The sequence below is a fragment of the Stenotrophomonas sp. Sm2128 genome (assembly GCF_030985535.1).
GTDB classification, from domain to species: domain Bacteria; phylum Pseudomonadota; class Gammaproteobacteria; order Xanthomonadales; family Xanthomonadaceae; genus Stenotrophomonas; species Stenotrophomonas maltophilia.
Genome location: NZ_JAPTFQ010000041.1, coordinates 1 through 41435 on the forward strand (window position 1 = coordinate 1; position 41435 = coordinate 41435).

General features: G+C 64.1%; 32 protein-coding genes, 1 tRNA gene and 2 pseudogenes. 20 read left to right on the forward strand and 15 right to left on the reverse strand.

Going from position 1 to position 41435, the window contains the following annotated elements:
- From O0K41_RS12895 to O0K41_RS12925, 7 genes are all read right to left on the reverse strand, one after another.
- Positions 1-662 (reverse strand): HK97 family phage prohead protease (locus tag O0K41_RS12895; RefSeq protein WP_164221797.1); only part of this gene is annotated, 662 nt, incomplete at its 3' end.
- On the reverse strand, positions 629-940 hold the full coding sequence (locus O0K41_RS12900; protein ID WP_164221795.1) for a hypothetical protein: 312 nt from the start codon (positions 938-940) through the stop codon (positions 629-631). The genes O0K41_RS12900 and O0K41_RS12895, both read right to left, overlap by 34 nt.
- Before the next feature lie 269 nt (positions 941-1209).
- A complete protein-coding gene (locus O0K41_RS12905) occupies positions 1210-1644 on the reverse strand; it encodes a hypothetical protein (protein ID WP_053448948.1) in 435 nt (144 codons plus the stop codon).
- A 5-nt stretch (positions 1645-1649) separates the two neighbouring features.
- Positions 1650-1904, reverse strand: a complete 255-nt coding sequence (locus O0K41_RS12910) for a hypothetical protein (RefSeq protein WP_053448949.1) — start codon at positions 1902-1904, stop codon at positions 1650-1652.
- On the reverse strand, positions 1901-2191 hold the full coding sequence (locus O0K41_RS12915; RefSeq protein ID WP_164221793.1) for a hypothetical protein: 291 nt from the start codon (positions 2189-2191) through the stop codon (positions 1901-1903). Before O0K41_RS12915 ends, O0K41_RS12910 begins: the two co-directional genes overlap by 4 nt.
- Positions 2188-2559: a hypothetical protein gene (locus O0K41_RS12920; RefSeq protein WP_164221792.1), complete on the reverse strand. Its 372-nt coding sequence runs from the start codon at positions 2557-2559 to the stop codon at positions 2188-2190. The genes O0K41_RS12915 and O0K41_RS12920 overlap by 4 nt, the downstream gene beginning before the upstream one ends.
- 73 nt (positions 2560-2632) lie before the next feature.
- The gene (locus O0K41_RS12925; RefSeq protein WP_164221790.1) at positions 2633-2860 is read right to left on the reverse strand and encodes a helix-turn-helix domain-containing protein; all 228 of its coding nucleotides are present in this window, start codon (positions 2858-2860) and stop codon (positions 2633-2635) included.
- A 97-nt stretch (positions 2861-2957) separates the two neighbouring features.
- Here O0K41_RS12925 and O0K41_RS12930 point away from each other — a divergent pair, with 97 nt between their 5' ends.
- The 7 genes from O0K41_RS12930 to O0K41_RS12960 all read left to right on the forward strand — a co-directional run bounded on the left by O0K41_RS12930 (position 2958) and on the right by O0K41_RS12960 (position 17560).
- On the forward strand, positions 2958-3413 hold the full coding sequence (locus tag O0K41_RS12930) for an Arc family DNA-binding protein (RefSeq protein WP_164221788.1): 456 nt from the start codon (positions 2958-2960) through the stop codon (positions 3411-3413).
- Positions 3413-4576 (forward strand): tyrosine-type recombinase/integrase, encoded by a 1164-nt coding sequence (locus O0K41_RS12935; RefSeq protein ID WP_164221786.1) that lies wholly within the window; start codon positions 3413-3415, stop codon positions 4574-4576. Before O0K41_RS12930 ends, O0K41_RS12935 begins: the two co-directional genes overlap by 1 nt.
- A 10-nt stretch (positions 4577-4586) precedes the next feature.
- Positions 4587-4662: transfer RNA gene (locus O0K41_RS12940), tRNA-Ile, on the forward strand.
- Positions 4663-5421: 759 nt separating this feature from the next.
- A complete protein-coding gene (locus O0K41_RS12945) occupies positions 5422-8676 on the forward strand; it encodes an STY4851/ECs_5259 family protein (protein ID WP_164221784.1) in 3255 nt (1084 codons plus the stop codon).
- On the forward strand, positions 8673-14801 hold the full coding sequence (locus O0K41_RS12950) for a DEAD/DEAH box helicase (RefSeq protein WP_164221782.1): 6129 nt from the start codon (positions 8673-8675) through the stop codon (positions 14799-14801). The genes O0K41_RS12945 and O0K41_RS12950 overlap by 4 nt, the downstream gene beginning before the upstream one ends.
- Positions 14802-15081: 280 nt before the next feature.
- Entirely contained in the window at positions 15082-15723 is a 642-nt protein-coding gene (locus O0K41_RS12955) for a hypothetical protein (protein WP_088435843.1), read from the forward strand.
- Positions 15724-15784: 61 nt separating this feature from the next.
- On the forward strand, positions 15785-17560 hold the full coding sequence (locus tag O0K41_RS12960) for a serine hydrolase domain-containing protein (protein ID WP_239503551.1): 1776 nt from the start codon (positions 15785-15787) through the stop codon (positions 17558-17560).
- A gap of 18 nt (positions 17561-17578) precedes the next feature.
- Here the strand turns inward: O0K41_RS12960 and O0K41_RS12965 are convergent, their stop codons facing one another.
- On the reverse strand, positions 17579-17971 hold the full coding sequence (locus tag O0K41_RS12965) for a DoxX family protein (RefSeq protein ID WP_123959072.1): 393 nt from the start codon (positions 17969-17971) through the stop codon (positions 17579-17581).
- A 118-nt stretch (positions 17972-18089) separates the two neighbouring features.
- On the opposite strand from O0K41_RS12965, the gene O0K41_RS12970 reads away from it, so the two are divergent.
- Positions 18090-18509, forward strand: coding sequence for an H-NS histone family protein (locus O0K41_RS12970; RefSeq protein ID WP_005414575.1), 420 nt, complete (start codon positions 18090-18092; stop codon positions 18507-18509).
- Positions 18510-18558: 49 nt separating this feature from the next.
- Complete coding sequence (locus O0K41_RS12975) at positions 18559-18966, forward strand: hypothetical protein (RefSeq protein WP_024957909.1); 408 nt, start codon at positions 18559-18561, stop codon at positions 18964-18966.
- A gap of 23 nt (positions 18967-18989) precedes the next feature.
- On the opposite strand, the gene O0K41_RS12980 is transcribed toward O0K41_RS12975, so the two are convergent.
- Both O0K41_RS12980 and O0K41_RS12985 read right to left on the reverse strand, forming a co-directional pair.
- The gene (locus O0K41_RS12980) at positions 18990-19631 is read right to left on the reverse strand and encodes a glutathione S-transferase family protein (RefSeq protein ID WP_024957910.1); all 642 of its coding nucleotides are present in this window, start codon (positions 19629-19631) and stop codon (positions 18990-18992) included.
- An 85-nt stretch (positions 19632-19716) separates the two neighbouring features.
- Positions 19717-20520, reverse strand: coding sequence for a helix-turn-helix transcriptional regulator (locus O0K41_RS12985; RefSeq protein WP_049404131.1), 804 nt, complete (start codon positions 20518-20520; stop codon positions 19717-19719).
- A gap of 7 nt (positions 20521-20527) precedes the next feature.
- Between O0K41_RS12985 and O0K41_RS12990 the strand changes: the two genes are divergently transcribed.
- Complete coding sequence (locus O0K41_RS12990) at positions 20528-21478, forward strand: DMT family transporter (RefSeq protein ID WP_174522844.1); 951 nt, start codon at positions 20528-20530, stop codon at positions 21476-21478.
- 27 nt (positions 21479-21505) lie between these two features.
- Here O0K41_RS12990 and O0K41_RS12995 read toward each other — a convergent pair whose 3' ends face one another.
- Both O0K41_RS12995 and O0K41_RS13000 read right to left on the reverse strand, forming a co-directional pair.
- Positions 21506-22534: a hypothetical protein gene (locus O0K41_RS12995; protein WP_164221780.1), complete on the reverse strand. Its 1029-nt coding sequence runs from the start codon at positions 22532-22534 to the stop codon at positions 21506-21508.
- A gap of 260 nt (positions 22535-22794) precedes the next feature.
- Entirely contained in the window at positions 22795-25629 is a 2835-nt protein-coding gene (locus O0K41_RS13000; protein ID WP_164221778.1) for a TonB-dependent receptor, read from the reverse strand.
- 554 nt (positions 25630-26183) lie between these two features.
- On the opposite strand from O0K41_RS13000, the gene O0K41_RS13005 reads away from it, so the two are divergent.
- The 4 genes from O0K41_RS13005 (at position 26184) to O0K41_RS13020 (ending at position 30309) form a co-directional block, all read left to right on the forward strand.
- Positions 26184-26636, forward strand: coding sequence for a PA2169 family four-helix-bundle protein (locus O0K41_RS13005; protein ID WP_005411167.1), 453 nt, complete (start codon positions 26184-26186; stop codon positions 26634-26636).
- Positions 26637-26833: 197 nt separating this feature from the next.
- Positions 26834-29482, forward strand: a complete 2649-nt coding sequence (locus O0K41_RS13010; RefSeq protein ID WP_239522818.1) for an RHS repeat protein — start codon at positions 26834-26836, stop codon at positions 29480-29482.
- A 66-nt stretch (positions 29483-29548) separates the two neighbouring features.
- Positions 29549-29929, forward strand: a complete 381-nt coding sequence (locus tag O0K41_RS13015) for a hypothetical protein (RefSeq protein ID WP_049450376.1) — start codon at positions 29549-29551, stop codon at positions 29927-29929.
- A 17-nt stretch (positions 29930-29946) separates the two neighbouring features.
- Positions 29947-30309: a hypothetical protein gene (locus O0K41_RS13020; protein WP_049450378.1), complete on the forward strand. Its 363-nt coding sequence runs from the start codon at positions 29947-29949 to the stop codon at positions 30307-30309.
- Between the two features lie 115 nt (positions 30310-30424).
- Here O0K41_RS13020 and O0K41_RS13025 read toward each other — a convergent pair whose 3' ends face one another.
- Positions 30425-33781 (reverse strand): autotransporter domain-containing protein, encoded by a 3357-nt coding sequence (locus tag O0K41_RS13025; RefSeq protein ID WP_164221774.1) that lies wholly within the window; start codon positions 33779-33781, stop codon positions 30425-30427.
- 188 nt (positions 33782-33969) lie between these two features.
- Between O0K41_RS13025 and O0K41_RS13030 the strand changes: the two genes are divergently transcribed.
- Both O0K41_RS13030 and O0K41_RS13035 read left to right on the forward strand, forming a co-directional pair.
- Positions 33970-34170: a hypothetical protein gene (locus tag O0K41_RS13030; protein ID WP_005411162.1), complete on the forward strand. Its 201-nt coding sequence runs from the start codon at positions 33970-33972 to the stop codon at positions 34168-34170.
- Between the two features lie 156 nt (positions 34171-34326).
- Complete coding sequence (locus tag O0K41_RS13035) at positions 34327-34677, forward strand: VOC family protein (RefSeq protein WP_005411161.1); 351 nt, start codon at positions 34327-34329, stop codon at positions 34675-34677.
- Between the two features lie 15 nt (positions 34678-34692).
- Here the strand turns inward: O0K41_RS13035 and O0K41_RS13040 are convergent, their stop codons facing one another.
- The gene (locus O0K41_RS13040; RefSeq protein ID WP_005414565.1) at positions 34693-35322 is read right to left on the reverse strand and encodes a TetR/AcrR family transcriptional regulator; all 630 of its coding nucleotides are present in this window, start codon (positions 35320-35322) and stop codon (positions 34693-34695) included.
- A gap of 126 nt (positions 35323-35448) precedes the next feature.
- Between O0K41_RS13040 and O0K41_RS13045 the strand changes: the two genes are divergently transcribed.
- A complete protein-coding gene (locus O0K41_RS13045; RefSeq protein WP_308304512.1) occupies positions 35449-36921 on the forward strand; it encodes an MFS transporter in 1473 nt (490 codons plus the stop codon).
- 10 nt (positions 36922-36931) lie between these two features.
- Here the strand turns inward: O0K41_RS13045 and O0K41_RS13050 are convergent, their stop codons facing one another.
- A complete protein-coding gene (locus O0K41_RS13050; protein WP_024957919.1) occupies positions 36932-37237 on the reverse strand; it encodes a KGG domain-containing protein in 306 nt (101 codons plus the stop codon).
- Between the two features lie 133 nt (positions 37238-37370).
- Here O0K41_RS13050 and O0K41_RS13055 point away from each other — a divergent pair.
- From O0K41_RS13055 to O0K41_RS13065, 3 genes and pseudogenes are all read left to right on the forward strand, one after another.
- Positions 37371-37639: pseudogene (locus tag O0K41_RS13055) on the forward strand (peptidase S41); the annotation flags it as partial.
- A gap of 98 nt (positions 37640-37737) precedes the next feature.
- Positions 37738-38631: an NAD(P)-dependent oxidoreductase gene (locus O0K41_RS13060; RefSeq protein ID WP_164221769.1), complete on the forward strand. Its 894-nt coding sequence runs from the start codon at positions 37738-37740 to the stop codon at positions 38629-38631.
- Positions 38632-38840: 209 nt separating this feature from the next.
- Positions 38841-41369, forward strand: a pseudogene (locus tag O0K41_RS13065) (methyl-accepting chemotaxis protein); the annotation flags it as partial.
- Positions 41370-41435: the final 66 nt, after the last annotated feature.

A 41435-nucleotide genomic window follows, 5' to 3' on the forward strand; every position in this document is an offset into this window, starting at 1 on the left:
GCGTTGTTCCTCAGTGAGCGGGTGATGGCGTCGAGCTGGCGTGCGAGCGTCTCAGCGCGCGCATCGTCGTCGTCGGTGGAAATGGCTGGCCACACGATGGCGGCCGACTTGCGGGCGAGACGATTGGGCATGCCCACGTCCCGCAGGAGGTGTTCCAGCGCGCGCTCTGAATCCACCTGCGCCCAGCTCTTGACCGCATGGATGCGGCTACCGGCGTTCATCGGCTCGCGGCACAGGGAGATTTCAGGGATGGCAGTGATCTCGGTGAACACGCGGTTGCGGCCCGAGGTCTCGGCGCTGCCGACGAAGCCCATGCTCAGCGCGCCCAGTGAGCGGTCACTGAGGCGGTCGTAGGCTTTGCGCCCGATGGTCTGCGCCGTGTTGATCTGGCCCTCTACCTCCAGGCCACGGTCAGTAACAGTCATCACGTCGATCACGCCCGCTACCTGGTCGGGATCGTGTTCGATGCGGATCTCTGGACGGCTCTTGGCTGCATCGACAGCGCGCGCCAGTGCAGAAGGCAAGATGAGGTCGCCCTCTCGGTCAGGCGTGTCCAGAAAGGACCATGCCAGGCCAGCGAAGCGGCCTTGCCCGAGGGACTTTTCGATTACGAAGGAGGGGCTAACGATCACGCGCGGGAATCTCCGGTACAGGCTTGCCAAGTGAACTCATTGGCCGCTGCCGGATCGCTGATCGCGGAGTGTGCGGTGTCGGGATCGCGGATCGCCGACAACTGCAACGATACGCCTTCCAGCGCGCGGCTCAATGGGTTTCGTAACAACAGGCGATTGCGATACGCCTTTTGACGGCAGGCAGAGCTGCAATAGGTGCGTGGTCTGCCTGTGGGTGAGCTGGTGATGGGCTTTCCGCACAACGCACATGCGGTGGCGGTGAACGTCGTGCACTGGTGAACGTGGTGCATCGGGTGCAGCGGGCGCATGGGGTGCGCCCCGTGCAGCTCGCGCCGTTCGGGCCTGAGGCCCTGAAAAGACGTACAGCAAGAGCCGGGAGCAACAGCACCAAGCGTCCGCTGCGCTCCCGCTTGGTAGATATGTAGATAGGGGTACACATAGCGACCCCGGAACAGGCCAAAACAGCCTTGACTGGTACACATAGCGAACCCGGAGGTCTGTAGGTGTACCGACACCTCTTCGAGTAGGTACACATAGCGACCTCGTAGGTACGCATAGCGAACCCGATTCTCAATTTCTACGCACTGCTGCTGCTCGCTGTCGGTACACATAGCGACCCCTCTTTTCGTTTTGCTCGCCAAAGGTGTGGCGGCGTCGTGGTTGGCGGCTCCAGGTGCTTGTCTGACTCATCGATGGCGTAGTAGGTGAGCGCGTACAGGCTGCATACGTTGTTGGTGCCCTTCCGGGTCTCGATGATCCAGCCGGCCTCCAGTAGCTCTCGCTTGGCCGCGACCACCGTTGATTTGCTGTTCCAGCCACGCTCCTTGAGCATCGACCAGGGGATGCTCAGATCACCGTTCCTGCCGGGCCTGTACTGGCGTGCAAGCTCGATGAGGAGCTTGCACGCCCAGGCGCTTAGGCTTCCGAACTCTGGCGAGTCGGATATGTCATGGAGGATCGAAAGGAAGGGTGGCCCCTTCCCTCGGCCAGTGAACTTTGCCCGCTTGGACATGCGTGTCACACGTTCTCTTCCAGCTCGTGGCCGTCGCGCTCTTTGGAAAGATCGCGAGCAAATCCGATCAGCATCTGCACCACTTCCAGCGCGCGCTCATCCGCGCAATCTGGCCCCGCGTGGTGGATGCAGTTGATGACCGCTGACGCATAGCCGAGCAGGGCATCGATTTGAAATCCGAACCCTTGCTCTCGCAGATGTGCTGGGAGCAGGAGATCTCGCTCCACCTGAGCCCTCGGGGTGATCCGGGTCACGTTCATCGCATGCGCTCCCGTGCGGCCACCACCCGAGCGGCACTCTGCAGCAGCTGACCGACACTGCGGCCCCAATCAGCGCCGGCGCGATCGGCGCGGCGCTGGATCCACTCGTGCACACGCGCGTCGGTCGGGTTGCCCCGGTGCTGCAGGGCGCAGTCGCCGCACAGCACGTAGGGCAGGGAGGCCCACCCGAACTCCCGCTCCACCCGATGGAACGTGCCGAACACCGGCAGCAGCGGTTTGCCGCAGCAGTCGCAGGCAATGGGGATCACTTCGAATCGGCGGCTCATCGACCACCCCCACTGCGCAGAGGCTCCAGGGTGTCGATGGCCATGTGCAGGAGCAGCGCTACCGCGTCGCACATTGATTCGGCCTCGGGCTCGTCCAGCAGGTCATGGGACAGCTGATCGGGGGCGGCGGCCTGCAGCGCGCGGCCGCGCTGTTCCCGGATCAAAATCCTCTGGAGCCCACTGGCGGCGTACAGCGCGCGGTCAACCATCTCCAGCCGGTACTGATCAGCGTGGTTGCTCTGCCGCCATTCCTCGCGCAACCAGTCGTAGCGGGTGTCTGCCGGAGCCAGTGCGTCAGAGTTTTCTGAATGCGCATCGGGGGTTTGCCCGATTGATTCGGGCGCTGGTTGCTGTACAGTCTTCTTCATGGTCTCGTTCCTGGTGAGGGTTCGATGGCTTTCACGGCTCGTCCCGGTTGCCGCCGGGCGAGCCGTTTCCTTTTCAGCGGGGCAGCGCACGGCTGTCCGCCGTCTCCACAACTGCGGCCTCCAGGTAGGCGTCCAGGTCTGCAGGCCGGTAGAAGCAACGCTTGCCCACCCGCAGGTATCGGGGGCCACGCCCCTCACATCGCATCTTGTCCAAAGTGCTCTTGCTCAGACCGAGCCGCTCCGCTGCGGCTGAGGTGCTGAGGCGATCCAGCGGCGGGTTGGTGGCTTGGGGGTTGCTCATGTGCCTTCCGGGCGAACGTAGCAAAAGTGCTACGTTGGAGACGCTACTCCCGGAATCTGGAATATGCAAGCACTTTTGCTACGTGCTATCGTTTGGCATGGCTAAGAAAGACGACCAGCAAACAAACGTGCGGCTCCCTGCTGCCTTGAAGGAGCGCATCACGCAGGCTGCCAATGAGGCAGGCCGCAGCTTCACCGCCGAGCTGGTTCGGCGGCTCGAGGCGAGCTTTGAGTCAGTTCTGGAAGCAACGCTTCTGCAGGCTAGGCTTGCGGAGCGCGGCGATCTTCTCGCTGCGCTCCAAGAGGGGGAGCAGCGCCTTGAGGATCTCAGCAAGGAACTTGCCAGCTATACGGGCGCTGTCCGAAAGGAGGATGACTCAGATATGGCCGCCCAGCTATCTGCGCGGATTGCGGAGATCATCAAAGAGCAGCGGATGCTGGAAGAGCAGAACCTGCGCATAGCCAAGTATCTGGACCGCCTCCGTGAAGATGTGAAGGTTCTTGGAGATGACCTTCAGGCCCGCATGCGATGGATGGACGAAATGGACTTTTGATGGCTGCGTTTACCAAGCTCACCAGGTCGGCGCAGCGCGCGCTGAAGCCCGGCCAGTCCATCAGCGAACACGGGATCACCTACACCCGCACCGCGAACGGCGATGGTCGCTGGTCGGTCAACGTGATGGTGGCAAGGCGCCGGCATCACCAGGTGGTGGGCTTGGAGTCGGAGGGGTACACCCGTACGCAAGCGGAGGACGTGGTGGCCGCGCTCAAGGCCGCCAAGCGCAGTGCGTCGCACGGGGTGCAGGGGAGCAAGGGCAACGCCTCGCAGACCGTCGCGCAGGCGGCTGACGACTACCTGGACTATCTGCGCAGGCATGACGGCAAGGACATTGACACCAAGGAGCGGCGGTTCCGCGATCACATCAAGCCGCACCTCGGGCGCCGACCGGTCGCCAGGCTGACCGATGATGACTGGCTCGCCTACGTGGCCACCCGGAAAGGCGAGGGCGCCAGCGCGGGCACGATCAACCGTGAGCGTTCTGCGCTGCTGCACATGCTCAACACCATGCGTCGGCGCAAGCTTCTCGCTGCAGCGCCGCTGCTGGTCCGACAGCGTGAACCCCAGGGGAAGCTGGTCTACCTGACCCCGGAGGAGTCGCAGCGGCTGCTGCTGGCCGCGCAGGAGGATCTGTCGCCATTGGCGCACCGGTTCGTGATGGTGACGCTCTACACCGGCCTGCGGCACAGCGCGGCGCTCAACCTGCGCGCCGGCGACGTCGACGTGCAGCGGCGCATCCTGTGGATCGGCAAGGACAAGGCCGGCCGGCGCGAGCAGCCGATGCCGCAGGTGCTGGCCGAATACCTTGCCAAGGTCATCGAGGGTCTTCAGTCCGACGACTTTCTCTTCCCCTCGGCACGCGCCGGCAGCGGCCGGGCGTACCAGATGAATTCCGTGTTCGCGCGATGCGTGCGAGCCGCGGGCATAACCAAGCACGTCACCCCGCACACCATGCGACACACCGCAGCTACCAACGCGGCGCACGCCGGGCTTGATGCGGCCACCATCCAGGCAATGGGCGGCTGGAAGACAAGAGCCATGGCCGAACGGTACACTCACGCGGCTTCGATGCAGGACGCAATGGCGGCCCTACAGCAGCACCTTTCAGGCGACGCGGTTACACCGGAATTACCACGGTCCCCGCGCAAACGCGCCTGAAACCCTTACAGGGCCTATAGCTCAACGGTTAGAGCAGGGGACTCATAATCCCTTGGTTCCAGGTTCGAATCCTGGTGGGCCCACCATATAATGATCCAGCGTTGTCTAGGTTAGTCCAGACGTTGGTCATAAGCCGGCAAATTGCGGGGTTTTTTTGTACGTGCCTGTCCTGGGTCGTCCGATTGAATCCGACAGAAATGCGAGTCAGGCTGTGAGTCACAGGGTCAGCCACGGGGCGTCTGACATACAAATGGTTGACTCGCATATGTTCACCGACACTAAGCTGCGCACACTCAAGCCGCGCGAAAGCGCATACTGAATCGTAGACACCAATGGCCTGTGCATCGAAGTACGCCCAATGGTGCACAGGTCTGGCGCTATCGATATCGCTATGCCGGCAAGGCGAGCATCATCACGATGGCTGAGTACCCGGCCAGGGTCCGATCAAGAAGCAAGTCAACATCGGGAAGTCTCTCGGAGCTGTCATACCTTCCCGTATCGCGAAAAGGCTTGGAGTAAATGATCGGCACCAACCGGCGCACTTTGATGGGCTTGGTCAGGAGTTCGAGCATTGAGCTAATGAGACTTGTCTAGAGAGGGTATGTTGAATCATTAAATCGCCCCTGGCTGGCAAAGCCCCCGCCAGCCGTGCCATACGCCCGGGGTCAGTATCAGATGATATTGAGATCGACGCTTGGTCAAGATTTCCGTTTGATTGGCAGGTGTGCTTAACTTGGGGCTAGGAGGGGGGCTTCCGTGTTGCACTATGGAATGGTGACGGGCGCCGTCAGCGCCTTGAAATGTCGGCTGCGCTTTGGCATAGGCCAGCCTAGGGAATGGGGCGCATGACGATCATGCATCCTGCCCGTGCGTGTGGGGCGAGTACTGCTCTGTCCGCGTTCCTGGCGCTACGTGGACTCGTCGCTCCGGACGGCCGTGCACTCTACCGATATGAATGTCGAGCCCCAGAGCTAGAAGCGCTCTCAGCTTCTCTACTCGACCGCCGTTATCCGCTTGAGCAGCGCGTTCGCCTTGTTCCGCTGGTGGCGGCCGAGAACTTCCGCCGAAGCTACCGAGAAGGTCCATGGTCGTGGGAGGACTGCGGCGTTGCGGTCGCAACACTCCGGCGTCTTGCAGGGCTGCAGTTCGGCCCCCTCCTACTGAAAGCACTCTCGTACTGGAGCCTGATGGTCATCCGCGGTGACGGGATGAGTCACCAGTATCTGGAAACGCTGGTGGTTAATGGCGGCTTTCCTGTGGCCTTTGTGGAAGGCTATTCCGCGCTGCGCTCGCTTTTGAAGCGCCTGATTCGAGAATACGTGCGGGGCGGAGAAGGCGCCGCAGTACAACGCGCCGGACTTGAGATTCCTATCTCCAGGCTCCCGAGAAGCTACCGGCAATCCCATGATTTCGAACAGCTCTGTGTCGAGGTGGCCGGAGCAGCGTCCATGCTCGCACGGGAATTTGACCCTCAGAAGCATTCACTTTCGGAGTACCTCGACAGCATTCCGGACTTGCAGTCGCGCTTGCCGTTCCGTCTTGACTCGGAAGCAGCAAAACAGCTATTGCGAGAGCTCCTGGAGACGGCGCGTCAGGCAACGTCCTCAGGCGCGCTGGATAGTGCAATATGTGTTCGCGAACTGCACCACCTAGGCGACGCGTGGCAATGGATGACGAAACTCGCCCCGCTTCCGGACTCGCTCGATTTGCCGGATGGAGATACCCCGGCTGTACTGAAGTTGGGAGTGACGGCGGACGGTATCTCCGTCCGCCCACTTGCTTCGCTGTCGCGGCAACCCAGCGGTCGATACCTCGTCCGGCCGCGCCCCACTGCCTCTCAGCTCGGAATTCCGTCTCCTTTCGATGCTCCTGATATATCCGTTGGTCTGATAGCCGCCGCGGCCGGCTGCGCATTCCTATTGCCCGTACGAGACGGCGACGCACTTGATGCATCGATGCCGTGGGTCTTCGTTCCTAGCGATGTCCCCGTGCCGGGGGCGTCGATTGATCGCTGGCGTTTCCTCACGCAAGGCGACGGGCGAGCGCGCGACATGCATGTTCTGGTTTGCGTTCCGCAGGACGCGATCATCGAGGGAGAGGTTACGGAGCGAGGTCAGATCCAGTTTCCGAGCGGGTTACGTAGGCTTGCGCAAACAGAAGGGCGAATTTCAGTTGAGTGCGGAGGTGAGGTCTATGACGTACGCGCCTCAAGTCTGGAAGACTCTTTGCTGATTGATCTGCGAGGACGTCGGTTGGCAGTCCATTCGCCCGATGCGGGGACGGTCTTCGCGGGGGCGCCAACGGCCGAATTACGCGACGCCCCGGTGGCTGTCCTTGAATGGAAGTCGGCCCTGGGAGACACATGGTCGAATCAACTAAAAGGTGCACTTGGACTGGTGACCTACCGAGCCCGCGTGGGTGACGCGATCGTCGCGAGGCGGAAGGCGTTAGTGCTGCCGGCCGACTTCAAGGTGACATTCCAATCAAGTGACTCGTCCAAGTTCCGGCTGACCCTAGCTCCGGGCTGGCTTGTTGGTGGAATGATTAAGCCGACTCCGGTCACCGATAGCCCGGGACAATGGACCGTGCCAGCAGACGCATCGCCGGGGAGTGTGGCGCGGGTGACCGTGCTTCTGCGCCCGCCGCCGTCCGTTTCCCGTTCACTCGCGTCGATCGAGCTGAATTCCCATGCGCAGACAAGCGGGTTTCGCGAGACCGTCTCTGGCGCTCCTGCACCGCCGAGGACAAGCCTCGACCGTGTTGGCCACTACGAGGCTTGCCTCGCTAAACGAGCGGGCAGGCTTATATTTGTCAGCTGGGGTGGGAATCAGACCATGCCAGTCGTCTGCGAACTGGACCATGGCATCTCCTATGGCTTGCCTCTGTCGTGGATCTCAGAAGAGTTGCGCGAGCTGGATGCCAGCCGCCACGGCGCGGATGGGCGTATGCGCATCGAGATGATCGATGAGGGGCGGGCTACCTCGCTCGACGTGGCGCCTGTGCGCTTGGTGCGCCAAGGGAATCGCATTCTGGTGGATGCCGATGGCGAAAGCGTGCCCGAACAACTTGAATTGACGGCGAGACATTTCTCGCACGATGAGTGCATACGACTTGAGCGCGACATTGAGGGTGAGGATGCCTGGTGTCTGGGTGACACACTACAACCGGGATGGTCGCTAATTGCCGCCAACCTGTCATCCATTCGCCCGCTCGCCGTCAAGATTGAAGGTGACTTTGTGTCTTCTGGGGCGAGCGTCACTGCGTCGCTGCTACAGAAAGATGCCTCTCAGAGAGAGCGTAAGAATGCGCTGATTAGGCATCTGTCGTCCGTAGTTTCGCAACCGCTAGAGGCGAATAACCAGGCCGAGATTGCGTTCATCGATCGATGGCTGCAGCGTTTCCGAGACGTCCCGGGACCATATCTCGATGTCGTCGGAGGGCTGTTAGGGTCGTCAGAGGTGGCCCTGCGACTGCTTGCTTATTCCGGCGCATCGAATGCGAACTCATTTGCTCAGCGTGCACGTGATGAGCCGCTTTGGTGGCACTTGATCCCCACATCCGCTTGGAGGTCGCTGGCTGATTGGTGGGCTGGGGCTATGGACGGCAAGTATGGCGGACACAGCGTCGAACCTGCCGTGTTTGATGGTGTCGTTAATGCGTGTGCGGATTGCCTCCATGTATCAGAGGAAGACCGGGCGGTATTTGCCGGTGTACTTCAGAACGTCGTGATTTGTTGTCGCCTCACGTCGCCGCAAAAGGCTCACTTCGCCGCAGGAGCCAGAGCGCGTCTGGGCGACCAGCTGAAACAGTGGAGCCAATGCTTGGCCGCCGCCGTAGAAGGTGGGGCACAGCTTCCTCCGCTACCGCGTGTTCTTGCGGCATCTCGTGATGTCGCCAGATTGCTACCCGGTGCGACACCGCGCCAATGCGATGACGAACGTCTTCCTTACCTAGTAGCACCAGCCGTGTGCGCAACCATGTCGGAAACGGGCGACGTTTCCGCCGACCTACGACGCGAGCTAGTGCTCGCTCGCCGTTTCGATCGAAGCCTCTTTGACACCCTATTTGCGACTGCTCGGATTCATCTCGCCTGCGCATGAAAATACAAGATGCATTGAAGATCGCCCCTCTTTTGCAAGCACTTCCGGCCCGCGTAGCGGATGCGGCAGTAAGCATGCTCCGTCCGGCAAGCGCTTCGCTGCGTGCGCTGCTACATGCCACCTTCGCGGCACCCGCAGGAGGCGACATTGGCATTACGGCTGATCCTGCGTTCGAGGCGATGTTTGGCTGGCAGCAGGCGGACAGAACGCTCGAGAATCTCGTGAATGATGGCTTGCTGGATGCGTCGTTCATCGAGGCGATCGGACAGCCTCCGGAGCGATACGCTAAGGAATATGCGTTCCCGAAGACCCGCCAGCCTTTCACCCACCAGCTTGCGGCCTGGCAGGCCGCCCTCCAAGAACGCAAGCATGTGCTTGTCTCCAGCGGTACAGGCTCGGGTAAGACCGAATCATTCCTATTCCCGATCCTGAGCGAGCTCTCCCGCCAGTCTTCGAGCGGGCAGGCGGACGAAGGCGTGCGCGCACTGTTTATCTATCCACTCAATGCATTGATTCGGAGCCAGCGGGAGCGGCTTGCCGCTTGGACCGAGCCATTTGGAGGTCGGATCCGTTTCTGCTTGTACAACGGCAGGCTTGAGGATGAACTTCCCGCCCACAAGCGGAAGAGCTTCTCTGTGGCGGAGGTGCCAGATCGAAAGCACCTTCGTCAAAGTCCTCCGCAGTTGCTCATAACTAATACGACGATGCTCGAATACATGCTAGTTCGGCATGTCGATGCGCCGATTCTGCAGAAGTCGCGCGGAAGACTGCGCTGGATCGTCATTGATGAGGCGCACTCGTACATGGGAACGCAGGCTGCCGAACTTGCGCTCCAGTTGCGGCGCACCATGGAAGCCTTTGGGGTTCTGCCGGAGGACGTTCAGGTTATTGCGACCTCCGCGACGATCGGTGACGATTCGCCGGCCTCCGATGAGGCATTGCGCAGGTTCCTAGCGGACCTGTCAGGCGTTTTGATTGAGCGTGTTGCAGTGGTTCGGGGGCGTCGCGCGGTGCCGGAGCTCGGCAATGTCGACTCTCCGGGCCTTGGCCTAGACTCGCTCGAGAAAATCGATGATGCGTTTGAGTTATTCAACCACCTGACAGGCAGCAAGACTGCGCTGCAGCTTAGGTCGTTCCTGGCGACCAGCCCACGGAGCCTATCCGAGGTCGCGAGTCACCTCCAATTGCCCGCCAACGAGGCCGCTCGTTGGATTGACGTGGCGAGCTCCGGTGTCGCGCGTAAAGGCATTTTGGAGGAGGGGCAGGATACGCGCTTCCTCCCAGTTAGATCGCACGTCATGCAGCAAACGGTTGAGGGAGCGTGGGCTTGCATCAACGGCGATTGTCCCGGTCGAGCGAGTCAGGGCCTTGATGAGAAATGGGCATTCGGTTCTGTCTTTCTCAAAGATCGGAGCACATGCGATCATTGCGATTCGAAGATCTTTCCGCTACGTCTTTGCATTCACTGCGGTCACGAATCGCTCGATGCGGAGGCGGCGACATCCAATGGCCAGATGTTTATCCGGGCCAGCGGTGCCAAAGAAAATGAATTCCTGTGCGACGTGGATGGCGCAGATTCGGAGGACAGCGATGCGGCTGCGGATGAAGAAATCGCACTAGGCACGGATGGTGGGGCGCGAACCAAGCTCATTCTGCTCCCGCGCCGCTACAAGCAGGCCGATGAGGTCACGCAGATCATTCAGGTCGATCGAAAGACCGGCGAGGCCTATGCGGAATCCTGGCAGACGGAGCTGGTGGCAGCGGAGCATGACCACCTGCGCGAGTGTCCAGTGTGCGACGGTTCCTGGAAGGTGGACCGGGCGCGCAGGGAGCTGCGCGTTTCCGGTCCATTTACATTAGGAACAGTTATTCCCGAATTGTTGCGCTCAGCGCCCGCGGATCCGGATGTCAGCGCTGGGCCTGATGTGCTCCTCGGAGGGCGTCGCCTTCTGGCATTCACCGATAGCCGGCAAGGCACCGCCCGTGGCGCGGTTAGGCTATTCGACCGATCGTTGCGCGACTTCATCCGTTCGGCAGTTCCTCACGCGCTCGCGGAATCGCGTGAGGACGCTATTTCACCGGATGAGCGCGATGTGCAAGAGATGGCGTTGGCGGGCTTCTCGCAGCAATTGAAACTGGCTGACACGACCGAGGCGCGACTCAGGCTGGAAGAGAAAATTGCAAAGATTCGCGAGAAGTTGAGTCCAGCGGGTGGTCGATTGGGTTGGCGTGATATGGCGGCGCGCCTTGCGGCTAGGAGCGAACTCTCTCACGTGGCGCAATACTTCGATGAGGTTGCGCACATGTTTGGTCAGCCCGGCGCGGCCGCGGATCAGTTGCTGCTGCGCGAATTGTATCGCCGCCCGAAGCGCATGAACTCGCTCGAAACAATGGGTCTTGCGGAATTGCGCTACCCAGCCCTGGAGTCGCTGACCTCCCCCAACAGCTGGCGCGCAATCGGTGGGACTGATGCGGAGTGGCGCGACTTTCTTTCCCTCGTGATCAGCACGCACGTACGTGAAAACGCTGCGGTCGACATCAGCGAGGACAGCGCCCGGTGGATGGGCGCGCCACTGCTTCCAAAGCGCCTCTATCGGCATCGAGATGTTGTCCCTAGTCGTACGGATGGCCTGTGGGGGCCGCAGATGCGGCCGCTATTGTGGCCAGCTCCATTGCGCGCGGGCCTGCCCCCTCGACATCGTCTTTATCGGCTGCTGTTTGCTGCCTTTGGTCTCAGCCCTGGAGATACGAGCGCGCTCGCTTCCGTCAACACGGTGCTGGATGATGCCTTCAGCTATTTGACGGGGGGCGTGCGTCCTGCCCTCCTGATAGATGGACACGGGTACTTTCTTCGGCTGCAAGACCAGGCGATCGCGGAGCCTGCCAAGCTTTGGCTGTGTCCGGTTACCAATCGCTTGCTCTCGACCACATTGCGTGGGGTTACGCCCCATCTCTCAGGTATCGATGCCGACAAATCACGTGCGCGCGAGGTGGAAGTTCCTCGGATTCCTATGGCGCATTGGCGCGACGGCAACGAGGCATGGACGATGACAAAGCGTCGGGCGTGGCTTGACGCCCAGCCCGCAGTTCGTGGTTTGCGGGGCGAAGGTGTTTGGAACGATGCGATGGACCTCGCATACCTCGGTGCCGAGTTCTTTGCAGTACGCGAGCACTCCGCACAGATAAGCAACACAACCCTGGAGCGCATTACCGAGGAGTTCAAGGCTGGGAAGCTCAATGTGCTAAGCTGCTCCACGACGATGGAGATGGGCGTCGATATCGGTGGCTTGTCCGTAGTCGCCATGACGAATCCGCCCCCCTTGGCGGCCAACTATCTTCAGCGTGCCGGCCGCGCCGGTCGGCGCGGCGAATCCCGCGCACTTGCCTACACCTTGTGCCGTCCAGAGCCGAGAGCGCAGGCGCTGTTTGACGCGCCCGGTGCTTTCCTTTCGCAAGTGACCCGCGTCCCTCGCGTGAGCCTTGAGAGCGCCTTGATCGTTCAACGTCACATCAATGCGTGGCTGCTGGGCTATTTCCTAAACCTTCCCCAGACGCCTCGTGGCGAACGATTGGGGGTCGGGCTGTTCTTCGGAGCGTCCGAAGCGTCCACCGTGATGAGTGCCGGAAGCGATCGTGGCGATGCACAGGCGACACGGCTTTCGGACATGTTGCGCACTCAGACCCTCGAGCCACGCGCGCGGTCCGCACTCTCGACCATCGCACGAGGAAGTGCCTTGGCGAGCTGGGCGTTGGAAGATTTGGCGTACGCGTGTGCCGATGCCTTGGATGCAGTCGCGGATGCATGGTGGGCTGAGTATCTCCCCCTGCTCGATGAACAGGAGGGTGTGGCCGGTATGGCGCGAAAGGCCATCGGCATGCGGCTCGAATACATGCGTGAGGAGACGCTGCTGTCCTCCCTGGCTACGCGCGGGTTTCTTCCGGCACGCGGCTTCCCGACGCATGTCCGTGAACTGGTGCTGCCGTCGTTCGGAACGCGTGGGGAGCGGGCGAAAGATGCAGCGTTAAGTCGCTCCATGGCGATGGCGCTGCGGGAATACCAACCCGGTGCCGACGTCGTCGTTAACGGTGCGAAGTATCGCGTGGGCGGCGTGACCCTTAATTGGAAGCGTCCCGCATCGGAGGATGACGGCCGTTCCTTGCAGAATTTCCGATGGTTTGCGCGTTGTCTGCGCTGTGGCGCGGCTTCAGAGGAGAGTCACAGGCCTGTCGCTTGCCGTATATGTGGGGAGAGTGGGGCCACATTGGAGCGGACGGAGTATCTGGAGCCTGCAGGCTTCGCGGTAGGCGCAGAATGTAAACCCACTGACGAGGTTTCGCTGCCCACTTACCGAGCGCTAGAGCCCCCAGCGTTTGCCGTCAGCGCGCCGTGGATGCAGCTTCCACGTGCCATAGGCCGTGTCCGGGCATCAGCTGATAGCGAGATCTTCCATGTTGCGCGCGGAGAGCATCTGGCTGGCTTTGAGATTTGCCTCCAATGCGGTCGTACAGAGTCGGCCCGTGCCGATATCACGTCGGCAGCGTTGGATCCGCGGCATCTGCGGCTTCGGCGCGGTGGGCGATGCGACGCAGAAGCTAATCCTTGGTCGATCAAGCGTGTCGGCGCCTTGGGGAGTCGGGAGCTCGGCGATGTGCTTGAATTGCAGCTTTCCGAAAGCTCGGGACGACTACTCGCGGATCGGGAAACGGCGCTATCAGTGGCAGTGCTGTTGCGAAATGCGACCGCGGAGCATTTGGGCGTCGAGCCGGAAGAGATTGGCTTCGCGTTCCAACGGAGCTTACAAGGCGAAAGCGTGGGACAGTCGATTATTCTCTTCGACCGTGCATCTGGAGGTGCAGGGTACGTTACGAAGGCGGTCGACGACATTGCCTCGCTAGTTCGTCGTGCCGCCGAGCTAGCGCACTGTTCGAAGGACTGCGAACGAGCTTGTACTCATTGCATGCTATCTCATGATACGAAGGATGTAGCCGATCAGCTTGATCGCCGTAAAGCGCTGGCCCTGCTAACGCCTGAGGTGACGAACAAGCTGTGTCTGCCGTCAGAACTATGTCTCTTCGGGTCAGAATCAATGGTGGAGACGTCGCCTGTGGCGCAGGCCGTTCGGCGCGCACTCGCTTCGACAGTGGGCGGAATGTTGCGGGTCTTCGTGCGTGCCGACGAAGGTTGGGATGCGCCCGGCTGGCCATTCCGACAGGTCATCCTGCAAGCTGCTGCGGAAGTCACGACGCCACCCTCCGTCCGCGTCGTGCTCGCTTCTCCTGTCTCTGAGATGGATCCCGGTGCGCGCGAGGACCTCGCTGCCTGGCTCGAATCTGGTCTTATCGAGGCGGTGGAGAGGATCGATGTTGCTTCGGAGAGATCGCATCCACTGGTCGAGTTTGGTTGTGATGGCTCGGCCTGTGCATGGGCGATTGCTGAGAGCGAGAGCGCAACCCTTGTGCCCGGGGCAGGATGGGGAAGCAATGGCGTAGTAGTTAGGGGTGGCAGACAGTTTGACTATTCGTACGAAGGTGTCCCAATCGAGCAGATTCGGACTCCCCCCGGGGGCGGCAATGCTGGCCACGTGACGATCGCATCGCACGGTGCGTACCCGGCCCGAAAGTTCGGTGAATGGCTTGCGGGCGAGCTAGATAAGGCGTTGCCAGGCATCCAGCAGAAGCTACTTGAGCGCCCAGAGAGCATCCATTATTCCGATAGGTACTTCCGAAGCCCCGATTCGCCTGCCGTACTCGCAGCATTTGTGCAGATGGTCGCGAGGTCTGGCGACGGCCAACTACCCGTGGAGATTCGTACCACCGAACTCGAACCATCGTTCGGGCGCGGAGGTAACGGTCGTGACTTCACCAGCGAAGTTGAACGGACCCGGGCGATCCAGAGTGCGTTCCAAGCGCGCCCAGACCTCAAGGTGGCAACGACAGTTCGTAGCAAGGCGCAGGTTGACCACGCTCGCTTGCTGACCGTTTGCTATTCGGATGGATCCAAGCTCTCACTTCACCTGGACCAGGGCGTGGACTTTTGGACTTGCGATCCCCCTATCGGATTTAAAGGGCGAATTCGACCGAAGTACGCCAAGCAGCGGACAAAGGTAACCGTCTGGATTGAATAGAAAACACCACCTTCGGACCGGCCCGAGGACAATCGAGGGTGAATTCTGTGTTCGGTGCGACGGCCTATGCAGTTCAGTGTCATCCGACACTAGTCAATCAAAAAGAGAGTCAAATTATGATTCGACCTACTGTTGCATTTGTCTTTTGGTGAAGCCAAATCAAGAACTTAGTGCCGTTATTTGGTTGCTGGTGGGCCAACCGACCTCGCATAACCGGTTGCAGGTCTCCCCGCGCGCCCTGCAGCGTCGGTACCATCTGATCCGCGCACAGGGATCGACCATGGCCAGCACCGCTACCCCGGTGGAAGACTTCACCACCGAAATCGAAGACAGCCGGCACCTGTTTGCCTGGTGCCTGGTCCACTATGGACAGGTGCCCGAGGCGCTGGCACTTGAACAGGCACGCCAACGCTATCCCGACCAGAGCCCCGGCCGCGAATACGAACACGCGCTGATCTTCCACGACGAGCCCTGGCACTGGGCGATGCTGCACGTGAAGGGCGAAGGGTATTGGCAGCAGCACCCGGAACTGGCGGAGCCGTCGCTGGGCTACGAAGCCGAATCGGACGCACTGTGCCTGGCCCGCGGTGAGCGGGTCCCACTGCTGGATGAGGACGAGTACCTTGGCGCGCTCGCGCATGCGCGCCACATGCGTGCATGGACGCTGGTCCATCAGACGGGTCGTTCGCCGGATGAAGCGCGCCAGGAGGCGCTCGGCCACTACGCGTGTCATCCGCGCCATCATCGCGGTCGATTTCAGGTTCATGATCCGCGTGATGGCTGGCGTCATGTGATGAGCGTATTGCATGGCGACGACTACTGGGCGCGACCAGAGTTGCGGGAACCGCCACAGGCCTATTGGAGCGAGTCCCGCGCCTTTGTTTCGGCGCAGGGAATCCGCTTGCCGGACCCTCCGGGCTGAGGCCTGCTCGGCCGGCGAAGGCGCAGCACCGTCGATCACCGCACTCTGTGCCGAATGACACATGCCCCGCCATTTCTGCTGGCGGGAAGATGGCGGCATCCCGAAGTGGAGTGATCTGATGCCTGGTACGCTCAGTCGTCGCGCCTTCCTGGCCAATGTCGCGGCTGTTCCGGCGGCCACGCTCATGCCCACCGGTGTTGCCACGGCGGCGCAGCCCATCGTCACCACCGGGAACCTGATCGAAGCGGAGCGCAGCGTGATCCGCTCCGCCATGCAAGGCAGCGGCATCGGTGCCGCTGCCGTCTGCCTGGTCGAAGGCGGGCAGGTGCGCTGGCTCGAGGGCTTCGGGTACGCGTCGGGTCACGGTAGTGCAGCAGTAGACGCCAGTACGATGTTCAGCATCCAGTCCACCTCGAAGAATTTCGCGGCGGTGGCGGTGCTGTTGGCCGTGCAGGACGACATCCTTGATCTGGATGCGCCCATTACACGCTATCTGCCGTCGTTCACCGTGCGCAGTCGCTTCGAGCATTCCCCGCAGGAGCGCATCACCCTGCGCCTGCTGCTTGCCAACCGCGCGGGATTCACGCACGAGGCGCCGCTGGGCAACAATTACGAACCGGCGTCACCGGGCTTTGATGCGCACGTCCGCAGCATCTCGCAGACATGGCTGCGCTTTCCGGTGGGTACGCGCTATCGCTATTCCAACCTGGGCTTCGACCTTGCCGGTCATGTCCTTGAGCAGGTTGCGGGCATCGGCTATCCGGCCTGGCTGCAGCGCCGGATCTTCGAGCCACTGGGAATGCACGACAGTACGGCCGATGCGTCGGTCTACCTGGCAAGCAAGGGTCGGGCACTGGGAACCCAGGAAGGCCATGCGCAGGTGCCGCCGGTGACGCCGCTGGTGGTGTCGGGAGGCGTCTGGACCAGTGCCGCCGACATGGCGAAGTATCTTGGCTTCCTGCTCGGTGGCGGCCAAACCGGCGCGCAGCAGCTGCTCGAGCCCCATCTCTGGGGCGAGATGCATGGCTTCGGCCTGGGCGGTGACTACGGGCTCGGCGTAATGCGCAGCGAACGGCTCTACGGCAGTACGCCGGTGCGGCTGCTTCACCATCGCGGCGGAGGCTTCGGATTCGGGTGCGTGTTCACCTACTGCAGGCAGGCCAACGCTGGATTTGCCGCGATGTTCAACCGCGCGACGTCCGCGGGGTACGGCATCGGCGAGCGTCTGCTCGACCAATTGCTGTCGGCGCGTTTCGGGCCCCGTCAGCCGCGTGTGCCGCTATCGTCCCTGGCGCCGATCAGGTTGAACCAGGACCAGATGCAGCGGATGGCGGGAGACTGGATAGGGCGCAGCGGCAAGGCGAAGATCGTGGTTGCCGGAAGCGGTGAACTGCAACTGCATCGTGGGGCGCAAGCTGTGGGCAGACGGTTTGCGGCCATCGACGACGACCAACTGTTCACCGCGGACACCGATGGAGAGGTTGCGACGTACCGTTACCATGCGGCGACGGAGAGGCTGCCGGCGCACCTGGAATGTACGAACGGCGAGGATGGCCTGGACCAGAACGATCCCATCGATGGGGCCACAGGGCCGCAGGCGTCCCATTGGCGACCCTGGCTGGGGCGCTATCGCATCGACCAATGGGGGAAACCGGCGATGTCCGTTGTGCTGGAGCAGCGACAGGGCTGGCTGTACATCGATGGCATCCGCCTGGTCATTGAAGTGGAGCCAGGCCTGCTGTTCACCAGCGATGGCGAAGCGGTGGATTTCCGCAGCTCCCAGCCGACATGGCGCAACCTGCGTCTGCAGCGCGTCCAGCCCGTGGGCCGGGGATGATGGCGGCATGCCGCGTGCTCATCCGCGCCGCCCACGCCCATCGATGCTGTAGCGCCCCGCCCCGGTGCAGGCCAGCAGCAGGAAGCCACCGGCCAGCCCCAGGTTCTTCAGGAACATGATCTGCTGGGTCGGGTCGGCAACGTTGTGGTGGAAGATGAAGGCGGTGACCAGGCTGAAGCCTGCCAGCACGATCGATACCAGCCGGGTCTGGAAGCCCAGCAGGATGCACAGGCCGCTGCCGATCTCAAAGGCGATGGTAGGCCACAGCAGGATGCCGGGTACCCCCATCGCTTCCATGTAACCCTGGGTACCGCTGAGGTCGCCGAGCTTGCCGATGCCGGACACCAGGAACAGTGCCATCAGCAGGATGCGCGCAAACAGGTAGGCGAGCGAATGCGATGAGTTGCTCACGTCGAAGTCCTCGGAGATGGCTGCCGAAGGCGATCGGAGCCCACCGGCAGTGAAGCCCGTGTCTACGTACCGGGCAAGGCGGCTTGACAGCTGGCCGGCCGCAGGACACCTTTCCATCATGACGATCGATATTGAATCGCTCAGCCTTCGGGAGCTGGGCGCCTTGGTGGTTGCCGCTGAACAGCGGAAACAGCTCATTTCCAGCCGCCGTCCGGCCAGCGCGGTGCGGCGGATGTTGAAGGCTGCCGCGGCCGAAGCCGGCTACACCCTCGAAGAACTCTTCGGTGGCGAAGCCTCGGAAACACCTGCGCCCGCCCGCAAACCCACCCGCCGTAAATCCGGCAAAGTCGCGCCCAAGTATCGCGACCCGGAATACAAGCGCCTGACCTGGACCGGTCGCGGGCGCATGCCGCGCTGGCTGGCGTCCAAGGTGTCGATGGGCCATAAGGCCACCGATTTCCTGATTCCTGGCTTGGCCAGGCCGACCGCTGGCAAGACCAGCACCATCGGCAAGCGGACTGTCATCAAGAAGGGATGAGGCTGCAGCACTGCTACCCTGCCCGGGTCTTTCAACCAAGGAGCACCGGATGGCACACGAGGGCGGCATGACGATCACGCCGAAAGTCCTGTACACAGCCGCAGGCGTGGCCGTGCTGGTCAGCCTGTTGGCCTGGGCGGTGGAGTGGAGCGGGATGGCCTATGTCTGCCCATACTGCCGCGTACAACGCACTGTCATCGGTGTGCTGGGCGTGCTGACATTGTTCGCGCGGCCGGGGAGCCTCATCGTGCCCTGGTTGTCGTACACAGCGGGCGGCTTCGCGTTCGTGGTTGCAGCGATGCAGCACTTCAACGGCTGGAAGCGCATTTCCGCCGGTGATTTCAGTTTCAACGCGCAGTGGTACATCGACCCGTGGCTGCTGTCAGGCTGCGCGATGCTGATCCTGGTAGCGCAGCTGATGCTGGTGCAGGCCGCCTGCCGGCGCAGCTTGCGCTGAGTGTTTCCACCCATGGCGTGGAACTACCCGTTCTGGAATACCGCCAACTGCGCAGCAAACGCGCGCTGATAGGCGGGACGCTGCGTCGCCCGTGCCACATAGGCCACCAGCAGCGGGTACTCGTCGAGCAGGCCGCTGCTCTTCAGGCGCAGCAGTACCGAGACCATCATCAGGTCGCCCACGCTGAACCCGCCGTCCAGCCACGCCGCCGCGCCCAACCACGCGGACAGTTGCGAGAGACGCATCCGCACGCGCTCGTCCAGCATCACCAATCGCCGTGCATACCAGGGCTGTTCGCGCTCCAGCACCCAGGCCATCGAGCGCTCGACGATGGGTGGCTCCACCGTATTCAACGCGGCGAACACCCACATGACTGCGCGCATGCGCGCATCCGGACCGACGGGGAGCAGGCCGGCATGCTGTTCGGCCAGGTGCAGGACGATCGCGCCGGATTCGAACAGGACCTGGTCGCCCTCCTGCCAGGTGGGAATCTGTCCGAAGGGATTCCGCGCCAGGTGGGCAGGTTGCTTCATTTCGGCGAAGGTCAGCAGCTGCACGTCATAGGGCACGCCCAGTTCCTCCAGCGCCCAGCGCACGCGCATGTCACGGGCCAGGCCCTGGCCGCGGTCGGGGGAGGTGGCAAAGGCGGTGAGGATGGGGGACATCGCGGCGCTCCTGCAGGCGGGAAGGCCTGTCTCTTCTGTTCCGACGAACGACGAGGGCGGAAATCGACATCCCTCGATGCGCTCTTCACCCCGCCCGATGCAGTTTCCGGTACTGGTCCGGCGTGCACTGTGCGTGCCGCTTGAACATCTCTGCGAAGGCGCTGACGCCGGAGTAGCCCAGCTCCTCGGCAATCCGGCTGATCGGCCGGCGTGTGCACAACGCTTCGGTGGCACGCACGAACTTCACCCGACCGCGCCAGTCACCGAGTGACATGCCCAGCTCGCTGCGTGCCATGCGCTCCAGCTTGCGTACGCTCATATGATGCCGCTGCGCGATATCGGCGACCGACTCGGCTGCGGACAGGTGCTTCTCGATGTACGCCATCACCTGTTTCAGGGCATCGCTGCTGGCGATCGGCAGGAAGCTGGGCAGCACTGCGGCATTGAGGATCTGGTCGATCACCACGGCGGCCATGCGCCGCTGGGCCGGCGTCCGCGGATCGGTCACGCCCTGTCGCGCCAGCTCGTGCAGCAGCTCGCGCAGCAATGGGCTGACTTCCAGCGCACTGCAACGCTCGGGCAGGCGGCGTGACAACGCCGGCGACAGGTAGGCCGAGCGATAGGCCAACCGCGACCGGTTGCGCGAATAGTGGGGCATTCCCGGTGGGATCCAGATCGCGTAATGGGGCGGGGACACCATCCACTCGCCGTCGATCTTCATCTCCATCACCCCTTGTGCGACGAAGTTGAACTGGCCCCAAGGATGGCTGTGCGTGCCCCAATCGGTGGGCTCCATCGCACCCTGCCGGAAGTAGACCGGACCGGGCAGCTGGCGGAAGGTGGGGATGGGCTCCATCGGTTGCCGCAACCCGGGGTCGGAGTGACGCATTTTCAGGATGTCCTCGATATGCGCCAAGCGTACGCTGGCCATTCCCCCACGTACACCCACGCTCTTGAACTACCTCTTCCCAATCCTTGCCTGCCTGCTGTGGGGCGCGAATACCATCGTGACCAAGCTGGCCTCGGGCGCGGTCGGTCCCATCGATATTGGTTTCTTCCGCTGGCTGGTGGCGGCCATTGTCCTGTTGCCCTTCGCGCTGCCGCGGCTGCGCAACAACCTGCAGACCGTGCGTGCCAACCTTGGCCGCTTCCTGCTGCTGGGGTGCCTGGGCGGGGTGATGTACCAGTGCCTTGCGTACTATGCGGCGCACTTCACCTCGGCCACCAACATGGGCGTGATCCAGGCATTGATTCCACTGCTCGCATTAGCGTTGTCACGCGTGTTCATGGGCCATCCGGTGCGCGGTACCTCCATTGCCGGTGCGGTGATTTCCACTGTCGGGGTGGTGGCGGTGGTCTCGCAGGGCGACCTGGCACGATTGGCCGCTCAGGGCGTGAACCGCGGTGATGCGATCATGCTGATCGGTGCGTTGGCCTTTGCCGCCTACAACGTGCTGATGCAGCGCTGGAAGATCCCGCTGACGGTGCTGGAATCATTGTTCCTGCAAGCCACCGCCGCGTCGCTGATCCTGTTGCCGGCGCAGCTGCTGGTCGGTACCGGGGTGAACAATCTCACTGCGGTCGGCTGCATCGGGTTTGCGGCAGTATGCGCGTCGATCCTGGCCCCACTGACCTGGATGACTGGATTGTCACGGTTGGGCGCAGCGCGTGTCTCCGGCTTCTTCAACCTGGTGCCGATCGTGACCGCCGCACTGGCCGTGCTGCTGCTGGGCGAATCGCTCAGTGGCTGGGTACTGGCAGGGGGCGTGCTGGCGGTATCCGGTGTGGTCTTCGCCGAGTACGCAGCGAAGCGCGCGACGATGGCGAGTGGGGGCGAAGCGTCCTGACGCGGTCGGGCCGGACCCGCGCGGACCTCAGCCGCGGCGTGTCGTCCCGCATAGCGCCTGCTCCACCTCCTGTTCCAGCGCGTCGGCGTCGTAGCCGCGCTTGCCCTGCAGGCTCAGGTACAGCGACAGCGGGTCCACGCGGTCACCGCTACCGGTGAAGGCAGGCGGATACGACCATATCTGCAACGTTCCGCTGCGCGTGCAGTCGGGGCCGGCTGCAGGCAGTGCCCCCAGCTTCCGCCAGGCATCGATGTACAGGGCGCGCGTGATGCCGTGGTCTTTCGACGGCACCGCAAGCATTGCTTCCGTCCCTGCCTGGGGGGCGGATTGAGCATGTCGGGCCAGAACGTCGGCGACCTGTTCCCAGCAGACCTCCACTTCCTTCAGCACGGGGGAGCGCAGGAACGGCTGCGCTCTCGCCCAGACCTCGCCGCGGCTGCCGGCGAGTCTCAGGAAGCGTTCGCGTCCGCCGGTGGAGCGTTCGGCCAGTCCGCGACCGACCAGTTCAGCGGAGAGCCTCGACGCGGTCATCGAGGTGTATCCGGCAGCACGGCTGACCTCACGCGGCGACCACCAGCGTGCCTGGCCGGACAGGAGTACGTGGATGAGCACGGCCTGCGCCGAAGGCAGCAGCGAAATCGCTTTCTTCTCGTGGTCGGGCGCATCGCGGAACTCGATCGCCAGGCTGGGGGCGTACAGCTGGTTGTGCGGTACCACGAAGTCGATATGGTTCTCGACCAGGAACCTGCGCTGGGTGGGGGTGAGGTACGGCGAGACATACAGCACCATGGCCTTTGCCGCTGAGCGCAGCACTTTCACATCCTGGATGACGCGGCTGCTGGATTCGCCCTGGACGCGTGGAACTGCCAGCATCGCCGGCGTTTCACCATAGAGGGTCAGCTCGGCGATGTGATAGCGCGAGGCCATGGTCTGCGGGATGAAGCGGGCCGCAGCCACGGGGCCGACCACCGAGGCCAGGCCGGGCAGGATCCGGCGCAGGTAGCGCTGCGCATCCATGACCAGATCGGTCAAGCCACTGTGTACTGCCGTTGTCATCGCTTGCTTCCCTTGGACCAGCCCCATCCCCGCAGCGGGGAGGGGGTGGTCCATCGCATTCAGTGGTGAATCCGGAGAGGTCGGGCGAGGTGGATGCCGCGCGGGCGATCCTCGCTTGCCTGCTCCATCTGCTGCCGTTGCGCCAGTGTTGCCGGGGATGTTGGAGATTGGGTCGAAGTAGCGTGGAGATTGGGTGGAGGTTGTGTGCGGCGTGGCCGGCGGAACTCCCCTTCCGCCGGCCACGTGCACGGACGCTACGGTCAGAAGCGCTGCGAGTACTTCACGTACACCGTGCGGCCGATATCGAAGCCGCCGTAGTAGGGGAAGGAACTCTCCGGCTTGGAGAACATGATCGGGCCGCGATGGTCGAACACATTGTTCGAGCCCACTGCCACGGTGCCATCCCAGGGCAGCCTGTAGCTGACCTGGATGTCGTGGAACGCGTTCGAGCCGACCCTGCGCACGGCATCCGGCTCGCCGTTGGCGATGCGTTCGGGCGCGGTGCAGGGCCGGTTTGGCATGCAGCCTTCCATCATCCCGGAGTAGTAGCGCACCGTGTACTGGGCCGAGAGGTTGCCCAGCTGCCAGTTGACGCCGAGATTGGACCGCAGGCGGAACACCCCCGGGCGTCCAATACGACCGTCCATGATGGTGTCACCGGCCGAGTTCTGCTTCTCCTCGTCGTACTTGGAGACGTAGCTGTTCTGCAGGTCAAGGGTGAAGCGACCGAACGCGTACTCCGGCAGGCGGTAACGGATGCCCAGGTCCCACCCCTCGGTCTTCATCGCGCCGAGGTTGGTCAGGCCATAGAACATGCTGGTGATGTGGCCATCAGCGGCACGCTTGACGCTGCCGCAGCGCGAGGCATTGCCCAGCACGTAGCAGTCACGGAGGATGCGATCGACGTTGTCCTCGATGATCATGTTGGTGATCTTGTAGCTGTACCAGTCCAGGTTGATGTCCAGACCGTTGACCCAGCGCGGGCTCCAGACCACACCGACGGTCTTGCTCTTGGACTCTTCCGGGCGCAGGTTCGGGTTCGAGCCCGTGGTGAATTCGTTCGGGGTGGCGCACGGATAGCTGGTGCAGGGCTTCAGGCCCTGGGCCAGCTGCTCGTAGCCACGCGGAACACCGGCGGCGTTGCAGGCCGCGTTGCCGTTGACGCTGTTGGTGGCGCCGATGCCGCAGGGGTCCACGTAGGTTTCGAAGCTGGTGCCCAGGCCGCCATACAGGTCGGAGATGCTGGGAGCACGGAAGCCCTCGGCGAAGGTGCCGCGCACCATCAGCTCCTCGACCGGGCGCCAGGCGAAGCTGGCCTTGGTGTTGGTGGTGCTGCCGAAGTTGCTGTAGTCGGAATAGCGCGCCGCAACGTTGACGGTCAGCTCCTTGGCGAACGGAAGGTCACGCAGCACCGGCACATTCACTTCGGCGAAGACTTCATTGAGGCTGTAACCGCCTGCAGTGGTCTGTGCCCCCAGTGCAGTGCTCTGGCGCGACTGGGCAAAGGCGTCGGGAACGTAGCGTCCTTCTTCCTTGCGGTACTGGTAGCCCATCGCCACCGAGAGCTCGCCCGCCGGCAGTTCCAGCACCGGGCCGGAGATGTTGGCGAAGTAGCTTCGGGTCTTGGTGATGCCGGTATCGGTGAACGTGGGAAACAGGAAGCGCTGCAGTTCCGGGTCGGCAAGCGAGCCGGCGCCAGCAACGCCGTACGGCAGCAGCGGATTCCAGGCAAGGCAGCCGGCGATCGGTGCACCTGCGCTGCCGCAGCGTGCTACACCGTTGCCATCAACAAAGGACTGTCCCAGCGCTTGGCGCGAGGCGATCAGGCTCATGTCACCACGGCCGGTCTTGGTCACCTCGTTGCGGTTGAACAGCGCGCCCACCTCCCAGTCGAACGTTCTGCTGGCCAGTTCGAAGTAGCCCGACAGCGTCGGTGCCACGCGCAGCGACTTCAGCTTGCTTTCGGTCGTGCGCGGAAGCTCCCACAGGCGGCGGTTGAAGGCGATGTCATGGCCGACCGGATTGAACGCACTGTTGCCGGCCAGCGGCGTCCCGAACTTGGTCGATTCGTAGGGGTAGCCGGCAATCTGCTGGTCCGAGATGCGCTCGTTGTAGCCGATATCGGTGGTGAAGGTGATCTGGTCACTCAGTGCATAGTCGGAGCTGAGGAACAGCGACCGGCGCTCGATGCCGGTCTGCACATGCATCTGCTCGTTGCCGTTGGAATACTCGGCCGGCGTGATCGGATGGTAATCGTTCGGGTTCTTCGGGTCGCCACCACGATTGAGTGTCTTGAACACGGAATTTCCGGTGGCACAGTCGTAAAGCGCCGGGTCACACCAGGAGCCGTTCTGGCTGAGGTCGCTCCAGCCCGCGCGCGGATAACCCGGCCCCGAACCACCATGCTTGGAGAACCAGCGGTCGCGGGCGAACACCGGGTCGGCCTTCTGGTATTCCAGGGCCAAGGTGTAGCCACCTCGCTCGCCGCGCGCGCCGGTAACGAGCGAGAACGTGCTGTCCTTGCCGTCGCCCTGGCTGAACTGGCCATGCTGCGCCGAAAGCTCCAGCCCCTCGACGCTCTTGCGGGTAATGATGTTGATGACACCGGCGATGGCGTCGGATCCGTAGAGCACCGAGGCGCCATCCTTGAGCACGTCGATGCGCTCGACCGCGCTCATCGGAATCTGGCTCAGGTCCTGCAGGCCGCTGGTGCTGGCGCCCAGGCGCTTGCCGTTCACCAGCACCAGGGTGCGGGTGGCGCCGAGGTTGCGGATGTTTGCGTAGCTGCCGCCGACGTCTTCGCCGGACGACAGCGTGCGCGAACGCGAGAGCGCTGGTGCGCCGGCCGACGTGAGGTTCTGCAGGACGTCGGCGATGGTGGTGAAGCCCTGCTGCTCGATCATCTTGCGCGAGATGGCAAGCACCGGCTGCTGGGTTTCCACATCCACGCTGCGTATCGCCGATCCCGTCACCTGGATGCGGTCCAGGTTCTTCGGAGGCTTCGCAGCGTCGTCCTGTGCATTGGCAGCCGGCGAGAAAACGGCAGCCAACACGGCGCCGATCCCTGCCGAAAGCAGAGTGTATTTGTAGTGCATTGTTTCTCTCTCCAAATCCGTTGTGTGGTCGCAATGCGCGCGGCGCTACGACCGGTCTGCATTCCGTTACCCGGAATCGAGAGGAACCTAACATCCCGCTCACATTTGAACTGCGTTATGGACGCGTTATCTTCGCGCGCCTTTGGCCGCTGTCCTGCACGGGGAGTGCACGTCGCGTCGACGTTGTGCAATGTCGTCTCGCTTCAGTCTGGCAGCTCCTTTCCCGGCATACACAGGAGGCCGCCGATGAATACGCCTGGCAAGCCGAAACCCAGCTGGAAGCAATGGCATGTGCTGCTGGTGATTCTGGCAATTGCGCTGCTGATCAGCCTGATCATCGTCATCGCGCCATGGTGAGGCAGGCATCGCATGCGTCTTTTCCGTGAACATTCAATGATGCCGGCAATGAAGAAGTCAGCACGTGTTCCGCATGGTGATGTGTACATCAATTCGTACTCACCCGGCCGGCACACGAGGACGATGATAGTGAGGTCGAAGGCAGTGCCGACGCGCTGCCATTCTCCACTGACTTTCGAGCACACAGGAGCGACGCCATGAGCACCCAGTCCACCATCGAACATCGCCTCAACGACCTGATCGAGATCGCCCGTGACGGCAAGTCCTTCTATGAGGAAGCCGCAACGAAGGTAAAGGATGCCGAACTGTCGGCACTGTTCACCCGTATCGCCGGGGTCAAGGCGCGGATCGTCGCGGCGCTGAGTGGTTCGGTCGCCGCCAGCGGCGGCAAGCCGGCCGAGCACGGCACCATGGTCGGTTCGATGCAGCAGTTCTACGGCAAGGTGCGCGCCGCGTTTGGTGATACCAACTACGGCTACGTGGCCGAACTGGAAGAATCCGAAGACCGCCTGCTGGGCGCGTTCAAGGATGTGCTGCAGGACAACGATCTGCCGCCCGCGGTGCGCCAGGAAGTGACCCAGCTGCTGCCGGATGTGCAGGAGTGCCACAACGTCATGCGGGCACGCAAGCACGCCATGAAGGCCGCCTGACGTCCCGCGCCGGGCGGCCGATCGCGGCCGTCGAGCCCCGTAGGCGCGTCATGGCCCGGGAACCTTCGCAGCCCGGCAGGGCTGCGAAGGACCGGGCGTCCGGCCCCGTTTCCATGGTTATACTTGGCCGAGTCCAGGGAACAGGCGCGGCATGACGAAGGGGGCTTCGTCCAGCATCAACGTCAATCGCCAACCGGATGCAGTCGCGTCCGGTTTTGTGCGTGTGCGCGGTTTGCTGTGATGTGCGCTTCGCCGGTCTTTCCGTTGCCTGGTCCTGGTTGTCCCATCGCCATCCATTGCGAACAGGCCCACTGACGATGCGTCGAGTCAATGCACTTTCCGCGATGATGTTGCTGGGCACGGTTGTGGGAAGTGCGGGGGCGCAGTCCTACAGCAAGACCAACGTCATCACCTATCACGATGATCTGTCGAAGTGGGTGCTTGGCCAGGTCCGGACGTCGGTCAACCAGGACACGGGCCGGACCGAGTCCCAGGTGGATTATGACCCGGCCACCGCGAAGCCCCAGCGGATCCATGCCTTCGGCCAGCTCCAGCAGACCATTCACTACAACAGCGACGGTACCGTTCGCGCCGTGGTGGACCGGCGTGGCAATACCGTGAGCCTGTCCGGCTGGAAGCGCGGCATCCCCGGGAACATCCAGTATGCGGATGGTTCGACCCAGTCTGCCGGCGTGGATGACAATGGCTGGATACGCTGGATCACCGATGGCCGGGGCAACACCACGCGTTACGACTACGACGCGATGGGGCGCATGTCGCTGGTCGACTACCCCGACGGCGATACGGTGGACTGGGCGTCCACCACGACACAGTTTGCCCAGGTGGGCGGCGCCGAGTACGGCATCCCTGCCGGTCATTGGCGGCAGACGGTCAGCACCGGCAATGCGCGCAAGGTCACCTACTACGATGCGCTGTGGCGCCCATTGCTGGTGCGCGAGTACGACGCGGGCAATGAAGCCGGCACGCAGCGGGCCTCGGTGACCGCCTATGACACGGAGGGGCGGGTCACCTTCCAGTCCTATCCTGTCGCGGGGGTCGGTACGGTCCAGGACGCCGGAACTGGCGTCCGTACGACGTACGACGCACTTGGGCGGGTGGTCCAGGTCAGCCAGGATTCCGAGATTGGCGCGCTGGTCAGCACAACCGAGTACCTGCCGGGGCGGCGCGTGCGCACGACCAATGCCAGGGGTATCCCGACCGTCGTGATCTACACCGGTGCAGATGCCGCGAAGCTTGACTGGCCGGTACGTATCGAACTGGCAGAGGGAGCCGTGCTGGATATCCCGCGGGACGTCTTCGGCAAGCCGACGTCGATCACCCGCAGGGCCAGCAATGGCTCGGTGACGTCGACCCGGCGCTATGTCTACGATGTGGCGCAGCGGTTGTGCAAGACGATCGAACCGGAAACCGGCGCCACCGTATTTGACTACGACGCCGCATCGAACCCGGTCGGAAGCGCGCAGGGGTTGGACCTGTCCGATGCAGGCAACTGCAACCAGGACATTGCCGCGGCAAGCGGGCGCCGAGTGGTGCGTTCCTATGACGCACGCAACCGGCTCGCATCACTGCAGTTCCCCGACGGCAATGGCAACCAGCGCTGGAGCTACTGGCCCGATGGCCTGGTCAAGCAGGTCACCACGTTGAACGCCGGGGTGGAGACGCACAACAGCTATGCGTACAACCGTCGCGGGCTGCTCATCGGTGAGGTGCAGAGCCCCACCGATGGCGAAGCGCTGGCGATGGGGTATGCCTACGACGCACTGGGCAACCTGTCCGCGCATCGCTATCCCTCCGGCAACGTGGTCGCGTATGCGCCCAACGCACTGGGACAGGCCGGGCAGGCGGGCTCCTACGCCGCTGGCGTGGTCTATTACCCCAACGGGGCGATTCGTCAGTTCACCTATGGCAACGGCATTGTCCACTCGATGGTGCAGAACGCGCGCCAGTTGCCGGATGAAAGCCAGGACACCCTTGGCGCAACCCGGATCCTCAGCGACGGCTACGACTACGATGCGGTCGGCAATGTGATGGCAATCACTGACGGTGCCACGGGCCGCAACCAGCGTGGCAACCGCAATCTGGGCTATGACGCGCTGGATCGGCTCGTTTCGGCTTCCTCGCCCATGTTCGGCTCGGCGAGCTACAGCTATGACGCGTTGGACAACCTCACGCGGGTGACGATTCTCGACCGTGACCATCACTACTGCTATGACAACGCATGGCGCTTGACCAACGTCAAGGTCAACGGTTGCGGAGGGTCAACCGTGGTCGGCCTGGCCTACGATGCGCAGGGCAATCTGCGGGCGAAGAACGGACAGCCGTTCGCCTTCGACTTCGGCAACCGGCTGCGTGCGGCGGCAGGTTCCGAGAGCTACCGTTACGACGCTGACGGTCGCCGCACACAGACAGATTCATCGTTCGGACGGATCACCTCGATGTACGACCACGCCGGCGTCCTCCGCTACCAGGCGAGCGAGCGCGAGGACAAACGGACCGATTACATCACCCTGGGCGGAAGCCTGGTCGCCAAGGCAGTGGTGCCGATGCGGCGTTCGCCGGCCGCGAAGGACTTCGTTGGGTGGTCGCCTGTGGCCTCTGCCGTCCGCTACGTCGTCGAGGAAAGCGTGGACGGGGTGACCTGGACCACGGTCTACGAAGGCAACGCCGCGAACTGGACGTCTGCCGCACGCCCTGCCACCAGCTATGCGTATCGCGTGCTTGCCTGTGGCGCCACGGGGAGCTGCACGCCGGTGTCCGATGTCTCGCATGTCCAGCGTCCGCAGGGTGACATCGTGCCCCTGCTGTACCAGCTGCTGCTGGGCTGAGCGTAGCGGGCTGCACCGGCCGCAGCGCGCCGTCAACCGGTTGTTCATGACAGGGGAAGGAAGAACATGGCTGGAGTACGTGCTGTATCGCGCCCGTGTGGCGCCATCGGCGGCAAGGTCCTGCTGGCGCTGGTGGCAGTGCTGGGAACTGGCCTGGCCTCAACGGCAAATGCTGAGCCTTACAATCTGGAAGGCCATCGGATCGTATCCGTCGCAACGGGCTGGGGCGGGGAAGGGTTCTACCTGGTGACGCAAGGTGTGCTTCCAGCGGGCTCGGATTGTGGGGGTGGCAATCGCTTCATTCTCCTCAATGATCATCCGATGCAGAGGGAGATGGTTTCGATGCTGCTCATCGCCTGGCAGAACAAGCTGCGTGTCGGGTTGCGTGTCGACGGCTGCACCTCCGGGGTAATGCAGTTGAGGGCCGTGACGCTGCCTGATGTCTGAATCCACAGGGGAACTACATGATGATGAATGACGCGACGCCGCGCTTCCGCAGGAGATTGGGAGCGGGGTTGGCCTTGACGTTGGCCTTGTGCCTGTCTGCACCACTGAAGGCGGAGCCAACCAGCGATCAGATGACGATTCTGTCGCTGCGGCCGTACATGGACGGCCCGGCGGGAATTGTGTACGTGCATGTTTCGAGTACGGCCTTCTGCAATACCGATACCTTTGCAATCGACATGTCCCGGCCGGGTGCCAAGGAAGCGTACGCGGCGGCGTTGGCAGCGCTGACATCGGGGAAGAATGTCCGGCTCGAGGCGTTCAACTCCACCGGGTGCAATGGCTGGGCGACCCGGCTCCAGTCGATCTTCATTCACGCGTAACGCTCCACGGATGGATCCAGGACGCGATGATCCTGGGGTATCGCGCATGGCCCTGGGGCGTGGATAAAAAAGGGGCGGCCCTGAGGCCGCCCCAAACCGTCAGGAGAACACGCGTCTAGAAGCGAACCGACCAGCGCATGTTGGCGCTGTGGTCGCGGCTTTCACTGCCGTACTGGCCGCTGTAACCCAGCTCCAGCTGCTGGCGCGGGGTCAGCCAGGCCGACAGCCCCAGCTCGGCCACAACGGCGCTGTCGGCAATCGGGGCGCCTTCGACCGCGAAGGTGGTGGTGCTGTTGGCGAATGCGAGGTCGGCCAGCTGGCGGCGGTCACCCGAGGCACGGCGGTAGCCCACGCCCCCACGCAGGTGCAGCCAGCTGTCCTGCTGGAACGATGCCTTCAGGCCCTTGTCGAAGCGCAGGCCAGCGGTGGCGATCGTGGTGCCGGTGTCGTCCACCTTGCCGTGCAGGGCGGCTGCACCACCGCGCTCGTTGATCTGCTTCAGGTCCACCTCCACGCGCGCGACCTGCAGGTAGGGTTCCAGCCCGGCCTCCGGGCCACCAAAGCGGTAGCCGGCTTCGATGAAGGCCTGGCGGGTATGCGCGTTGTAGCGGGCGCTCAGGCTGTCGCTGAACCCTGCGAAGTCGACATCGCGGGTGCTCTTCACCTTGTGCTTGCTCCAGGCGACGCCGCCACGCAGGCCGAGGCCGCCCCAGTTGTGACTGGCATATGCACCGAAGTGGGTGTTGTCGATCTTCGACTTGGCACGAAGCGCCTGCTGCTTGACGTCGGTGCGGCCGGTGCCAGCCAGCACGCCGACCTGCCAGCCAGAGAACTCGTGGTCGATACCGGCCAGCAGGCCGTTGCTGTTGGCTTCGGTGCGGGCGGTATTGCTGTTGCCGTCCAGCCTGCTGTTGCCGCCCAGAGCCTGCACCCAGGCGCCGGTGGCGTCGCCCGCATCGGCGCCTGGCGCGACTGCACCTGCACGGCGGGACAGCGCGGCATCGCGTACGTAGCGGCTGCCTTCCACCAGTGTGAGCGGCGTGGCTGCGTGCAGTTCGCCGCTGAGGCCGTCGAGCACGCCGCCGACCTGCTGCGGGAACAGCTGGGTCAGCGGCTTGGGCAGGCCCTGGTTGATTGCCAGCAGGTCCGCCGCGGCGGCCACCGCGCGCTGGTTCGGGGTGGTGGCGGCGCTGGCCAGCGAGGCACCGCGTGCCACGTCGATGCGGGTGCCATTGGCCTCGTAGGCGAGGCTGAACTGCAGGAACGGCGAGAACGCGCTGAAGTCGGTTTTCGCGAACTGGCCGTTGATGCCACCGTCGGCGCGGATGAAGTTGAACTGCTCGCCGAGATAGTAGATGCCTGGTTCCGGCAACGCGACCAGCGTGCCGCCGAGGGTGGCGGTACCGGTCACGTGCAACTGGTCGCTGCGCCCGCCAGGCGCGAGTTCGGCGGCGTAGACGCCGGTCGCGCCCTGCACGTAGTCGCCGTTGATGGTCAGCGTGCCGATCGAATTGCCAGGCGCGATGGTGCCGTCCACTCGGGTGCTGCCCAACGTGCCGATACCCTTCAGCAGGCCGTTGCTGCCGACCGTGGTGGTGCCGCCGGTCTGCATGCCATTGAAGGACACCACGCCGCCATTGACGGTCAGGTTCCCGTCCTTCAGAACGCCGCTGGCGCTGACCGTGCTGACGCCACCGGTGGTGGTGAGTGCGGTGGAGACCAGGCTGCCGTTGAGCAGGAACCGGCCGCCTTGCACATCGACTGCCGAGGTGAGGGTGTTGCTGCCGTTCAACTCCAGCGTGCCCTCGCGCAGCACCGCGCCGTTGAAGCTGTTGTCGCCGCTCAGGCGCAGCCAACCGATGCCGGATTTGGTCAGCGTGCCGGGGCCGCCGATGTCATTGGTCCAGTCGTCCCAGGCATCGCCTTCCCACACCTTCAGGCCGCCGGCCCTCTGGTTCATCACCACGTTGGTATCCACGCGCAGCGAGCCATAGCCCTCGATGGCCCTGCGCAGGTCAACCATGCCCCAGCCGTAGATCGGGTCGATGCCTGCCGCACCGAGATCGCGCGCGGTGGTCAGCAGAACGTCGCGCACCTGGGCGTTGTCCAGGTAGGGGAAGCGCTCCATCAACAGGCCGAGTGCGCCGGTGATATGGGGGGCGGCCATGGACGTGCCGGTCTTCAGGCCGTAGTCGTACGTGGGATTCTGGCTGTCGATGAGAAGACGGACGTAGTCTGCGGTCTTCTCCAGCCGTCCCTGGATGTCACCGGAAACGATGGTGCTGAGGATTGCCGTGCCGGGTGCGGAAATGCACCAGTTGGCGGCAGCGCCACAGATGCTCGAGCCTGCGTTGATCACGTAGTCGGTTTCACCATTGGCTGTATTGGGCTGGCGAACGTTGGCGACGGCCAGCCAGTAGGGCTCGATCTCCGGCTTCCAGCGCGGCAGGGCCGCGGTGATACCGGCGACGGCGCCGCTGCCATTGCCGGCCGACCAGACCTGGATCAACTGCGAAGCGGGGGCGTTCGCACTGTCCTTGTAGATGCTTCCGTATACGTCGTAGCCGGCACCGATGCGTGCGTACTGGGCATCCAGTGCGGCCACGGTCATGTTCCGGGTGGAGATGCCCCAGCTGTGATTGATGGCACGCACGCCTTGTGCCTGCAGCTGCGCGTACATGTCCAGCCTTGCGGCACCATCGGGATCCGTCCGTTCCACGGCTTCAGGCAGGTAGCCTCCGCTCGCCTGGCGCCTCCATTCGTAGTAAGTGTCACCAAATACACGGGCGGTCGTCAGATCGGCACCGAAGGCGACGCCGTGCATCCCCGTGCCATTGCGGTTGGCGCCAATGGTTCCGAGGACATGCGTGCCGTGATCGGCATAGCGGAAACCCCATTCACGGCCTGCGGCAATGATGTTGGCCTGCAGGGAAGCAGGCACGCCCGCGCCGAGCGTGTAGTAGTTGATACCCGGTTGATCACCCTGTGTCTGGCTGCACGCGCCGGTACCGCCGACGGTTCCCGGTGACGCACAGTTCGGGCCGATGGTGATGCTGGAGGTGTTGCGGCCGGCGAATTCGGGGTGAGCCAGTGCCGAGCCGGTGTCGAACAGCGCCAGGCGCACGCCCTTGCCGGTCAGGCCGCGGGCATACGCGTGGTCGGCCCCCATCGCACCCAGGCCCCAGTCGGCGTTGAATTCATCGCTGCGCCAGCTGGCGGCATCGCCCGGATTGCCGAGCAGGGCGGTGGCGGTTGCCGCGGGCGTGGCGGCCGTCGATGCTGCAGGCGCGTTGACGGCAGGCTGTGCCCACGCCGCCTGCAGCTGGCGCTGTTGCTGCCATGCGTCGAGCGCCACGCCGGCCATGGCGGGCGCGGCAGCGGCAAGCAACAGAGAGCTGGACACGGCCAGCGCGAGGCGGCTGTGCAGCGGGGAGCGGGAGTGGGACGAACGGCCATGCAGCGGGTGATTCATCGGGCAACTTCCTTGGTGGACGGGCAACAAGGCCGTTAACGCCAATCCGTGGCGACATCCCCCATGCATGTGAAAGGAGAATTGTGAACAGGTTAAGTGTGCGTGACAGTGGGCTTCACTTCGTCTCCCCGTGTCCTCGCTAACGTGGGCCGGCCTGGGCTCACCAGGCTTATCAAGGAGTGATGGCGATGCGTGTTGTCAGGAAGGTGATCGCAGTGGCGGTATTCGCGTTGGCGTGTACCGGTTCGGTGGCAGTGGCAGGGCCGGTCGAGCCCTGCGACCAGCCGTGCTGGCGGGCTTATCAGATGTGCCTGGCCAGTGGCACCGATGCCGGTGAATGCCAGCAGGCGTACAACACCTGCGTGGTCGATCTGTGCATGGGCGTGTGAGTCGCGCCGTTTGAGCCGTACGCGGAGCCCCGTCATCGACGGGGCTCTTCTGTTCCAGCGATCGCCTCAGATGGCGATGCGGGCATCTGGCCTGAGCCCGCTTGCGGGCCATGCATGCAGCGGCGACGATGGGAAATCGCACCGGAGCCGCTGCACATGGCCGTCAAACGCATTGTCGCCAACATCGCCACGCCCGACCCGGCGCGTGCCGCAGCGTTCTATGGCGGGCTGCTGGGCATGCCGGTGGTGATGGATCATGGCTGGATCGTCACCCATGGCGGGCAGGGCAGTGCGCTGGCGCAGGTGAGCTTTGCCAGCGAAGGGGGTTCCGGCACCGCGGTGCCCGATCTGTCGATCGAAGTGGACGACCTGCAGCAGGTGCTGGAGCGCATGCACGCGGCCGGCATCCCGCTGGAGTATGGCCCTGCCGACGAGCCTTGGGGAGTGCGTCGTTTCTTCGTCCGCGACCCGTTCGGGCGGCTGTTGAACATTCTCGCCCACACCTGAGCGGGAAGCGTTCCTTCAGCGGCGTCTGCCGCTGCGCGTCGGCGCTGCCGGAACGCCGACCATGCGCAGGCAATCCGCTTCCACAGCGGCGATGAAGGCATCGGCATCCTGTGCGGGTGTGGCGATCAGGTCGTCGGTGGCCCCGTGCACGCCGGCATAGATCAACGAGGCGGTGACCTGTGGAGCAGGCAGCTGCCACAGTCCGGCTGCGTTGCCCGCTTCGAGGATGCCCAGCAGCTGCTGCTGGATCGCATTGCGCTCGGCATTGCCCCGCTGGTGGTGGTGATGGTTGGCGTACACCACGTCATGCAACGCGTGGGTGCGCGCGTAGATCTCGATGTTGGCGCGGATCCAGGCGCGCAGGCGCGCTGCGCCATCACCGGCAGGGTGTTGCTGCACTGCCTGCTCGACTTCGTCCATGAACTGCCGCGTGTAGCGCTGCGCCAGCGCCTGCAGGATCTCGGTGCGGGAGGCGAAATAGGTATAGAAAGTGCCCTTGGCCACGTCGGCCGCGGCGACGATGTCGCTGATGGTGGTGGCGTCCACACCCTGCGAAAGGAACAACGCCTGCGCGGCGTCCATCAGTTCCTCCTGGCGGGTTTCGGCGGGCTTGGTGCGAGGCCTGGCGACAGCTGGGGTCTGCATGGTGGGCGGTATCCGGGTGTGACGGACGCCATTCTAGCTGCCCCTTCGCATTGACTGACCGCTGGTCATTGACCGACGGTCAGTCAGTCGATAGCATGCGCGCACATCCTCCCCCCGGATCCACGCATGAGACGCCTCCAACGGCCCGCCCTGGTGCTGGCGGCCTACCTCGGTACATTCCTCGCTTCGCTGGACATCAGCATCGTCAACGTGGCCCTGCCAACCCTGCAGCAGGCGCTGCAGACCGACATGGCGGGCCTGCAATGGGTGATCAACGCCTATGCGATCGCACTGTCGGCGCTGATGCTGTCGGCCGGTCCGTTGGGGGATCGCTATAGTCATCGGCGAATGTGGTTGCTGAGCGTCGCCACCTTCACCATGGGCTCGCTGCTGTGCGCCTGCGCCAAGGACCTTTCGACCCTGGTCGCCGGGCGCGCGGTGCAGGGCGTGGCAGGTGCGCTGTTGATTCCCAGTGCGATGCCGATCCTGAGTCACGCATTTCCCGATCCGGGCCAGCGTGCACGCGTGATCGGTGGCTGGTCCGCTTTCAGCGCGCTGGCCCTGGTGCTCGGCCCGTTGCTCGGCGGTGCGCTGGTGCAGCGGGCCGGCTGGCCCAGCATCTTCCTGATCAACCTGCCTTTGGGGCTGCTGGCGTTTGTGCTTGGCGCCTGGGGCATCGCCGAGCGACGGCACCCGCAGCACGCCGCGCTGGATCCGGCCGGGCAGCTGCTCAGTATCGGCGCGCTGGGCGCACTGTGCTATGGCCTGATCGCGATCGGCGAGCAGGGCCTGCTGGCCCCGGTGACGCTTCTGGCGCTGGGCGCCGCAACTGCGGGGCTGATCCTGTTCGGCATCGTCGAGCGGCGGGTGGCACGGCCACTGCTGCCGCTGGACCTGTTTGCCGACGGTCGCTTCCGCATGCTCAACCTGGCCTCGTTCGTGCTGGGCTTCACCGCCTATGCGAGCCTGTTCTTCCTGTCGCTGTTCTTCCAGCAGGCACAGGGGCACAGCGCCGCGCTGGCAGGCTCGCAGCTGGCTCCCCAGTTCCTGTTGATGGGTGTTGTCTCGCTGTTGTTCGGGCGCCTGGTTGCCCGCCTCGGGCTGCATGCCGCGCTGGTGCTGGGCTACGTCCTGGCCGGTGTGGCGCTGTGCGCAATGGCCACGTTCGAACCGGCTACTTCGCGCGCTTATGCCACTGCCGTGCTGATGCTGCTTGGCATTGGAATGGGGCTGGCGGTGCCGGCGACCGGCATGGCGATCATGGCCAACGCACCTGCCGAACGCGCAGGTATCGCGTCAGCCACGATGAACGCGCTGCGCCAGGCAGGCATGAGCCTGGGCATCGCGCTGATGGGCAGCCTGATGGGCCAGCGTGCCGTACAGCAGTTCGCCGCCTGCGCACAGGCCGCAGGGCAGCAGCGGCTTGTTGCGCAGGCGCGTGAACTGATCCTGCACCCGGGCTCGATGCACGCCACGCCGCAGGTGCTGACCTGGTACCGCAGTGCGATGGCCAGCGGGTTCGGTTGGGCGATGGCGGTGGCGGGTGCGCTGGCCCTGCTTGCGGCGCTTGGGCTGCATCGGCAGCGTGCATCGGCTTGACGCGCAGCATTCAGCCCTGCTGGCGTTGCGGGTCCTCTGCCGTGCGTTCGATCGCCTGAGGCTGTTGTTGCTGCTGGCGCGCGTTGGCGTGGCGTGCGTGTCCACCTTCGCGTCCGATCGTGGCCATGTGCTGGCGGTCGCGGCTGATCGCTTCGCCGCCCTTGCGGCCTGCGACACGTGCTTCGGCCGGACTGAATTCGTGCGCATTGCCGGAGGCATGTGCCGCGCGCCCGCCCTTGGCGGCGATCGCGCGCTGTTTGTCCTGGTCCATCGAGGCGAAGCCCCGGTTGGAGCTGCGCGGGTTCTGCTCAGTCATGTGAAATCTCCTGCAGTGTGGACGCCGCCTTCGTGGGCGACGGCGTCCATGCTTGGCCATCGCACGCTAAGTCCAGGTCGCCATCTTCGCCCCGGTTTTCACGCGCCCTGCGCACGGGGATGATCACGCAGCCGGCCCGGCGGCCGCATTCGTCGCGTATTCACTGCCGGCCCTCGGATGCGCGGCAAGGCCGGCGGCCGCAGTGGCGGTGCCGCACATATGTTCGATGATCCTGTGCTGCTGCCCGATGGCTATCAGATAAACGTTCCGGACCGGCAACCGATCAGACTGCGCACCGGTGGAAACTGCGAACGGACCGGTGTCGCGCCCCACGCGGCAGGCGGCGACGATCCACTCTCCATCGCGCGTCAACTGCTGGCTCCGCCGAAGTCGTCAAGATGAACGCACAGTTGCGTGGTCGTCCTATCGCAGATGTTCCGCTGCATGCCTAGAATCGAAGCATCCCGGTAGTTCCCGGGCGCTTCGAGTGAATGGACTCAATGAAGATTCTGTTGACCGGCAGTTCCGGGCGGATCGGGCGCGCGATCTTCGGCGCGCTGGCGGCTGCCCATGAAGTGGTGGGTCTGGACCGCAGTCCGTTTGCCACCACGCGCATCATTGCCGATGTCACCGATCATCAAGCCGTCGTGCGCGCGGTGCAGGGCGTCGACGCGGTCATCCATACCGCGGCCCTGCATGCGCCACACGTCGGCCTGGTACCGGACGCGGTGTTCCAGCAGATCAACGTGGACGCGACCGCGCACCTGCTGCAGGCGGCGCGCGAGGCAGGCGCACGGCGGTTCGTGTTGACCAGTACCACCGCGCTGTACGGCCACGCGGTGGTGGTAGGGGGATGCCGCTGGATCGATGAGGATACCGAGCCGCTGCCGCGAACGATCTACCACCGCAGCAAGCTGCAGGCCGAGGCCCTGGCTGAAGCTGCCGCCGCACCGGACTTCGGGGTGCGCGTGCTGCGGATGGGGCGCTGCTTCCCGGAACCGCCGGAACGGATGGCGATGTTCCGGTTGCATCGTGGGATCGACGCCCGTGACGTGGCCAGTGCCCATGCCGCGCTGCTGCTGGATGAGGGGCCGGCCTTCGCCCGCTACATCGCCTGCGCCGCAACCCCGTTCCGTCGCGAGGATTGCCTGGAACTGGCCACCCAGCCGCGCAATGTACTGGCCCGGCGCGTACCGCAGCTGCTGGCAGAGTTCGAGCGCCGCGGCTGGCCGTTGCCGCTGAGCGTCGACCGTGTCTACGACAGCGCCCGCATCCGCAGGGAGCTGGGGTGGCAGCCGCGTTTCGGGCCGGACGCCGTGCTGCAGCAGTACGCCGCAGGCAGCATCGAGGTGTTGCCACGCGCGGAGTGGATCAAGGATCGGGTGGCCGAATAGGGGACGCGGGGACGGATCCCTCCCCCGTCCCTGAGTGGATTCAGGAATGTGTAGGCCGGTCGCCTCAACCTCGTTGGCAGGCGGCCGCTAACCCGGTGCGCTTCCTGCGCCGGGCGGGTCCCGGCGGCCGGTGGCCTGCGCGACGGATCGCGCGCCTGCGCGGTGCCCTCCCGGTGCCGGTCGTCCTGAACTGCCTTGCGGACCCCTCCATGCCTTCTTCCCGTTCCGCCGCTGCCCGCCGCCCGGGCAGCATCGCCCACAAGCTGATGCTGGGCACCGCCGTCATCGCGCTGCTGTGCTTCGGCCTGACGGCGTTCCTGATCTATCGCCAGGCCAGTGCCAGCCTGATCGATGCCTCGCGCCAGACCATGACCAGCGAGGCCAACGCCGAAGCGCGCCAGGTCGCCGCCGACCTGGGCACGGCGTTCGCCAGCAACGATGCCATGGTCGAAGCCGTGCTCGCCCAGCGTGCGCGGGGTGACGTGCCCGATCGCGCCAGCCTGGCTGCCGTGCTGGGCGAGCAGCTGCGCACCCACCCGGAGTGGCTGGGCAAGAGCACCATGTGGGAGGCCGATGCCTTCGATGGCAAGGATGCCGAGTTCGCCAATACCGCGATGCACGATGCCAGCGGCCGCTACATGAGCTACTGGGCCTGGCATGACGGCAAGCCGCAGCAGTCGACCATGACCGACTACACCGAAGCCGCCGACGGCTCGGCCGACTGGTACGTGGTACCCAGCCGCGACAAGCTGCCCAAGGTCAGCGAGCCCTATGCCTACGACATCGCCGGCCAGCAGGTGCTGATGAGCACGTTGAGCTCGCCGATCGTCGAAAACGGTACCTTCCTCGGCGTGTTCACCGTCGACTTCTCGCTGGCGGCGCTGCAGAAGCACCTGGCGACGCTGACGCCGATGGGCGCAGGCCGCGTCGAGCTGCTTTCGCCCAACGGCGTGGTGCTGGCCTCGGCGAATGCCGCCGAGATCGGCAAGCCGCGCAACGACGCATTGACCCGCAGCATGCTGGCCGACATCGCCGCCGACCGCCGGTTCGAAGCCTTCACGCCCGATGCAGCCGGCAACGTGCGCGTCTACGTGCCGCTACGCGTGGGCAATGCCCCGCAGCGCTTCGCGCTGGGCGTGGTGATGCCGCACGCGGTGATCGTGGCCGAGGCGCGCCAGCTGCTGTGGTTGACGCTGCTGGTGGGCGTGGTGGCCGCGTTGACGCTGAGTGCCGGCGTCTATGTGCTGCTGCGCCGCCTGGCGATCCGCCCGTTGGCCGAAGCGGTGCGGGTGGCGGGTGACGTCGCCGCAGGCAAGCTCGACAGCACCTTGCCTGCGCGCAGCAACGATGAAGTGGGCCGCCTGCTGGACGCGATGCAGGGCATGCGCGGGCAGCTGCAGGCGGTGATGGCGGCGCAGGCGGAAATGGCGCGCCGCCACGATGCTGGCGAGCTGAGCTACCGCATGGACGCCACTGCCTTCCCCGGCGAGTACGGCCGCATGGTGGCCGACAGCAACCAGCTGGTGGCTTCCAGCAATGCGGTCACCCAGCGCCTGGTCGAGGTGATGCAGCGTTACGCGGTGGGTGACCTCAGCGTGGACATGGAAGCGCTGCCGGGCGAGAAGGCGGTGTTCACCGCAGCGATGGCCACCACCAAGAGCAACCTGGCCGCGATCAACGAGCAGATCCAGCAGCTGGCCGCCGCCGCGGCGGCCGGCGACTTCGCTGTACGCGGTGATGCCCAGCGCTTCGACCACGATTTCCGCCGCATGGTGGAGACCCTCAACATCATGATGCAGGTCAGCGATCACAACCTGGCTGAGCTTTCGACGCTGCTTCGCGCGATTGCCGCCGGCGACCTCAGCGCACGCATGCGCGGCGATTTCCATGGCGTGTTCGCGGTGATGCGCGACGATGCCAACAGCACCGTGCAGCAGTTGACCCAGATCGTCGGCCAGATCCAGCAGTCGGCCGCCAGCATCCGCCTCGCGGCGGGTGAGATCGCTGCGGGCAACAGCGATCTCTCGCGTCGTACCGAGCAGCAGGCCGCCAACCTGGAAGAAACCGCCGCCTCGATGGAGGAGCTGACCTCCACCGTGCGCCAGAACGCCGACCACGCGCTGCAGGCCAATACCCTGGCAGGATCCGCCGCTGACGTTGCCAGCGAGGGCGGGGAAGTGGTCAACCAGGTGGTGCAGACCATGGAGCAGATCGAGGCCTCCTCGCAGCGCATCGCCGAGATCATTTCGGTGATCGACGGCATCGCCTTCCAGACCAACATCCTGGCGTTGAATGCGGCGGTGGAAGCGGCGCGGGCCGGTGAGCAGGGCCGCGGCTTCGCGGTGGTCGCCAGCGAAGTGCGCGCGCTGGCGCAACGCTCGGCGGGCGCAGCGAAGGAGATCAAGGAACTGATCGACGCATCCGTGGCGCAGGTCGGTGCCGGTGCGCAGCTGGTGCACGGTGCGGGCCGTACCATGCAGGCCATCGTCGGCCAGGTGGGGCGCGTCAACGAGATCATGGCCGAGATCTCGGCTGCGTCGCGCGAACAGTCCGCCGGCATCGAGCAGGTCAACCAGACCGTGGTGCAGATGGATGAGACCACCCAGCAGAATGCCGCGCTGGTGGAGGAAGCCAGCGCCGCGGCGCGGGCGATGGAGGAGCAGGCCGAGCAGCTGGCCGTGGCGGTCTCGCGCTTCCGCCTGCAGGCCGAACCGGAGGCCATGGCCCGCCGCGGTGCGTGCACGGTCCATCGCCACCGCCAGTTGCTGGCGTGCGAGCAGCTGTTGTGCCTGCACCACTTCAGG

Coding starts and splice junctions, on each gene's coding strand:
- O0K41_RS12900 (WP_164221795.1), bottom strand. CDS start 940: ATGCGCCCGCTGCACCCGATGCACCACGTTCACCAGTGCACGACGTTC.
- O0K41_RS12905 (WP_053448948.1), bottom strand. CDS start 1,644: ATGTCCAAGCGGGCAAAGTTCACTGGCCGAGGGAAGGGGCCACCCTTC.
- O0K41_RS12910 (WP_053448949.1), bottom strand. CDS start 1,904: ATGAACGTGACCCGGATCACCCCGAGGGCTCAGGTGGAGCGAGATCTC.
- O0K41_RS12915 (WP_164221793.1), bottom strand. CDS start 2,191: ATGAGCCGCCGATTCGAAGTGATCCCCATTGCCTGCGACTGCTGCGGC.
- O0K41_RS12920 (WP_164221792.1), bottom strand. CDS start 2,559: ATGAAGAAGACTGTACAGCAACCAGCGCCCGAATCAATCGGGCAAACC.
- O0K41_RS12925 (WP_164221790.1), bottom strand. CDS start 2,860: ATGAGCAACCCCCAAGCCACCAACCCGCCGCTGGATCGCCTCAGCACC.
- O0K41_RS12930 (WP_164221788.1), top strand. CDS start 2,958: ATGGCTAAGAAAGACGACCAGCAAACAAACGTGCGGCTCCCTGCTGCC.
- O0K41_RS12935 (WP_164221786.1), top strand. CDS start 3,413: ATGGCTGCGTTTACCAAGCTCACCAGGTCGGCGCAGCGCGCGCTGAAG.
- O0K41_RS12945 (WP_164221784.1), top strand. CDS start 5,422: ATGACGATCATGCATCCTGCCCGTGCGTGTGGGGCGAGTACTGCTCTG.
- O0K41_RS12950 (WP_164221782.1), top strand. CDS start 8,673: ATGAAAATACAAGATGCATTGAAGATCGCCCCTCTTTTGCAAGCACTT.
- O0K41_RS12955 (WP_088435843.1), top strand. CDS start 15,082: ATGGCCAGCACCGCTACCCCGGTGGAAGACTTCACCACCGAAATCGAA.
- O0K41_RS12960 (WP_239503551.1), top strand. CDS start 15,785: ATGCCCCGCCATTTCTGCTGGCGGGAAGATGGCGGCATCCCGAAGTGG.
- O0K41_RS12970 (WP_005414575.1), top strand. CDS start 18,090: ATGACGATCGATATTGAATCGCTCAGCCTTCGGGAGCTGGGCGCCTTG.
- O0K41_RS12975 (WP_024957909.1), top strand. CDS start 18,559: ATGGCACACGAGGGCGGCATGACGATCACGCCGAAAGTCCTGTACACA.
- O0K41_RS12980 (WP_024957910.1), bottom strand. CDS start 19,631: ATGTCCCCCATCCTCACCGCCTTTGCCACCTCCCCCGACCGCGGCCAG.
- O0K41_RS12985 (WP_049404131.1), bottom strand. CDS start 20,520: ATGCGTCACTCCGACCCCGGGTTGCGGCAACCGATGGAGCCCATCCCC.
- O0K41_RS12990 (WP_174522844.1), top strand. CDS start 20,528: ATGTCCTCGATATGCGCCAAGCGTACGCTGGCCATTCCCCCACGTACA.
- O0K41_RS12995 (WP_164221780.1), bottom strand. CDS start 22,534: ATGACAACGGCAGTACACAGTGGCTTGACCGATCTGGTCATGGATGCG.
- O0K41_RS13000 (WP_164221778.1), bottom strand. CDS start 25,629: ATGCACTACAAATACACTCTGCTTTCGGCAGGGATCGGCGCCGTGTTG.
- O0K41_RS13005 (WP_005411167.1), top strand. CDS start 26,184: ATGAGCACCCAGTCCACCATCGAACATCGCCTCAACGACCTGATCGAG.
- O0K41_RS13010 (WP_239522818.1), top strand. CDS start 26,834: ATGCAGTCGCGTCCGGTTTTGTGCGTGTGCGCGGTTTGCTGTGATGTG.
- O0K41_RS13015 (WP_049450376.1), top strand. CDS start 29,549: ATGGCTGGAGTACGTGCTGTATCGCGCCCGTGTGGCGCCATCGGCGGC.
- O0K41_RS13020 (WP_049450378.1), top strand. CDS start 29,947: ATGATGATGAATGACGCGACGCCGCGCTTCCGCAGGAGATTGGGAGCG.
- O0K41_RS13025 (WP_164221774.1), bottom strand. CDS start 33,781: ATGAATCACCCGCTGCATGGCCGTTCGTCCCACTCCCGCTCCCCGCTG.
- O0K41_RS13030 (WP_005411162.1), top strand. CDS start 33,970: ATGCGTGTTGTCAGGAAGGTGATCGCAGTGGCGGTATTCGCGTTGGCG.
- O0K41_RS13035 (WP_005411161.1), top strand. CDS start 34,327: ATGGCCGTCAAACGCATTGTCGCCAACATCGCCACGCCCGACCCGGCG.
- O0K41_RS13040 (WP_005414565.1), bottom strand. CDS start 35,322: ATGCAGACCCCAGCTGTCGCCAGGCCTCGCACCAAGCCCGCCGAAACC.
- O0K41_RS13045 (WP_308304512.1), top strand. CDS start 35,449: ATGAGACGCCTCCAACGGCCCGCCCTGGTGCTGGCGGCCTACCTCGGT.
- O0K41_RS13050 (WP_024957919.1), bottom strand. CDS start 37,237: ATGACTGAGCAGAACCCGCGCAGCTCCAACCGGGGCTTCGCCTCGATG.
- O0K41_RS13060 (WP_164221769.1), top strand. CDS start 37,738: ATGAAGATTCTGTTGACCGGCAGTTCCGGGCGGATCGGGCGCGCGATC.